A 51,327-nucleotide genomic window follows, 5' to 3' on the forward strand; every position below is an offset into this window, starting at 1 on the left:
CTCGCCAGCGCCGAGGCGGTGCAAAAGCACGGCCTGACTGCCCGTGGCCGCGTGCTGGGCATGGCCAGTGCCGGGGTAGCACCGCGGGTCATGGGGGTCGGTCCGGTGCCGGCCGTACGCAAACTGCTCGAACGCCTGAACCTGGCGGTCGAGGACTTCGACGTGATCGAGCTCAACGAGGCGTTCGCCAGCCAGGGCCTGGCGGTGCTGCGCGACCTGGGGCTGGCGGACGATGCCGCGCAGGTCAATCCGAACGGCGGTGCGATTGCCTTGGGTCATCCGCTGGGCATGAGCGGTGCGCGGCTGGTGTTGACGGCGCTGCATCAGTTGGAAAAAAGCGGCGGCAAGCGCGGGCTGGCGACGATGTGCGTAGGGGTAGGGCAGGGGTTGGCGTTGGCGATCGAGCGGGTTTGAGGGGGAACTGACGGGCCTCTTCGCGGGCAGAGGGCTCGCCGCCCGCCCCGCTCCCACAGAAAGCCCGCTCCCACATAGATCAAATGTTCTTGTGGGAGCAGGCTCCTGTGGGAGCGGGCTCTGCCCGCGAAGAGGCCCTAAAGCCAACCCTCAACCTCCCAGACAGCCAATCACCTTGTGCCTGGGGTTGTAACAGGTTATGTCTAGCCTTTACCGACCTCAATGAGAACTAAAACATGACAACAGTTCATTACACCGGTGAGGAGCGCAAGAAGCGCATTTTCGCAATCGTCGGCGCGTCATCGGGCAATCTGGTGGAGTGGTTCGACTTCTATGTCTACGCCTTCTGCGCCATCTACTTCGCCCCCGCGTTCTTTCCCTCCGACGACCCCACCGTGCAATTGGTCAACACCGCCGGGGTCTTCGCGGCGGGCTTCCTGATGCGGCCCATCGGTGGCTGGCTGTTCGGCCGGGTGGCCGACAAGCATGGCCGCAAGAATTCGATGATGATCTCGGTGCTGATGATGTGCGCCGGCTCGCTGGTGATCGCCTGCCTGCCCACCTACGCCACCATCGGCGTCTGGGCGCCGATCATCCTGCTGCTGGCCCGTCTGTTCCAGGGCCTTTCGGTGGGCGGTGAATACGGCACCACGGCCACCTACATGTCGGAAGTGGCCTTGCGGGGGCAGCGTGGCTTCTTTGCATCGTTCCAGTACGTCACCCTGATCGGTGGGCAACTGCTGGCGGTGTTGACCGTGGTCATCCTTCAGCAGTTTCTCGATGAGCAGGAATTGCGCGCGTGGGGCTGGCGTATTCCGTTCTTCGTCGGTGCGGTGGCCGCGATCATTTCGCTGTTGCTGCGCCGTACCCTTGAGGAAACCAGTACCGCCGAGACCCGCAACGACAAGGACGCTGGCAGCATAGCCGGGCTGTTCAAGAACCACAGCGCGGCGTTCATCACCGTGTTGGGCTACACCGCAGGTGGCTCGCTGATTTTCTACACCTTCACCACGTACATGCAGAAATACCTGGTCAATACCGCGGGCCTGCACGCCAAGACCGCCAGCCTGATCATGACTGGCGCGCTGTTCCTGTACATGTGCATGCAGCCGCTGTTCGGCATGCTCGCCGACCGGATCGGCCGCCGTAACTCCATGCTCTGGTTCGCCGGCCTCGGCACCTTGTGCACCTTGCCGATCCTCATGGTATTGAAGACCGTCACCAGCCCGTTCCTGGCCTTCGTGCTGATCACCCTGGCCTTGGCCATCGTCAGCTTCTATACCTCGATCAGCGGTCTGGTCAAAGCCGAGATGTTCCCGCCGCAAGTGCGCGCGCTGGGCGTTGGCCTGGCCTACGCCGTGGCCAACGCCGTGTTCGGCGGGTCGGCGGAGTTCGTCGCGCTGAACCTGAAGAACATGGGCAACGAAAACGCGTTCTACTGGTACGTGACGGTGATGATGGCGATCGCGTTCCTGTTCAGTCTGCGCTTGCCCAAGCAACCCAAGTACCTGCATACCGACCATTAAGCCCACAGGCGCGCCTTGTGTGGCGCGCCGTTACAGGGGAGTTCCATGAGCCAACCGCCGAACAATCAGTTGTTCGATGTCTATTTCACTGCGCCCGCCATGCGCCAGATTTTCTGCGACCATGGCCGGGTGCAGGGCATGCTTGATTTCGAATCCGCGCTGGCTCGGGCCCAGGCCCGCGTCGGCGTGATACCCGGCTCGGCCGTCGCCCCCATCGAGGCGGCCTGCAAGGCCGAGCAGTACGATTTTCAGGCCCTGGCGCAAGCCATCGCCAGTGCCGGCAATTCGGCCATTCCGCTGGTCAAGATGCTCGGCAAGGCCATCGCCGCTTCCGACCCGGATGCCGAGCGCTATGTGCATCTGGGCGCGACCAGTCAGGACGTCATGGACACCGGACTGGTCCTGCAACTGCTGGCGGCGGTCGACCTGATCGAAGCCGACCTGCAACGTCTGAGCGAGGCGCTGAGCCAGCAGGCCCGTCGCCATGCCGCCACGGTCATGCCCGGACGCACCTGGCTGCAACACGCCACGCCCGTCACCCTGGGCATGAAAATCGCCGGCTGGCTCGGCGCCCTAACCCGCAGCCGGCAACGCCTGCGTGAGCTCAGGCCACGGCTGGCCTGCCTGCAGTTCGGCGGTGCCTCGGGCACTTTGGCTGCTCTCGGCGAACAGGCAATGCCGGTGGCCCGGGCGCTGGCCGAGGAACTGCACCTGAACCTGCCCGACCAGCCTTGGCATACCCAGCGCGACCGGCTGGTGGAACTGGCCTCGGTACTTGGCCTGGTGGCCGGCAGCCTGGGTAAGCTGGGCCGGGACATCAGCCTGTTGATGCAGACCGAAGCGGCGGAAGTGTTCGAGCCGTCCGCGCCGGGCAAGGGCGGTTCGTCGACCATGCCGCACAAGCGCAATCCGGTCGGTGCGGCAGTGCTCATCGGCGCTGCCACCCGAGTGCCGGGGCTTGTGGCGACGCTGTTCAGCGCCATGCCTCAAGAGCATGAACGCAGCCTGGGGCTGTGGCATGCCGAATGGGAAACCCTGCCGGAGATCTGCTGCCTGGTTTCCGGTGCGTTGCAGCAGGCCCTGGCCATTGCCGATGGCATGCAGGTCGACGCTGAGCGCATGCGGGCGAACCTGGACCTGACCCAGGGCCTGGTGCTGGCCGAAGCCGTCAGCATCGTGTTGGCGCAGCGGATCGGTCGCGACCGCGCGCACCATGTGCTGGAACAGTGCTGCAAGCAGGCCGTCGCTCAAGGCCGCCACCTGCGTGCGGTACTCGGCGACGAGCCGCAGGTCACCGAGCAATTAAGTGCCGATGAACTGGACCGTCTGCTGGACCCTTCGCACTACCTGGGCCAGGCCCAGGTCTGGGTTGAACGGGCCGTAGCCGAACACGATCTTTTGAATGCGTGAGGAGATGAGCGTGGCACAGGTACAACTCGCCGACGGCGAACTCGATTACAGCCTGGAAGGCCCCAAGGACAAGCCCGTCCTGGTGCTGTCCAACTCGCTGGGCACCGACCGACACATGTGGGACGGCCAGATGGCCGCCTTCACCGAACATTTCCAGGTGCTGCGCTACGACACCCGTGGTCATGGCCAGTCCCTGGTCACCCCCGGGACGTACACCATCGAGCAGTTGGGCGGCGACGTCCTGGCGTTGCTCGATGCCCTGAGCCTGGACAAGGTGCATTTCTGTGGCCTGTCCATGGGCGGTCTGATCGGCCAATGGCTGGGCATCAATGCCGGCGAGCGCCTGCACAAGCTGGTGATTTGCAACACGGCGGCGAAGATCGGCACCCAGGACGTCTGGAATCCACGCATCGAAATGGTTCTCGGCCAAGGCGAGGCTGCCATGCAGGCGTTGCGTGACGCTTCCATCGCACGCTGGTTCACTCCGGCGTTCGCCGAGGCCCATCCGCAGGAGGCCACACGCATCACCGACATGCTCGCCGCCACCTCCCCGCAGGGCTACGCCGCCAACTGCGCTGCGGTGCGCGATGCCGATTTTCGCGAACAGCTGGCTGCCATCCAGATGCCACTGCTGGTGATCGCAGGCAGCGAGGACGCTGTCACCACACCGGCGGATGCGCAGTTCATCGTCGAGCAGGTGGCCGGTGCGCAGTACGCCGAGTTTGCTGCCGCGCATCTCTCCAACGTCGAAATCGGTGCGCCGTTCAGCGACCGGGTCGTCGAATTTCTATTGCGCTGAAGGAGCCCGTTCGTGGACGAGAAAGAACGCTACAACGAAGGAATGAAAGTCCGGCGTGCTGTGTTGGGCGAGGCTCATGTAGAGCGCAGCCTGAACAACCTGACCGAGTTCAACAGCGAGTTCCAGGAGATGATCACCCGCCACGCGTGGGGCGATATCTGGACCCGTCCGGGTCTGCCGCGGCACACGCGCAGCCTGATCACCATCGCCATGCTGATCGGCATGAACCGCAGTGAAGAACTCAAACTGCACCTGCGCGCGGCCGCCAGCAACGGCGTCACCCGTGAAGAGATCAAGGAAGTCCTGATGCAGAGTGCGATCTACTGCGGCATTCCGGCGGCCAATGCAACGTTTCACCTGGCCGAATCGGTCTGGGATGAGCTGGGCGTCGAATCACGCCAGTGATAGGGGAAGGAGGGCGGTAGCGCGCTGAACGCGCCACCGCCCCGGCGATTACAGAATGCTCAACGGGTAGCTGACGATCACGCGGTTTTCGTCGAACTCGCTGGTGCTGTAGTCGCGACGCATGGTCGAGTTGCGCCAGCGCATGTTCAGGCTCTTGAAGGTGCCCGACTGCACGGTGTAGGCCAGCTCGGTTTCGCGCCCCCATTCCTTGCCGTCGGTGACGGTGGCGGTATGCACGTTGTCGCCGCTGATGTAGCGGTTCATCAGGGTCAGGCCTGGAACGCCCACGCCGGCAAAGTTGAAGTCGTGGCGCAACTGCCAGGATTTTTCCTTGGCATTCTCGTAGCTGGAGTTATAGCTGTCGTTAGCCAAGGTACCGCCACTGGTGCCGTTGACGCGCATCCAGCCATTGTCGCCGGTGACTTTCTGCAGGCCGACATAGAAGGTGTTGCTGCCGTACTTGGCGGACAGCAGCGCCGACCAGGTCTTGTTGTCCAGATCGCCGGCCCGTGCGCTGCCGTCTTCCTTGCCGTGGAAGAAGCCCAGGTTGGCGCCCAAGGTCCAGTCGCCAATCGGCTGGCTGTGCAGGATCTGCAGGTATTGCTGCTGGTAGATGTCCTTGAGCTCGGCGTTCCACAGGCCGACCAGGGTGTTCTTGTTGTTGAAGGTGTACTCGCCACCGACGAAGTTGAAACGGTCGGAGGTGATGCCGGCGCGACCCTGCAGGAACATGTCCTCCATGCTGGCATCGTTGCGCGGGCTGTTCTTGCGGAACTGGCCACCGTACAGGGTCAGGCCATCGATTTCCTGAGAGGTGATCTGTCCGCCCTGGAAGGTCTGCGGCAGCGAGCGGCCGTCGTCCGAACGCAGGATGGGCAGTACCGGCATCCACTCGCCGACCTTGAGCACGGTCTTGGAGATCTTGGCCTTGGCGGCCACACCCAGACGGCCGAAATCATCGGCCGGATCATTGCCGTCATGCACAGGCAGCAACTGCGTGCCATAGGTACCGCGGCCACCATCGAGCTTGACCGAGTACATGCCCAGCACGTCCACACCGAAGCCGACCAGGCCCTGGGTGTAGCCGGATTTGGCGTCGAGTATGAAGCTCTGGGTCCACTCCTCGGACTTGCTTTGCGGGAAGGCTGGGTTTACGTGATTGCGATTGAAATAGAAGTTGCGCAGGTTCAGACCGACCTTGGCGTCTTCCAGAAAGCCGGACTCGGCTGCGAAGGAAGGCAGGGCGGCCGTGGCAACGGTCAACGCGATCAGGTTGGGCAACAGACGGGGTGAACGATGGAAGTGCTGGCGCATGGGGTAAACCTATTGTTATTGATTTTATGATTGACGCACGCTGGAACGGGCTTTTCTGACATTTTGTTACGTGTTGCGCGGATGGTGCTTCGGGGTGAAGCACGATTCAACCGACCGCACAGGAATGCGTGCGATAACCGAACACTAACTAACTAGTTAATAACAAGTCAGTTATCTGGTCATCGGACCACTATTGCTCATGATTGAACTTTCGGCCAGTCCCGGGTGACATTTTCTTCAGCTCTTTCGCGCTGACTCACTCCTGGCAGCGGGTCACAGGCGTAAAAAAACCACCGCAAGCGGTGGTTTTTTCATGCCATCAGCAGTCAGCTCTTGGGCGCCTGCGTTGGCTGGGCCAACTGGGCCTGGCCAGTGCGCTCGTACCAGCCGCCTCCCAGCGCCTTGTACAGATTGACCTCGCTGGTCAGCTGCGACAGCCGGTCGGTGATCAGCGATTGCTGGGCACTGAACAGCGAGCGCTGGGCATCGAGGAAGGTCAGGTTGCTGTCGATACCGATACGGTAGCGACGCTCGGCCAGGCGGTAGTAATCCTGGTTGGCCTGCACCGAATCACGCTGGGCCTGCAACTGCTCGTTGTAGGTCTTGCGTGCGGCCAAGCCGTCGGACACTTCCTGGAACGCGGTCTGAATGGCCTTCTCGTAGTTGGCCACGTTGATGTCTTTCTGGATCTTCGAGTAGTCCAGGCTGGCACGCAGCGCACCGGCGTTGAAGATCGGCAGGCTGATGCTCGGCGAGAACAGCCAGCTGCCGGAACCGGCGTCGAACAGGCCGGACAGCTGTCGGCTCGACGTACCGGCATTGGCGGTCAGGCTGATGCTGGGGAAGAACGCCGCGCGGGCCGCGCCGATGTTGGCGTTGGCGGCCAGCAGGGCGTGCTCGGCTTCGAGAATGTCCGGGCGTCGGGTCAGCAACTGCGACGGCATGCCGGCCGGTACTTCGCTGAGCAGGTCGGCGTCCAGCCCACGGGCTTCTGGCAGGTCGGTCGGAATGGCCGTGCCCAGCAGCAGGGTCAGGTTGTTGCGATCCTGAGCCACCTGGCGCTTGTAGCGCGCCAGGCTGACACGGGCGGTTTCCACCGCCGTGCGTGCCTGGCTCAGGTCCAGGGCCGAGGACACGCCTACTTCGGTGCTGCGGCTGGTCAGCTTGAGGCTCTGCTCGAAGGCGCCCAGGGTCTCCTGGGTCAACTTCAGCAGCGCCTGGTCGGCCTGCCAGGTCAGGTAGGCGTTGGCCACGTTGGCCACCAGGCTGATCTGTGTGGAGCGACGAGCCTCCTCGGTGGATAGATAGGTTTGCAAGGCCTGTTCGCTGAGGCTGCGGATGCGCCCCCACAGGTCCAGCTCATAGGCACTCACGCCCAGCGTGACGGCGTACTGGCTGGAGATGCCCGACTCGCCAAGCTGTGACAGGTCAGCCGGTGTGCGCTGACGCGTACCGGTGCCGTCGGCATTGATGGCCGGGAACAGATCGGCACGCTGGATGCGGTACTGCGCCCGATAGGCTTCGATGTTCAGCGCCGCGACACGCAGGTCGCGGTTGTTCTCAAGCGCTACCTGCACCAGGCGCTCGAGCGCCGGATCGGTGAAGAACTGCCGCCAGCCTTGTTCCGCCGCCGCCACTTCGGCCGCATCGGCGGGCGCGTAGGCCTCGCCCTGCGGGAACTGCTCGGCCACCGGCAGGGCAGGCTGCTTGTACTCGGGGATCATCGAGCAGCCGCCGAGCACGAAGGCGGCGACAGCGATGGATATCAGTGACTTGCTCATTGGCCAGCCTCATCGTGTGTAATGGCTTTGTCGTTGTCCTTCTCGTGTTCCTTGTCGTACTTGCTCTTGAACAGCGACGACACGGCCACGTAGAACATCGGCACCCAGAAAATTGCCAGGATGGTGGCGGTGATCATACCGCCGATCACACCGGTACCGATCGCATGTTGGCTACCCGAGCCTGCGCCGCTGGAAATCGCCAGCGGTACCACGCCGAGGATGAACGCCAGGGACGTCATGATGATTGGTCGCAGACGCATGCGGCATGCTTCGGCCGCCGCTTCCACCAGGCTCTTGCCCTGTTCGTGCAGTTCCTTGGCGAACTCGACGATCAGAATGGCGTTCTTGGCCGCCAGGCCCACCGTGACCAGCAAGCCTACCTGGAAGAACACGTCGTTGGACAACCCGCGCATGCTGGTCGCGATCAGCGCACCGATCACACCCAGCGGCACAACCAGAAGCACCGCGATCGGGATCGACCAGCTTTCATACAAGGCCGCCAGGCACAGGAACACGAACAGCAGCGAGATGGCGTACAGCGCTGGAGCCTGCGAGCCGGACAGACGCTCTTCGTATGACAGACCGGTGAACGAATAGCCCACGCCGGCAGGCAGCTTCTTGGCCAGCGCCTCGACCTCGGCCATCGCCTGACCCGAGCTGTAGCCCGGTGCCGGAGTACCGAGGATTTCCATGGCTGCGACACCGTTGTAGCGCGACAGCTTGGGCGAACCGTAGATCCATTCACCGGTGGCAATCGCAGACAGCGGCACCATGGTCCCGGCGTCGTTGCGCACGTACCACTTGTTCAGGTCTTCAGGTGTCATGCGACCGAAGGCTTCGCCCTGCACGTACACCTTCTTCACCCGACCGCGGTCGATGAAGTCGTTGACGTAGCTACCACCCAGAGCGATCGATAGGGTCTGGTTGATGTTCGACAAGGTAATGCCCAGTGCACTGGCCTTCTCGTCATCCACGGTGAGCTGGTATTGCGGCTCATCGTTCAGGCCGTTGGGACGTACGCCTGCCAGAATCTTGCTCTGTGCCGCCATCCCGAGGAACTGGTTGCGCGCTTCCAGCAGTTTTTCGTGGCCGACACCGCCCTGGTCCTGCAGGTAGACGTCAAAGCCCGACGCGTTACCCAGTTCGAGTACCGACGGAGGCACCACGGCGAACACCATGGCATCGCGGAAGCTGGCGAAGTGTTTCTGTGCCCGTTCGGCGATCTTGAACACGGTGGTCTCGGCGTCGCGCTCATCCCAGGGCTTGAGCATGACGAACGCCAGGCCCGAACTCTGGCCACGGCCAGCGAAGTTGAAACCGTTGACGCTGAACACGGATTTGACGCCCGCGCCTTCGCCGTTTTCGCCATCGAGCAGGTAAGTGCGCATGTCGTCGATGACTTTCTGCGTCCGCTCGGCGGACGAGCCAGCCGGGGTCTGCACCTGGGCAAAGATCACGCCCTGGTCTTCATCCGGCAGGAACGCTGCCGGAATACGCATGAACAGGAAAACCATGCCAGCGAAAATCAGCAGGTACACCAGGAACGCCGGCAACTTGTGGGTCACCATGCGTTTGACGCCGTTCTCGTACTTGACCACGCTGCGGTCGAAGGTCCGGTTGAACCAGCCGAAGAAGCCGCGCTTGGGTTGGCCGTGCTTTTCCGGATCGATCGGCTTGAGCATGGTGGCGCACAGCGCCGGAGTGAAGATCAATGCGACCAGTACCGACAGGGCCATGGCCGAAACGATGGTGATGGAGAACTGCTTGTAGATCACACCCGTGGAGCCGCCGAAGAAGGCCATCGGCAGCAGTACCGCCGACAGCACCATGGCGATACCGACCAGAGCACCCTGGATCTGGTCCATGGATTTCTTGGTCGCCTCCTTGGGCGACAGATGCTCCTCTTCCATCACCCGTTCGACGTTCTCCACCACCACGATCGCATCGTCCACCAATAGCCCGATCGCCAGGATCATGCCGAACATGGTCAAGGTGTTGATGGTGAAACCGAACGCAGCGAGGATGCCGAAGGTGCCGAGCAGTACCACCGGGACCGTCATCGTCGTGATGATGGTCGCTCGCAGGTTCTGCAGGAACAGGTACATCACCAGGAACACCAGCACGATCGCTTCGATCAGGGTGTGGACCACGCCTGTGATCGATTCGGTCACGGTCGGTGTGGTGTCATACGGGTAGACCACCTTCATCCCAGGCGGGAAAAACGGCTCCAGGTTGGACACCGTGGCACGAATGGCCTTGGCCGTGTCCAGAGCGTTGGCGCCCGTGGCCAGCTTGATCGCCATACCCGAAGCCGGGCTGCCGTTGAACTGCGCGTCGATGCTGTAGTTCTGACCGCCCAGGCCAATGCGCGCGACGTCCTTGAGGCGGACCTGCGCGCCGTCGTTGTCGACTTTCAGGAAGATATTGCCGAACTGCTCGGCAGTCTGCAGGCGGGTCTTGCCGATGATGGTGGCGTTGAGCTGGGTGCCGGGCAAGGCTGGCAGGCCGCCCAGCTGACCGGTCGCGATCTGCACGTTCTGCGCAGTGATCGCAGCGCTCACTTCCACCGGTGTGAGCTGGAATTTGTTGAGCTTGGCCGGATCCAGCCAGATACGCATGGCGTACTGCGAACCGAACACCTGGAAGTCACCCACACCGGAAGTCCGCGAGATCGGGTCCTGGATGTTGGAAACGATGTAGTTGGACAGGTCGTCCTTGGTCATGCTGCCATCTTCGGACACCAGACCGATCACCAGCAGGAAGTTCTTCACCGACTTGGTCACACGCAGACCCTGTTGCTGGACCTCCTGCGGCAACAGTGGCGTGGCCAGGTTCAGCTTGTTCTGCACCTGAACCTGAGCGATGTCGGGGTTGGTGCCCTGGTTGAAGGTCACGGTGATGGTCATGCTGCCATCGGAGTTACTGTCCGAGGAAACGTAACGCAGGTTGTCGATACCGTTGAGCTGCTGCTCGATGATCTGGACCACGGTGTCCTGCACGGTCTGTGCGGAAGCACCGGGGTAGGTGACCTGGATATCGATGGCGGTCGGCGCGATGGCCGGGTATTGGTTGATGGGCAACTTGAGAATTGCCAGCCCGCCCACGAGCATGATCACCAGAGCGAGCACCCAGGCGAAAATGGGGCGGTCAATAAAGAATCTGGACATCGATTACTTACCTTCGCCTGTGGCGGTGGAATCGGACTGGCCGGGCGTCAGGTTGCCCGCTTCCTTCACGGTCACGTCGGCGCCTGGCTTGACGTACTGCAGGCCCTCGGTGATGACGCGATCGCCGGCGTTCAGGCCTTTCTCGATCACCCAGAAGGCGCCGTCGGTGCGGTTGGCCACCAGCTCGCGCTGCTCGACCTTGTTGTCCTTGTTCACGATCAAGGCGGTCGGGGTGCCCTTGAGGTCACGGGTCACGCCTTGCTGCGGTGCCAGGATGGCCTCGCTGCGCACACCGGCCTGCAGCTTGGCGTGAACGAACATGCCCGGCAGCAGCACGTGCTCGGGGTTGGGGAACACGGCGCGCAGGGTCACCGATCCGGTGGCCTGGTCGACCGACACCTCGGAGAACTCCAGCTTGCCGGTCTGGCTGTATTCGCTGCCGTCTTCCAGGGTCAGTTTCACCGAGGCGGCGTTGTCGCCGGCCTTCTGCAACTTGCCGCTGTCCAGGTCGCGACGCAACCGGAGCATCTCGGCGGACGACTGGGTCACGTCGACGTAGATCGGGTCCAGCTGCTGAATGGTGGCCATGGCGTTGGTCTGGCCATTGGTCACCAGCGCGCCTTCGGTCACGTCGGAACGACCGATGCGGCCCGAGATCGGCGCCAGCACCTTGGTGTAGCGCAAGTCGATCTGCGCGCTCTTGACCGAGGCTTCGGCTTGCAGCTGCTGCGAGCGGGCGTTGTCGTATTCCTGGCGGCTGACGGCTTGCTCGTCGATCAACTGCTTGTAGCGTCCGGCCAGCGACTTGGCCGATTCCAGGGTCGCCTGGGAGCTGCCCAGCGTGGCCTCGTACACCGACGGGTCGATCTGATAGAGCTGCTGCCCGGCCTTGACCTCGGTACCTTCCTGGAACAGACGCTTGAGGATGATCCCGTTGACCTGCGGCCGCACTTCGGCCACGCGGTACGCGGTGGTCCGGCCCGGCAGTTCGCTGGTCAGGGTGTAGGGTTGGGCTTTCAAGGTAACCACGCCGACCTGAGGAGCCTGCTGAGCCTGCTGCGGGGCTGCTTCTTCCTTTTTGTCACAGCCGCTGAGCAGGGTTGCCAGGGCGACGGCGGATACCAGAGCGGTAACAACTGGCTTGAATTGCATGAAGATCCTCGGGTCGTGAGCGCGTGGGAGGGCTCAAGAATAGTGGAAGGTTGAAAAAATGTTACGACTGGATTAATAGCTTACTAACGAATATACTTACATTCGTGGTTGTTTGTAAACAACTTGATGGCCTGATGCCCGCGACGAGGCGGCGCACCATCGACATTCGGGACAAGCCCCGCACAAAAGGGATTCCCGGCCTGAGCACGCGCCGCGTACCGCATGGCCCGTGCATTGAAGATTGAGGTTCTACTGCCATGGTTCGCCGTACCAAAGAGGAAGCCCAGGAAACCCGAAGCCAGATTCTCGAGGCCGCCGAACAGGCTTTCTACGAGCGCGGTGTGGCTCGCACGACCTTGGCCGACATCGCAACCCTGGCCGGGGTGACGCGCGGCGCCATCTATTGGCACTTCAGCAACAAGGCCGATCTGGTCCAGGCCATGCTCGACAGCCTGCAGGAGCCGCTCGAAGAATTGGCCCAGGCCAGCGAAAGCGAGGATGAGCCCGATCCACTGGGTTGCATGCGCAAGCTGCTGATCCGCCTGTTCCAGCAGATCGCCGTGGACCCCAAGACCCGCCGTCTCAACGAAATTCTGCATCATAAGTGCGAGTTCACCGATGAAATGTGTGACATGCGTCGCCAACGTCAGACGGTCAGCATCGACTGCAATGTGCGCATCGAACGCTCGCTGAGAAATGCGGTGAACCGTGAACAGCTGCCGAGTGACCTGGATACCGTCAGGGCCGCCATCGCCTTGCACGCCTATATAGATGGCATGATCGGTCAATGGTTGCTGGTTCCTGGCAGTTTCGACCTTTTCCAGGAAGCCGAGCGTTGGGTGGACCTGAGCCTGCAAACGCTGAGCCTGACGCCGGCGTTGCGCAAATAAAGTTGTGAATCAAGTTGTAACACTGCCCCCGCTCGCGCCATCATCGACCTTACCCGCCCGGTCGGTACCCTTTCATCATCCTGTTGCGAGCGTGTGAATGAGCGTGCAAAACCCGTTGCTTACTGGGGCCAGCCAGCCGCTGCGCGGTATCGCGCTGATCTGTCTGGCGACGTTGCTGTTCGCCAGTCACGACGCCTTGTCCAAGTACCTCTCCGGGTTTTTTCCCATCGTCGTCGTGGTGTGGGCGCGCTATGTGGTGCACACCCTGTTGATGCTGGCCATCTTCGTGCCGCAGACCGGTTTGTCCACGGTCATCCGCACCAAGCGACCCGGATTGCAGCTGCTGCGCGCGCTGTGCCTGATCGCCACCAGCCTGTTCTTCACCACCAGCCTGCGTTACATACCGTTGGCCGAGGCCACCGCGGTGAACTTCCTGGCGCCCTTGCTGGTGACGGCGCTGTCGGTGCCGCTGCTCAAGGAAGTCGTCACGCGCGCTCAGTGGGCGGCGGTGATCACGGGCTTCATCGGTGTACTCATCGTCATCCGGCCCGGCGGTGCCTTGTTCACCCCGGCCATCATCCTGCCGCTGATTTCCGCGTTCTTCTTCGGTCTGTACCAGTTGCTCACGCGCAAGCTGAGCGGCATCGACAGCCCGACCACCAGCAACTTTCTTGCCGGTATCTTCAACACTCTGATCATGAGCGCGGTGCTGCCGTTCTTCTGGCAGGCACCGGGCTGGATCGATGCCTTGTTCATGGTGGGGCTGGGCACCTGCGGCATGCTCGGGCATCTGTTGCTGACCCAAGCCTTTCGCCATGCGGCGCCGGCGCTGCTGGCGCCGTTCAGCTACGGGCAGATCCTGTTTGCCGGCATGTATGGTTACCTGATCTTCGACCATACCCCGGATATCTTCGGGGTGGTGGGCATCAGCGTCATCTGCCTCAGCGGCCTGGCCGTGGCCTGGGCCCAACGCAAGAAGCGACCGGCTGTCTGAGCGGGCCCCTTCGCGGTTAGAACCCCCTCCCACAGGTCAAGCAGCTTCGCTCCACCCCTTGTGGGAGCGGGTTCTACCCGCGAAGAGGCCAGACCTGCCCCCCACACAAGCTACTTCTCCCCATGCCCACGGCCCCTCAGTTCCAGATTGGGCAGCGCCAATGCCACGGCCAGTCCCAGCAGCGAAATACCGGCACTGGCCCACAGCAAGTGTTGAAAGGTCTGCCCCAGTTCCAGCCGCAAGGCGTCCCGTGCCGGGCCTGCCGCCGCATTGAGCCCGGTCAGCAGTACATTGTCGCCCATCGCCTCGAGGCCGTGACCGCCCAAGGCACCGTCCGCCAACTGCACGCCATGCAACATGGCCAGGAGCAGGGCCGACAGGCAGGCCACCCCAACCGCGCCCCCCAGCGAGCGAAACAACGCCAGGGTGCTGGTCGCCACACCAATGTCCCTGGCCTGCACCGAGTTCTGCGCGCCCACCAGCGAGGTGGGAAACTGCAGGCCGCAGGCGAAGCCGGTCAACAACATGAAGCCCACGCTGAGCAGCAGGTTGTCCGGCGGGCTGAACGACATGCCCATAATCCCCAGCGGGGCAAGCAGCGCCCCGGTCAGGATGATCGGTTTGTAACGCCCGGTCTGTGAAGTCCGACGCCCGCCCAGAAATGCGCCGATCGGCAGGCCCAGCGCCAGCGGCAGCAGGTACAGCGCCGCCGCATCGGCCCCGGCCCCGGTGACCGTCTGGAAGCGCAGGGGCATCATCACGCTCAGGCCAATGGCCTGGAAGCTGGTGAAAAACACCGAGCACCAGCACAGCACCGCCGCTGGAATGGCGAACAGGTGCAGCGGCAGCAGAGGCTCGCGAAAGCGTCGCTCATGCCAGACGAAACCCAGCAGTGCCACCACGGCCACCACCAGCAGGCCCCACACCTGCGTGTCGCCCAGCCCATGGCCCTGGCCGATGCGGGTGATGCTCATCAGCAAGGTGCTCAAACCGATGATCATCAGCACCGTGCCCAGGTAGTCGATGACCGGCGTGCGCTGCGGAATCGGCAGCCCGGCCAGCTTGCGGTTGGCGTACCAACAGGCGAATGCGCCCAGCGGCAGGTTGATCAAAAACACCCAGCGCCACGACAGGTACTGGGTCATGTAGCCGCCCAGCACCGGCCCCAACACACTGGCTGCGGCGTACATGCTGCTGAAATACCCCTGGTAGCGACCGCGCTCGCGAGGGGGCACCACGTCACCGATGATTGCCTGGCTGACCGACACCATGCCGCCAGCGCCGACCCCTTGCAGCAGGCGCGCCAGCACCAGTTGCTCCATGCTCTGCGCCATGCCACAGAACAGCGACGCGACGGTGAAAAGCCCGGTGCCGATGAGGATCATCCGCCGACGGCCATACAGGTCGCCCAGCTTGCCGTAGATCGGCGTGGCCACGGTCATGGCCACCATGTACCCGGAAATCACCCAGGCCAGGCGGTCGACGTCGTTGAACTGCGCAGAGATGGCCGGCATCGAGACCGCAACGATGGTCTGATCCAGGGCGCCGAGAAAAATGGCCAGCATCAAGGCCACCAGAATGCTCTTGATGGCCGGCGGGGAATGGCTGAGATCGGTCACAGGTGGGCCTGTAGAGAAACGCCGAGGCCAGATGGCCGCGGGCCGTGGCTTAGAGTGTACTGGATAGCTAGCTATCGGTTCTATCGGTGACCCGGTGTTTTTTCCAGGTCTGCCTGCGCGGCCCTACAGACTGATCCGCAGCCGTGCCAGATCGCGCACCGGCGGCGCGCCGAAATGGCGGCTGTATTCGCGGCTGAACTGGGAAGGGCTTTCGTAACCCACTCGATACCCGGCCGCCGAGGCGTCGAGGTCTTCGCTGAGCATCAGCCGGCGCGCCTCCTGCAAGCGAAGCTGTTTCTGATATTGCAGCGGGCTCATGGAGGTTACCGCCTTGAAGCGGTGGTGCAGTGTGGACACGCTCAAGTTGACTTCCCGGGCCAGGTCTTCGATGCGCAGGCTGCGATGAAAATGCCGGTTGATCCAGGCGATGGCTTGGCTCACGCGATGGGTCTGACTGTGCGCCACCGCGATTTCGTAGAGTCGATGACCTTGTTGCCCGCCTAACAGACGGTAGAGGATTTCCCGCCGCACTAGGGGTGCCAGCACGGCAATGTCCCGTGGCGTCTCCAGCAGCCGGACCAGGCGCAGCACGGCATCCAGAAAGGCCGTGTCCATTCGCTCCACGTACAGGCCGCGCTGGGTCGAGCGCGTGGGCACCCCCAACGGTCCTGCGTCGGCGATCACTGCGTTGATTTCCTCGGGGTCGATGTCCAGCCGCAGCGACAGGCTGGGATCGTGCGGGGTGGCATCGAGGATCCGTCCCGAGACCGGCATGGCCACCGACACCACCAGAAAATTCAACGGATCGTAGACATAGCGCTCATCGCCCAGGCGCACTTCCTTGCGGCCATTGGCAAGGATGCACAGCGCCGGTTGGACCAGGGCCGGGAATGACTGCACGCATTCCTCATAACGCACCAGGTGCAGGCCGCCGATCGCGGTGCCATGGTCGCCTGGCGTCTGGGCGCCGCGCGCGATGCGCTCGGCCAGTTCGCGACGGCTGTGTTCCAGAGCGGGGTCCAGCGGTAACAACGCAGGGGCGGAGAGGGTCATGCGGGCTCCAGGATCTGTACATCACATGAGACGAGGATAATCCGCGCTTAATGCCAGAGGTAGACGATAGCTGCCGGATGTTTGCCCAATCCTGCCAACTTGCGTCATGGCCTTGTACACACCGAGGCTGGCAGTGTCAGCGGGCAAGCCTGAAAGTGCCCAAAATAACCCATACCAGTTGAACGAAGCTGCAACCCGGCAGGATCGGGCAAGACCTTGACAGGAAACGGCTAACCCTTGCGAGCCGGGGTTGCGTAACGTTGTCGCTGTAACTGTGTTCACCGCAGAACGTTCAATCAGGGAGAGTCGAGCATGAACTCATTTTCTACCGTCAGTCATTGTGCCCTGGTCACCGCCCGGCCAGGTGATTCGGAGCGGGTCGGGCTGGGTTTGTCGGCGCTGGTACGGCCCGCGCTGGCCATGCCTGGCTGTCTGCACTTTGCGGTCCAGCGCAGTCACGGCGACGAGCGACTGTGGCAGGTGGCTGGCGTTTGGCGCGATCAGGCCGCGATGACCGCCTGGCTCAACTCGCCGGGCATGCAGGTGTTCTCCGATCTGGTCCACGGCCTGCTGGTGACCAGCCTCGACCTGCACACCTTCGGTGACGCGGCGCTCGAACATGCCAGTGCGGCCTGAGCCGCGTACAATCGCGGCTTTTCCATCGGCCCGAGGTACGTCATGGCACGCAAGGTATTCGAACATCACGAAGCGGTTTCGGCAGTAGTGCCGGAGGCGGGCAGTTACCGCGCCGCCATTGCCATCAAGGCGCTGCAGGGCGGTGGCGCCCCGCGTTTCCACAAGGTGCTCGACGGCCAGTCGTTCGCCACCGCCCACGAGGCCGATGGCGCTGCCGCCGAGGTCTTGTCGACACTGGCCTGCGTCGACGAAGACGGCGAACCGGTGTTTGCGCCTATTTGACCTGTGGCCGGTGCATCTGGAACAGCGCCTGCGGACCGATCTCGAAGTAATCGGCCGGGCCGCCGCCACGCAGGATCGGGCCGGCCGCGGCCGTGTCGTAGATGCCGTCCTTGAGCAGTGACTTGGCAATGTGCACCGCCACCACTTCACCCAGGATCAACCAGGTGGGCACCTCTTGCTGATCGGCGCCCTTGAGTTGAATGATCTGAGTGACCTTGCATTCGAATGACACCGGCGCTTCGAGCACTCGCGGCACGCTGACGATCTTCGAAGGCGCGTGCTGCAAACCGCTGAGTTCGAACTCGTCGACTTCGGGTCCCACCGCCGCGCAGCTCTGGTTCATCTGCTCGGCCAGGGCGCGAGTCGACAGATTCCAGACGAACTCGCCGGTCTGTTCGATGTTGTTCAGGCTGTCCTTGCGTCCCACACTGGCGAAGCCAATGATCGGCGGCGTGTAGTTGAAGGCGTTGAAGAAGCTGTAGGGCGCCAGGTTCAGACGACCTTCGCGATCATGAGAAGAGATCCAGCCGATTGGCCGCGGGCCGACGATGGCGTTGAACGGGTCGTGGGGCAAACCATGGCCCTTGGCGGGTTCGTAGTAGTAGGTGTCATCCGACATCGGGGGCAGTCCTCAGCGTTCAAGTGCCCCCAGTGTGCGTTGTCAGCGGTTTCCAGTGCAACTGCCCCCGCCGTCGCGGCGGGGGCATGCCTGGCTTCAGTCCGTTTCGATCCGCGAGTGCTTCTGGGTGTCCTTCATGAACACGTACACCAGCAGCGAGCAGGCGATGCAAGCGGTCACATACCAGTAGTAGCCGGTTTCCATGCCGATCTGCTTGAACCACAGCGCGATCAGTTCGGCGGTGCCGCCGAAGACCGATACGGTCAGTGCGTAGGGCAGGCCGACGCCCAGGGCGCGGATTTCGGTGGGGAACAGCTCAGCTTTAACCACCGCGTTGATGGAGGTGTATCCACTGACGATGATCAGCGCCGCCATGATCAGGAAGAACGCGCCCCACCAGGTTTCAATGGTGTGCAGGGTGGTCAGGATGGGGACGGTGCACAGGGTGCCCAGTACGCCGAAGGCGATCAGGATCGGGCGGCGTCCGACCTTATCGGAAAGGGCGCCGATGACCGGTTGCAGGCACATGAACAGGAACAACGTGGCGGCCGAGATGGCCGTCGAGTCGGCCTTGCTGAAGCCTACCGTGTTGACCAGGTACTTCTGCATGTAGGTGGTGTAGGTGTAGAACGCCAGCGTACCGCCCATGGTCAGGCCGACCACGGTCAGCAGTTCCTTGGGGTGGCGCAACAGGGTGCGCATCGTGCTTTCCTTGGAGACCTTTTTCTGGGTGAAGGATTCGGTCTCTTCCATACCGCGACGCAGCCACAATGCAACCACGGCGCACAGCGCACCGATCACGAAGGGTACGCGCCAGCCCCAGCTCAGCAGTTGTTCTTCGGTGAGCGTCTGTTGCAGCACGATCAGCACCGCCAGGGCGATCAACTGACCGGAGATCAGGGTGACGTACTGGAAGCTGGAGAAGAAACCGCGCCGCTCGCGCGTGGCCATCTCGCTCAGGTAAGTGGCGGAGGTGCCGTACTCACCGCCTACCGAGAGGCCCTGCATCAGCCGCGCGAGGACCAGCAGCACCGGCGCCCAGATGCCGATGGTTTCGTAGCCCGGTGTCAGGGCGATCACCAGCGAGCCGAAGCACATCAGCAGGACCGAGGCCATCAGCGCCGCCTTACGGCCTTTGCGGTCGGCATACAGGCCCATCAGCCAGCCGCCGATGGGGCGCATCAGAAACCCGACGGCGAAAATTGCGGCCGTGTTTAGCAACTGGGCGTTAAGACTGCCCTTGGGGAAGAACACTTGGGCGAAGTACAGGGAGAATGCGGCGTAGACGTACCAGTCATACCATTCGACCATGTTGCCGACCGAACCGCTGAAGATCGATTTGACCCGGCTGGCGGTGGTGCGAGGCGGGGCGGATGCAGCACTTGCCCCGGCGGGCAGGGTGTTTGAGTTATCCATGATGGAACCTTCTCGTTATTGTTGGCAGCACGTTGAGTCGCGCTTGCCAAGGCAATAGCAGAAGCCGTGCCAGCCTGCGAAGCCCAGGTTTTGCGGGGGCTTATGCATAAAGTAGGCGGATTCTTGCTGATACGAGAAGGGTGATAAGCGGATTTTTGCCTATTCGCGAAAGTCTTCACGCGCCAGTCCGTGACGCTGCATCTTTTCGTTCAAGGTCCGCCGGGGCACTTGCAGCGTTTGCATCACCGCCTTGATGTCGCCCCGATGACGGGCGAGCGCCGCACGCAGGCATTGCGCTTCGAACGCTTCCTGCTGCGCCGCCAGCGACAGCCCTGCGCCAGGTGTTTCCAGGGCAGGCGCGGCCAGCCCCAGCACGTGGCGTTCGGCGGCGTTAGCCAGCTCGCGGACATTGCCGGGCCAATCGTGGCTGAGCAACTGACTCAGTTGTGTCGAGTTCACCACCGGGACTAGGCGTCCCAGGCGCTTTGCGGTGGCCGCCGTGAAGTGATCGAACAGGCACAGGATGTCTTCACGCCGCTCGCGCAGCGGTGGCAGGCGCAGTTCGGCGACATTCAGCCGATAGGCCAGGTCTTCGCGAAACAGCCCGGCCCGGGCCTGCTCCAGCAGATCGGGCTTGCTGGCCGCGACCAGGCGCAGGTCCACCGCGATGCTCTGGTTGGAGCCCAGGCGTTCGAGCTTCTGCTCCTGCAGCACGCGCAGCAGCTTGGCTTGCTGGGCCATGGGCAGGCTTTCGATCTCGTCGAGAAACAACGTTCCGCCGTGAGCGTATTCCAGCTTGCCGATGCGCTTGCCTTGCGCACCGGTGAAGGCGCCGCTTTCATGGCCAAACAGTTCGGCCTCGAACAACGCCTCGGGAATGGCAGCGCAATTGAGCGCCACGAACGGCTTGCCGGCGCGCGGGCCGAAATCGTGCAGGCAGCGTGCGACCAGCTCCTTGCCACTGCCGGTCTCGCCGCGAATCACTACGTTGACCGGCAGTGAGGCCAGGTCCAGCACCTGGCGGCGCAGTTGGGCGATGGCGGGCGCCGCGCCGAGCAGGGTCGCCTGCAATTGCTCGCTGAAGTCGGCGCGGTTGTGCAGACGGCGGTTTTCCAGGACCAGTCGACGCTTGTCCTGAGCCCGCCGCAAGCTGCTCAGCAAGCTTTCCGGGCTGAATGGTTTTTCGAGAAAGTCGTAGGCACCATCGCGCATGGCCTGCACCGCCATCGGTACGTCACCGTGGCCGGTCAAGAGGATCACCGGCAATTCGGGATCGCGTGCCTGAAGTTGCGCCAGCAGGCCAAGCCCGCCCATGCCCGGCATGCGCACATCGCTGAGGATCACGCCGGGGAAATCCGCCGGCAACTGGGCCAGGCACTCCTCGGCCTGGCTGAAACGCTGCACCGAAAAGCCACTGAGGCCCAACCATTGTTCAACGGCGTCACGAATGCTCGCTTCGTCGTCGATGACCATCACTTGATTGCTCATGCAGGCTCCTTGTCGAGGGGCAGGGCGAGGGTGAAGCGAGCGCCACGCTCCAGGTTTTCCGCGCTCAGCTGACCACCGTGTTCATGGGCGATCGCCAGCGAGACCGCCAGCCCCAGGCCAAGCCCTTCGCCGATCGGCTTGGTGGTGAAAAACGGATCGAACAAATGCTCGATGTGTTCACTGGCAATGCCGCTGCCACTGTCGGCGATGCCCAGATGCCAGTGTTCGCCGTGAGTCTGCAGGGTGATGTGCAGGTCCTTGGCCGGCTCGCTGCTCATGGCGTCCAGCGCATTGCGCAACAGGTTGATCATCACCTGTTCCAGGCGAATGGCGTCGCCGCGCACCCAGGCAGGCCGGCTGACCTGCAGATGCAGGCGGACCCCGGCTGCCTGCAGAGGCGTTTCCAGCAACTGCAAGGCCTGATCGAGCACCCGCGCCAGGTCGAGTCGTTCGCGTACGCCTGCCGGGCTCTTGCGGGCGAAGGTTTTCAAGTGTGTGGTCAGCGCCGCCATGCGTGTCAGCATCTGTTCCAGTGGCGCCAGGGCCTGGCGCGCCGCATCGATGCGATCCTGATCGAGCAACAGCCGCAGGCTCGCCAGTTGCATGCGCTGCGCCGTCAGTGGTTGGCTGATCTCGTGGGCCAGCGCTGCCGACATCTGGCCCAGGGCGGCCAGCTTCGCCGCCTGAACCAGACCTTCCTGGGCGTCGCGCAATTCGCGGGTACGTGCCCGTACCAGCGACTCCAGCTGCTCGCGGCTGCGCTGGCGCAGGGCGGCCAGACGACGGCGCTGGTTCAGCCACAAGCCACCGAAGACCAGGCTCAGCCACACGCCCACCGCCGCCAGCGCGGCATTGCGGCTGTCCTCGTTGCCCGCGACGGGTGGTTTGAGCAGGTGCAAGGTCCAGCCTTCACTGTCCATCGGCAACGATGCCCAGAGATAGTCGGCCGTACCCTGTGGGCCGTTGACCCGTACTTGCCTGGCCGCGGCGTCGAGCGTGTCCAGCACCTTGTGATCCAGTGGCTGCACGGCTTGGTCGTGATACTGGCGAGTGCGCTGCAACTCAGCGCGGTCGGCATCGCTCAAGGCGTGCAGCGTGCGATAGCGCCAGCCCGGCCGATTGGCGATGAACACCACGCCCCGCGCATCGCTGACCAGCAGCGTGTCAGGCCCCTGCGCCCATTCCTGTTCCAGCTCGGGCAGTTCCAGCTTGACCACCATGGCGCCGAGAAAACCGTCCCGGCTGTCCTTGATCGCGCTGGACAGGAAATAGCCGGGGATACCGCTGGTCACGCCCACGGCATAGAAACGCCCGCTGCCCTGGCTGACCGACTGGCTGAAATAAGGCCGGAACGCGTAGTTGTGACCCACATAGCTGGTGGGCAGGCGCCAGTTGCTGGCGGCCACCGCCAAACCGGCGCGGTCGAGCAGTTCCAGGGTCGAGGAGCGAGCTGCCGCGTTGATGCGCTCCAGCTTGCGGTTCAGCACATCCTGGGTGGCCGCGTTGATCGGCCCCTGCAACGCCTGCTGCAATTGCGGATCCAGCGCCAGTACGGCAGGCAGGGTGCGGTAGCGCTCGATCAGCGTGTGCAGGCTGTTGGCGTACAGTGCCAGCTGGCCATCGCTGCGCGACGCCTCTTCATTCTGGGCCAGTCGCTGGGCATGGCGGCTGGCCCAGACGGCGGACAGCACCGCGCCGGCCACGATGGCCAGCACGATGGCGCTCAGGCGCAGGGCACGGGAGTCGATCACGGGCGCTACTCGACCATTGCCGGCTACAACAACTCGAAGTTCGCCTCTTTCACGTCGTCGGAATCCAGCCCGATCATGACAGTGAATTGACCCGCTTCCGCTGCACGAACCAGTTGCTGGTTATAGAACTTCAGATCGTCCTCGACGATGTCGAAGGTCAGGGTCTGGCTTTCGCCCGGCTTGAGCATCAGCTTGCGGAAATGCTTGAGCTCCTTGACCGGTCGGGCCATGGAAGCGGCCACGTCGCGCACATACAACTGCACCACGGTTTCGCCCGCGACCTTGCCGATGTTGCGTACGTTGATGCTGGCTGTGACCTTGCCATCGCGGCTCATACGCTTGCTCGACAGCTTGACGTCCGACAGGCTGAAATCGGTGTAGCTCAAGCCGTAGCCGAAGGGGTACAGCGGACCTTGCTCGCTATCGAAATATTGGGAACTGTAGTTGCCTGGATGCCCTGGCGTGAACGGCCGGCCAATGCTCAAGTGGCTGTAGTATAGCGGCACCTGGCCCACCGAGCGCGGGAAGGTGACCGGCAGCTTGCCGGACGGGTTGTAGTCGCCGAACAGCACATCGGCGATGGCATTGCCTCCCTCGGTGCCGGCGTACCAGGTTTCCAGAACCGCGTCGGCCTGGCGCTGCTGTTCGCCAATGGTCAGCGGACGGCCGTTCATCAGTACCAGCACCAGCGGTTTGCCGGTGGCGCGCAGGGCGGTGATCAAGGCCTGCTGGGTGCGAGGCAGATCGAGCGCGACGCGACTGGCCGATTCATGGCTCATGCCACGCCATTCGCCAACCGCCGCGACGATCACGTCAGCATCACGTGCCGCCGCCAACGCCTCGTCGATCAGGGCCTGGCTGGAGCGCGGATCGTGGGGCAGTTTCATGTTTTCAGGCAGGAATCGGGTGATGAACTCCACGGTGGCGCGGTCGTCGCTGAGGTTGGCGCCCAACGCATATTTGATATGGGCCGGGTCGCTCACGGCATTGCGCAGGCCCTTGAGCAGCGTTACCGACTGCCCGGCCACGCCTGCGGCAGACCAACTGCCGAGCATGTCATCCGGCGCATCGGCCAGTGGCCCGATCAGCGCGATGCGTGCATCCTTTTTCAGCGGCAGCGTCTGCTTCTGGTTTTTCAGCAGGACCAGGGTCTTGCGGGCCACGTCGCGGGCTTCGGCGCGATGCAGACGGCTTTCCGCATTGACGTCGGCTGGATCGTCCTGGGCCTTGCCGATGCGCAGGTACGGATTGGCGAACAAGCCCATGTCGTACTTGGCCCCGAGTACTTCGCGCACGGCGTTGTCGAGGTCGGCCTCGCTGATCTGACCACTCTTGAGCAGCTCTGGGAGGTGCTCGCCGTAGGCCTGATCGTTCATGCTCATGTCGATGCCGGCCTTGATTGCCAGTTTCGCCGCCTCGCGGTCATCGGCGGCCACACCGTGCTTGATCAGCTCATGGATGGCACCGTGGTCGCTGATGGTGATGCCCTTGAACCCCCATTGTTTGCGCAGTACATCCTGCATCAGCCAGGTGTTGGACGTCGCCGGCACGCCGTTGATCGAGTTCAAGGCGACCATCATGCCGCCCGTGCCGGCATCGACGGTGGCGCGGTAGGGCGGCAGGTAGTCCTGGAACATGCGCTGCGGGCTCATGTCCACGGTGTTGTAGTCACGCCCGCCTTCGATTGCGCCGTACATGGCGAAATGCTTGGCGCTGGCCATCATCCGGTCTGGATTGGCCGGGCTGGAGCCCTGGATGTTCTCCACCATCACCCGGGCGATCTTCGACACCAGATGAGTATCTTCGCCGAACCCTTCGCTGATGCGGCCCCAGCGCGGATCGCGGGAAATGTCGACCATCGGCCCGAAGGTCATGTCGATCCCGTCGGCGGCCGCTTCGGCGGTCGAGGTCCTGGCGCTCAGGGCAATGGCGTCCATGTCCCAGCTCGCGGCCAGGCCCAGGCTGATTGGAAACTGGGTACGGTGGCCATGAATGACGTCATACGCGAAGAACATCGGAATCTTCAGCCGGCTGCGCTGGGCAGCGTCCTGCATGGGGCGGTTTTCCGCGCGGGTGACCGAATTGAACGTGCCACCGATACGCCCAGCGGCAATCTCCGCTTCGATGCGCTGATGGGTCATTTCCCCACCGATGGCAATCAGCCGCAACTGGCCGATCTTCTCGTCTACGGTCATGCGTGCGAGCAGATCGGCAACGAATGCCTCCTTGTTCTGCAGACCTTGGGAGGGGCTTTCGGCATGCGCGGATTGCAAGGCCAGGCCGACGACGACGCCCAGCAGACACAGCTTGTTCATGGAGTTCTTCTCTTTGGCGTACCGCACAGGGTGCTGCAGCCGGTGACAGGTGGCAGTGTTTTTGTAGTTCGTGGGAGGTGTTTTAACGTATCGGCGCCGGTCAATCCAGTCAGGTGCCAGGATTGATACAAATGCATCCATGACAGTGAGGGCAAATCCATTTTCCCCAAGTCCATGCACACCCACTAAAATGCCCGCCTGAACACACCCGAGATCCGTTTCGCCATGCCCGTCACTGACCCCCGCGCCGAATTCCTTGCCCTGCTCGACACCAGCCTGGCGCAGAACGCTTTCATCAAGCTGGTGCTGGCCCGCCACGTCGGCCAGGAGCCGGAGCTGCAGCGGCTGATCGTCAAGTTGGCGACCATCAAGGGCGAAGCGTGCCTGTCGTTCGTGTACCGCTACAAGACGCGCGACATCACCAAGAACTTCAGTCTGAGCGATGGTCAGCAGTTCATTGCCGAAGCCTTGCCCGACACCTTCAAGAACGCGCACCTGCTGACCTTGACCGACGAGTTGCAGCTTGAATTCAGCAAGAAGAACAAGGCCAGTCTGCACCGCAGCAAGCAACAACAGGAGCGGGCTGCGCCGGAGTTGGGCCACGATCGGGAAAAGAAGCGTTTTCTCGAGCTGAACCGGCCGTTCCTGCGAGACCTGGGTGTGACCGACCAGCAGGGGCAGTTGATCCCGTCGATGTCGCGCAAGTGGAAACAGATCAACAAGTTCATCGAAGTGTTTTCCCACGCGTTCGCCACGTCCCGGCTGGCCAGGGCCGACGTGCCGGTGCGGGTCGCCGACTTCGGCTCGGGCAAGGGCTACCTGACCTTCGCCATCCACGATTACCTGGCCAATTCCCTGCAGCGTCAGGCACAGGTCACGGGCGTGGAATTGCGCCCTGACATGGTCGAGCTGTGCAACGCCGCAGCCGCTGGTCTGGACCACCCGGGGCTGGTTTTCGAATGCGGTGACGTACGCTCGGTGGTGCCCAGCGAAATCGATGTGATGATCGCCCTGCATGCCTGCGACATCGCCACCGACTACGCCATTCATACCGGTATCCGCTGCGGCGCGGCGATCATCATGTGCTCGCCATGCTGCCACAAGGAAATCCGCCTGCAGATCCAGAGCCCGGGCCTGCTCAAGCCCATGCTGCAATACGGCCTGCACCTGGGCCAGCAGGCCGAGATGGTCACCGACAGCCTGCGTGCCTTGCTGCTGGACGCCTGCGGCTATGAAACCAAGGTGTTCGAGTTCATTTCTCTGGAACACACCAACAAGAACAAGATGATTCTGGCGGTCAAACGTGACACGTCCGGCCCGAGCGCCGAAGCGCTGGCCAGGATCGAAGAGTTGAAGGCGTTCTACGGCATTCGCGAGCAGCGCCTGCAGACCTTGCTGCAGGAAGACGGCCTGCTGGGCTAGCTTGCTGTGAGGCGTCGGCACTACAAGTCGACGGCGTTGTGACCCACCCTTGGCGAGCGCCACCATGAGCGCTCAAGTCAAGGGTTGGAGTTTGCAGTGACGCTCGACATCAAGCTGACGCCGCGCGAGCAGGAAGTGCTCGTCTGGAGCGGCAGAGGCAAGTCCTCGTGGGAAATCTCGCGCATATTGGCCTGCTCCGAGGCTACGGTTAACTTTCACTTCGCCAACATCCGCCGCAAGTTCGCCGTGGGCTCACGCAGCGTGGCTGTACTGCTGGCGCTGGAAAAAGGGTTGATATCGCTGTGCTGAAGGCGTTTGCCTTCAGCGACGCTTCTTCACAACGGCGGGCACCGGTACGTTCAGTTGCGCACTCCCCAAGCCATGGCTGGTTGCGTCGAAGAAATGCAGGGTTTTGCCGCAGTCGGCGAACAGTGCCGTGAAACGCTGCTTCTGGCTGATGATCCAGGCATCGCTGAGCGGAAAGATCGAAACGTGGAACGTCTGCGCTGGCGCCTGGCGCAGGGCCTGGAGAATGTGCGCGTCGTCGCTGTCCAGGTTGTGGCCGAAAATGCACAGCGTACCGTCCTGTAGGCTCAACTCGCCATGGCACCAGCTCAGGTAATCGGAATCGCGGATGCTGCACAGCTTCTGTGCGCTGGGGCCCTCATTGACCAGCAGTGGTACATCACCTGGGGTGTTGATGGCAAAGCCGTCGAGCAGGGCTTCGCCCTCGGCGGTCCGCTGCCGGGTCGTGCCGTCGCTGTTCTTGATCAGGTGCAGACCGCCGTGCAGGTACAGCACGCGCGATCCCTGGGAGGCCGTGCGGCGGATATCGAAACCGGCGTCCACGTCCATCAGCTCGGCGAAACCCTGCGGGTCATGCTGCACGGCCCAGGGGCAGAGCAGGTCGTAATTGCTGCTGTACACGGTCTCGAACGAGCGCAGCTCGCGGTTCAGGAGCGCCAGGCGTGACTCATCGAGCAAGCGATAGGGGATGTGCACGCTGCGCACGGCGTGGATCAGCGCTTCCTTGATCGCGTAGTAGCGGTTGAGCGGGGCGGTCGAACTGATCGCCAAGGCCGCGTTGACCCGTACGGTGCTGTTGAGCACGGTCAGCACCTGTTCGAAACTCTGGGTCTGCAGCGACTTGAACAAGGCCAGGTCGGTCAGGCTCAACGGTTTGTTGCGCACCTTTTGCGCGCGCTCGAACAACGCGTCGTAGGCGAAGCTGCGCCAGACCGCACGGCTGGCGCCGTTGCCCAGCAGCAGACTTTGCGCAGGCTGGCGGGTGTGCAGGGTTTGCCAGTCGTCGAGGTGGGCGTCGAAGGTGTCATGTGCCATGGTGATGATTCGTTCTGCTCGTGTCTTGGACAAGGGCGCGACTCTAGCACGCCATCTCCTGTCATCCGACGCCGTCTATGCTAGGTCGGTTCATCGGTATCTTGCGGTGCCGTTTTCGATCACCTCTGAAAGGACTACGCATGTTGACATCCCTGTGCAAGACGCTGTGCCTGACCGCCGCCCTCGGCGCCGCTGCCTCGGCCCACGGGCAAACGCCCGAACAGTTGGCCCATACCGCCAACATTCCCTATCCCGCCGTCATCGCCCATCGCGGTGCCTCGTACGATGCCCCCGAGTCCACACTGCCAGCCTACCTCCTGGCTCGTGACTTGGGTGCCGACTACCTGGAACTCGACGTGCAACGCACCCGCGATGGGCAGTTGATTGCGCTGCACGACGACACCCTGCTGCGCACCACCGACATCGCCAGCAAATTTCCCGAGCGCAAGGACAAGCCGGTCAGCGACTTCACCCTGGCGGAGCTGAAAACCCTCGACGCTGGCAGCTGGTTCAATGCCGCGCACCCGCAGCGTGCCCGTGACAACTACAAGGGTCTGAAGATTCTCACGCTGGACGAAGTGCTCGACGTCGCCCAGGGCGGTACCCACAAACCTGGGGTGTACATCGAAACCAAGGTACCGCAGCAGTTTCCCGGTATCGAACGCGATCTCAAGGCCAAGCTTGCCCAACGGGGCTGGCTGGATGGTCAGCATCGGGTGGTGCTGCAGACGTTCGAGAAAAACAGTCTGGAATTGCTGGCCAAGGAAATGCCGCAGGTGCCCAAGGTATTGTTGCTGTGGGTCGGCGAGGGCAGCATCGAGCCCAAATCCAAGGGGTCATTCGCGGCGTCCGGCATGACCGACAAGGCGGCGTACTATGCCCAGCAACAGCCCCGTGATCGCGCCGAGTTCGAGCGCTGGCTCGACATCGCCAAGGCCAACGGTGCAGTGGGCACAGGCCCTTCGGCTGCATTGAGCGAGGGGGGAGACCAGAGCTACATGGACCTGGTCCAGCCCTGGATGAACCAGTTGACCCACGACAAGGGCTTGCTGGTGCATGTCTACACGGTCGACGAGGCGGTTGATTTCAAGAAGGTCAGCGAGGCGGGAGTGGACGGTATCTTTACCAATCGTGCCAGCGAGTTGCTCAAGTTCTACAAACGTCCTGCCCCGGAATCTGTCGATCAGATTCTCGAACGACACGATTATTGAGGGCCGGACATGAAAACGGCGCGAATCCCGTTGCTCGGCCCCTGTGCGTTACAGGAGCATGAGCGGGATTCGCGCCGCCGTGTGGGCTGGTGCGGGCGGTTATTTACCGGCGCCGGCGCCGTTGCCGCCACTGTTGCCTGAGCTGCCATCACCCTTGCTGGCGCCCATTGGAGTAGGGCCGCCATCCGTGGTCCCGGCATCTGCGCCTTGGCTCATCGATCCGGATTTGCCATCGATGCCGGTGGCGTTGCCGCTGTCGGGCGATTTGTCGGTGCCTGGGATAACCTGACGACCCGACGGGGCTTCAGGTGTGGCCGTAGAGTTGGTGTCGTTCGACGCCGCAATCGCCGCGAACGACGAAGCCGATAGAAGACCGGCCAGAGCCAGCGAGGCGAGCTTTTTGCTAATCAACATGGTGCATCTCCGCAGTGAGAGGGGGGGTACAAGCATTGGGCCATCGCATGGATCCCAACGTGCCCTCGAGGCGACGAGCGGCAGGTACGCCACAGTGCTTCCGCTCAGCGATACAGACGATGAAACCCCGGTGGATGGCTTCTGGCGGTATCGATGGAAATGGGCTGACCCCGCTTGAGCCAGGCGTCCACGGTCTGGCCGAAAGTGTGATCGCTGCAGTCGCGCAGCAACATCAACGGAATGTGCAGATGCCGCGCCACGGCTCGTGCGCTCTCACGTTCCTGCTGTTGGAACAGCTCGACTTCGGTGGCGGAGGCGTGGCAGGCCGGTAACCGCTGGAGCACGGTCCCCGGCTCGCTTTCCAGCAGCAAGATCGCTCCCAGGGAAAGCCGCTCGAATGCCGTCACGTCAATGCCCAACGTGCGTGCTCGCTTGCCCATCAAGGCAACGTTGCCTTCCAGCAGCATCGATTTGCCGCTGGCGGCGATGCTGGTAGCGGCCAGTTCCAGTGCCTGGCGATTACGGTCGCGGTTGGTCGCATAGCGGTCATCGCTCCATTTCACGGACGCCAGCACCTGCCGGACCAAGCCTTTCGCGCTGCCGTGCAGCACCCCGCGACGGTGCGCATAGTGCTCGCAATGCCAGGTTTTACCGACCCCGTGAATACCGGCTACCAGAATGATCATGATGGATATCCATATCAAGTAAGAGGTTATTACTACAAGGGGTCGGTTGCTGAAGCGTCAACAAGGGAATCAGAAATTTCTGATTGAGTTGGAGGATTTCTCAATTTGCCCTGGCATAACTTGCTGTTTCGTTGGCAAAAGCAGGCGTCAGGCAGGCTCAGAAGTCAGGACGCCGAGGAAGGTAATCTGTACTGGCGACTCTGGGCTATCTGCGTATTGTTTAAGTTTGTTGATTAATGTTCGACCTGTGGTGCAGGTACGCCGCTGCATTCACGGCAGACGACGCACCCTGTCTTGGGTCAGGCGCCTGCCAGGCTCAACGAACGCACGTCCCGCCGTGCCAGCAGCCAGTAGAACCCGCCACCCAGGAAGCAGCCGGTGAACCAGGCGAAGTTGGCGATCTGCTTGAACCAGGGCACGAAGGTCACGACGATACCGATCAGCGTGGCCGCCAGCAGCGCCTTGATCGCCACCGGGTTGAAGCCGTTGCTGTACCAGTAGCGCCCGGTGGGCGAGTCGTCGAACAGCGCTGCCACGTCGATCCGCTGTTGCTTGATGCAGTAATAGTCCACCAACAGGATTCCGAACAGCGGGCCAATGAAGGTCGCCAGCACGTCGAGGGTGTAGTGGATCACTTCGGGGTTGTTGAACAGGTTCCACGGGGTGATGAAGATCGAGGCCACGGCGGCAATCATCCCGCCGGCGCGCCAGCTGATCTTGCTTGGCGCGCAGTTGGCGAAGTCGAAGGCGGGCGAGACGAAGTTGGCGACGATGTTGATGCCGATCGTTGCCGTGACGAAGGCAAAGGCGCCCAGCAACACTGCAACGTCATTGTCGATACGCGCCACTGTGGCGATCGGGTCGTGAAGCATCTCGCCGAACACCGGCAAGGTTCCTGATACGATCACCACGGTGACCAGCGAGAACGCCAGGAAATTCACCGGCAGACCCCAGAAGTTGCCGCGCCGCACGTCAGCCATGGTCCGGCAATAGCGGCTGAAGTCGCCAAAATTCAACGTGGGGCCCGAAAAGTACGAGACCACCAGAGCCGTCGCCATCACTACCTGGCCGAAGGCTTCCCAGCCGCTCAGGGATTTTTCCGCGAGGGTGAAGCTGATGTTGCTCCATCCTGCCTTCCAGACGATCCAGCCGGCAAGAATGAACATCGCCGCGTAGACCACCGGCCCGGCCCAGTCGATGAAGCGCCGGATCGAGTCCATACCGGTCCAGAACACCGCCGCCTGCACCGCCCACAGGAACAGGAAACCCATCCAGCCCAGGTACGACAGGCCGGCGAACTGCACCTGTGCGTAGCTTTCCATGCCCGGAAAGAAACGCAGCACTACGATGATCAGTGCGCTGGACGCCAGGTACGTCTGCACGCCGTACCAGGCGACCGCGATCAGGCCGCGAATCACCGCCGGAATGTTCGCGCCGAACACGCCGAACGCCAGGCGGCAAATCACCGGGTAGGGCACCGCCGCCTGTTGGCTGGGTTTGGCGACCAGGTTGGCGATCACCTGAATGATACCGATGCCCACCAGCAGCGCGATCAGCACCTGCCAACTGGCCAGGCCCAGGGCGAACAGGCTGGCGGCGAACACATAGCCGCCAACGCTGTGCACGTCGCTCATCCAGAAGGCAAAGATGTTGTACCAGTTCCACTTCTGTACTACCGGGCCCAGGTCTTCGTTGTACAAGCGAGGGCTGTAGCCCTTGGGTAGGTCGGGATTATTCACGCACACGCTCCAGGGTCGTGGCCGCTCCGAGCATTGCATACGGGGGTCGGCGTTGTTGTATACGATCCATGGAGCAGGATGCGTGCCAGCGTGTATCGAAGCGTAAAACCAACGGGTTTACAGTGATGGCGCAGCCAGCGTCGTGCTTGCTTTGTGAATATCCTGTGCTGTTTTCGCGCATTTTCTGGCTGTGGAGGCCCGTATTGGTGCGGTTTGATGAATGCCGATCTTGGCCCGGGGCAAAGATGGCGAAGACAATTCAGTTTGTATACGATTGCCTCACGCGTACCCAGGAAACGATTTCGTGAATTCTCCCCTTTTTCTTGCCAACAGTTCCGATGGCTCTACGGCCGTCAGTCGTGATGAACACATTTATCAGGAGATCCTCGACGCCATCGTCGAGCACCGCCTGCAACCGGGCGTGCGCCTTCCCGAAGATGCCCTGGCCGAAGTGTTCAACGTCAGCCGCACGGGCATTCGCAAGGCCTTGCAGCGTCTGGCTTTGGAGCGTCTGGTCACCCTGCGGGCCAACCGTGGTGCGGAAGTGGCCCATCCCAGCGCCAAGGAGGCTCAGGATGTATTCGCCGCCCGGCAACTGATCGAGCCTGCGTTGATGCCGACCGTGGTCGCCCACGCCACGGCCGAACATTTCAAGCGGCTGCGAGAGCTCGCCGAGCAGGAGCATCAGGCGCAAGATCAGGGGCGGCATAGCCATGCCATTCAGCTCTCGGCGCGGTTTCACGTGCAGCTGTCGGTGGCCGCCGACAATCAGGTGCTCAGCGAGCAGATCGCCCAGTTGACCACGCGTTCGTCGCTGATCATCGCGGTGTACGGTTCGCGCCATAGCGTCGGTTGCGATTGTGGAGAGCACGTCGAGCTGATCGAGCTGCTCGAACGGGGAGAGGGCGCACTCGCGTCGAACTGGATGGCCCGACATCTGGCGAGCATTCGCGCCAGCCTCCAGCTGGACGCCAAACCCGTGGCCGAGCCCGACTTCAAATCCATCTTCAAACGCTGATCCAGCTGCCGAGCCTTTCATGAAAATCCAGGTCATCAACCCCAACACCAGCTCGTCCATGACCGCCAGTATCGGCCGCGCCGCCGGTGCCGTCGCCGGTCGCGATACGCAGATCATCGCCTGCTGCCCGCAGGACGGCCCGGAATCGATCGAAGGCCATTTCGACGAAGCCATCGCGGCGGTCGGCGTGCTGGAAGAAGTGCGCAAGGGCGTGGCCGCCGGTTATGACGCGCACATCATCGCCTGCTTCGGCGACCCCGGCCTGCTGGCCGCCCGCGAGCTGGCCCGCGGCCCGGTGATCGGCATCGCCGAAGCCGCCTTTCATGTCGCCAGCCTGCTGTGCACTCGCTTCGCCGTGGTCACCACGCTCACCCGTACGCGCATCATCGCCGAGCACCTGCTGCGCAACTACGGCATGACCGAGCACTGCACCTCGGTGCGCTGCGTCGACATTCCCGTGCTGGAGCTTGAAACCCTGGGCGAGGAGGTATTGGTCGAGCGCATCGCCGAGCAGGCTCTGCAGGCCCGCGACCAGGAAGGCGCCGGCGCCATCGTGCTGGGTTGTGGCGGCATGGCCGACCTGCCTGCGCGAGTCAGCGAACGCGTCGGCCTGCCCGTGATCGATGGCGTGGCGGCGGCAGTCAAATTGGCGCAGGTGCTGGTGGAATTGGGGCTGGGGACGAGCAAGCACGGCGATTTGGCGTATCCGCTCGCTAAGCGGTTCAGTGGGCGGTTTGGGCATTTTGGGCAGTAGGTGCAGCGCGAAGCTGGAGGGGAGGCTGGGCGGCCCCTCGACCTCAACACTACGAATTGGAACTGCCTCTTTCAGCCGGTTCATTCCTTGAATCGGGGGCACGCAGCCCCCGACGATCAAGCCATCACAGCCAGCCTTTGATCCGAGCGCACACCGCCTGCGTGGAAATCTGGTAACGGTCGTGCAATGTCGGCAATGCACCGGCGTCGAGAAACGCATCGGGCAGGGCAATCTGCCGGAATGCGGGCGTCACGCCGTTGCGCAGCAGGACAGTCGCCACCGCTTCGCCCAGACCACCGATGATGGAGTGGTTCTCCGCCGAGACTACCAGCCTGCCTGACTTTCGCGCTTCCGCCAGAATGGTCTGTTCGTCCAGCGGCTTGATGGTCGGTACGTGTAGTACGGCGACATCGATGCCATCGGCCTGAAGTGCCTGGGCAGCCTCCAAGGCTCGCATGGTCATCAAGCCGGTCGAGATGATCAACACGTCATTGCCCGTGCGCAGGGTCTTGGCTTTGCCGATCTCGAAGGTGTAGCCATATTCGTCCAGTACCAGCGGAACGTTGCCGCGCAGCAGACGCATGTACACCGGCCCGTTGTGAGCGGCGATGGCGGGAACGGCCTGCTCGATTTCGAGCGCATCGCAGGGGTCGACAACCATCAGATTCGGCATAGCGCGGAAGATGGCCAAATCATCGGTGGCTTGATGGCTCGGGCCATAGCCAGTCGTCAGCCCCGGCAACCCGCAGACGATCTTGACGTTGAGATTCTCCTCGGCGATGGCCATGCAGATGAAATCATAGGCACGGCGTGAGGCGAACACGGCATAGGTCGTGGCAAACGGAACAAAGCCCTCGCGCGCCATGCCTGCAGCGGCGCTCATCAACAGCTGTTCAGCCATGCCCATCTGGTAGAACCGATCGGGGTGTGCCTGGGCGAAGATATGCAGGTCGGTGTACTTGGCCAGATCGGCGGACAGGCCAACGATATCCGGCCGCTGTGCAGCCAGGGCCGCCAGGGCGTGGCCAAAAGGTGCCGACCGGGTTGCCTGACCTTCAGAAGCGATCGAGGCGATCATTGCCGAGGTCGTGAGTTTCTTCTTGGCGGCCGCTGGCGCCTGGGCAGTGTCGTTCTTGAAGTCGTTCATACAGTGTCCCCTTCTTCGAGGTGGTTCAAGGCCAGGTTCCATTCATGCTCATCCACGCGAATGAAGTGGGCCTTCTCCCGGGTTTCCAGGAACGGCACGCCTCTACCCATTCTGGTATCGCAGATGATCACCCGCGGTTGCGTGCCGCCATGACTGCGCGCGGCATCGAACGCCTTGACCAGCGCGTCCAGATCATTGCCATCTACGCGCTGGGTGAACCAGCCAAACGCCTGCCAACGGTCAACGATGGGTTCGAAAGCCAGCACTTCGCTGGAGCGGCCATCGGCCTGTTGGTTGTTGACGTCCACGATGGCGATCAGATTATCGAGCTTCCAGTGAGAGGCCGACATCACCGCTTCCCAGGTCGACCCTTCGTTCAGTTCACCGTCGGACAGCAGGTTGTAGACGAACGAATCGGAACCCTTGCGCTTGAGCCCCAGGCACGCGCCCACGGCGATGCCCAGACCTTGGCCCAGCGAGCCGCCGGTGATCTCCATCCCCGGGGTGTAGGTCGCCATGCCCGACATCGGCAGGCGGCTGTCATCGGAGCCGTAGGTTTCGAGCTCGTCCAGCGGGATGATTTCGGCTTCGATCAGGGCCGCGTACAGCGCGATGGCGTAGTGGCCAATGGAAAGGTAGAAGCGGTCACGCTGTTCCCATTCGGGGTCATGGGGCTTGTAATTCAGCGCGTGAAAGTAGGCCACAGCGAGCAAGTCAGCCGCCCCCAATGCCTGACCGACGTAGCCTTGGCCTTGAACCTGGCCCATACGCAGCGCATGACGACGGATGTTGAGGGCGCGTTGTGCCAGTGATGTTTCAGAAACCTTGGATGAAATAGCAGTCATTGCACGTACTCCGTTGACTCAACGATTGACCGAAGCGGCGGGGATTCGCAGTACCAGGCACGCACCGATGCACAGCACGCCGGTGATGAGGTACATCCCTATCGCGCTCGACCCTGTGGTCGTGGTGATCCAGCCAATCAGGTAGGGCGAGCAGAAGCCGGCGAGGTTGGCGAAGCTGTTGATGCCGGCAATTCCCGCAGCGGCTGAGACCCCGCCCAGCAGCGTGGTCGGCAGCATCCAGAACAGCGAAGAGGCAGACAGAACCCCGGCCGCCGCCAGGCAGAGACTCAGTACCGAGATGACCAGGTTCGCGCCGAAGAGGGCCGCCAACGTAAGGCCCAAGGCACCCGCGATCATGGGCGCAATCAGGTGCCAGCGACGTTCGCGGTGCTTGTCGCCACTTCGGCCCATCAGCAACATGGCCACGATGGCGCACATGTAGGGCAGGCTGGTGACCAGGCCAATGTGCAGCGGGTCGGAAACCCCGGCGTTGCGAATCAAGGTCGGTAGCCAGAAGGTGATCGCGTATTGACCCATCACCACACAGAAGTAGATGCAGGCCAGCATCCACAGGCGACGATCGCGCAGGAAATCGCGGACCGAACCGTGAGTGACCTTACGGCTGTTGTCTTCCGCCAGTTCCTTGTTCACCAGCTCCTTTTCGTCATCGGTCAGCCAGGTGGCCTGGTGCACGCCATCCTTGAGATACGCCAGGACCATCAGGCCGACGATCACCGTCGGAATGGCCTCGATGACGAACATCCACTGCCATCCGGCCCAACCGTGAAAGCCGGCGAATTTGGCCATGATCAGGCCGGAAAGAGGGCCGCCGATCATGCCCGAAAGTGGAATCGCGATGAACCAGAGCACCGTCATCCTGGCTCGGCGATACGAGGGGAACCAGTACGTGAGATAGAGCAGCAAACCTGGCGCCAGGCCGGCTTCGGCGATGCCCAGCAGGAAGCGCAGCACATAGAATTGCCACGCCGTTTCCACGAAGGCGAAGAGGGCGGAGATGATGCCCCACGAGATCATGATGCGGGCGATCCATCGGCGCGCGCCCACTTTGTGCAGAATCAGATTGCTGGGAACTTCGCAGAGGAAATAGCCGAGAAAGAACATCCCGGCACCGAGGCCGTACACGGTTTCACTCAGCGACAAGTCGCTCATCATCTGCAGTTTAGCGAAGCCCACGTTGACGCGATCCAGATACGCGCACAGGTAGCACAGCATCAGGAACGGCATCAGTCGCCAGGCGGTTTTGCGATAAGCATTCGAGCGCACGGTCGAAACCGCTTCGAGCGTCATGGAAGTTATCATGATTGTCCGATCTCTTGTTTTTATAGACGGCCAGGCGCTGTGGCCTGGCGTGCCATCGATCTAGAACACCACGGGTCATTGTCGACCCGGTTACCTGCCCTCAGTGGATCAGCATGCCGCCATTGACATCCAGCGTGATGCCGGTGAGGTATGAAGACAGATCGCTGGCCAGAAACAGCGCAGCGTTGGCGACATCCTGAGCCGCGCCCAGACGACCCAGCGGAATGCCGTCGATGATCGCGTGGCGACGCTCGTCCTGCATCAGGCCTCCAGTGATATCGGTATGGATCAGGCCGGGAGCGATGGAGTTGACACGGATATTGTCCGGGCCCAATTCCCTGGCCATCGCCTTGCCAAGGCCCAGTACGCCCGCCTTGGCGGCGCTGTAGTGTGGCCCGCCGAAGATGCCACCGCCACGTTGAGCCGATACCGACGACATGCAGACGATGCTGCCGCAAGCCTGGCTTTTCATTACCGGAATGACGGCCTGCGACATGAGCAAGGTGCCGCGCAGGCTCACATCCAGCACTTTGTCGTAGTCGGAAGGGCGGATATCGAGGGTCTTGATCGGCTGGGTGATGCCGGCGTTGTTGACCAGAATGTCTATTCGACCGAACTGCGCGATGACCTTGTCCACGGCCTGTTTGACCTGGTGTTCGTCCGCGACGTTGGCGGCCAGACCCAGATGGCCTTCACCCAACGCCGAAGCGGCATCGCGCGCGGCAGACTCATCCAGATCCACGATGACGACATGGGCACCCTGCTGGGCGAACGTGATGGCGGTGGCCCGACCAATTCCGCGTTCGGATGCAGCACCGGTGATGATTGCGACTTTGCCTTGAAGAAGCATGGGGAAATTCCTGTCATTGTTTTTATGATTCGATTCGGGAATCGATGACTCAGGGTGTTCCGCCCACGCACTGGCAGCAATATGGCAAACCTCACTGCTGGCTGAGAAAAATTCACCTCTCGTCAGCAGACCCACGGAATGCTTGAATGAGACTCGCCCATAACATCTCAACAACAAGAGCCGAGTACTTATGCGCCTTCACGACAGTGCGCCCCGGGACCTGCCACCGCTGAGGGCCATTCAAGCCTTCGAGCAGACGGCCCGCTTTGGCAATCTCGCCAGGGCAGCCGAAGTATTGAACCTGACACCCTCAGCCGTGAGCCATCAGTTGGCGAATCTGGAAGCGATGATCGGCCGCCAGCTGTTCGTGCGCGCCGCCCGTGGCGTCACCCTCACCCCGGTGGGCGAGCAGTACCTGAAGGATATTTCCGGCTTGTTGCACAGCCTCGAAGTGGCAACCGAAAGAGCCGCCAGTGACGTGAGTCTCGACTGCCTGCGACTGCACTCGTCGCCAAGCTTCGGCCTGCTTTGGCTGATGCCGCGCCTGGAAGCATTCCGCGTGAGTCATCCCGATATCCAGATCAACCTGTCGTGTTCCTACGAGTCACTGCACTTCAGCCGGGACAAGATCGACGTCGACATACGCCACGGCCTGCCCAACTGGCCCAGCTACGAAGTGCGAACGGTGCGCAACGAAGCCTTTGCAGTGCTGGCCTCTCCACAGTTATTGGCAAAACGCCCAGTCGCCAGCGCGAGTGATTTGTTGAACAAGGAGTTGATCCTCTCGGAGGCAACGCTGCTCAAATGGCCCGAATGGTTCGCCCAGCACGGCCTGGCCCGCCCCGAACATCCCTATGCGCTGAGCTTCGATCGTTCCTACATGACACTGGAAGCTGCCAGCCACGGCCTTGGGTTCGCACTGGAAAGCACGCTGCTGGCACAGAAATACCTGGCGTCGGGCGCACTCGTGGAAGTGGCCCCTGAAGCGCTCAGTGCCGCGGTTGCCGCTCACCACTTGGTGTTTCCCAAAGCCCACTCGTCCTTTCCCAGGGTCAGACGGTTTCTGACGTGGATGGAGGGGGAGATGGGGCATCGGTTTGTGTTTTGAGGCTTTGTTTGTGAGTGGCGGATTGAGGGTGAGGGAGCGCGTAGGAGACTTAGTAGTGCTGTCGGTTCCTGCGGGTCGAGCAGATTAGGGGTGTAGGCGCCAGTAGGCGTGGCAGGGGAGTTGGAGTGCTTGGAGGATCATGAAAAACTGGAGCGGGTAGAGGGAATCGAACCCTCAACTAAAGCTTGGGAAGCTTTCGTTTTGCCACTAAACTATACCCGCATGACGCCTTGTTTCCGTGCCGCCGGCCGTTCATTGCGAACTCGATTGCCAGCTTGGCCACCTCGGTGCGATGCGTCTTTCGACACCTGCTCCGGGCGGCTGACTTTGTACCAGAAGCGCCCTGTAATTTGAAGCGCTAATTTTCGTTTCTCTGCTCGATCCCCCTTAAACCAGACCGATTTCCTCCGCGCTCAGGCTGCGGTATTGGCCGGGTTGCAGGCTTTCGTCCAGCACCAGTTCGCCCATGCGTTCGCGGTGTAGTTTGACCACCTTGTTCTGGAAGTGCCCGAACATCCGCTTCACCTGATGGTAGCGCCCTTCGACGATGCTCAGGCGCGCAAGGCGCGGGCCGAGGATGTCGAGGTGGGCGGGGAGGGTGGTGAGGTCTTCGAAGGCGAAGTAGATGCCTTGCGCGAAGGTCTCGACGTAGTGGGGTTCTATGACCTGCTCGGTTTCAACCCGGTAGACCTTGGGCAGCTTGGTGGTCGGTTGAGTGAGGCGGCGTGACCATTGCCCGTCGTTGGTCAGGATTATCAGCCCGGTGGTGTTGAAATCCAGTCGACCGGCAATGTGCAGTTGATCCTTGTCCGGCACTTCGATCAGGTCGAGGACGGTGCGGTGCTGCGGGTCCTGGGTGGCGCTGACGCAGCCAGGTGGTTTGTGCAGCATCAGGTAGAGGGCGGGATGGCCAGCCTGCAGCAATTCCTCGTCGAGGCGGACTTCGCTGAATTCGGTGACGGCGTGCAGCGGGTCGCGTACCACGCGGCCGTCGACCTGGATGCGCCCTGCGATCAGGGCCAGGCGCACCTGTTTTCGGTTGAAACGTTCGAGATTGGAAAGAAATCGGTCCAAGCGCATGGCGGCGTTACGCCCTCGATGCAGACAGCTGCTCACTCACTTGAGCGCAGCGGGGGCACAGGCAGGCGGCGTTGCGCAGGTGCTCGGGCAAGGCCTGCAGTACTGCGGGGTCGATGCTCACCGAGTAGCACCAGCAGGGCTGGGCGGCGGTCTTTGCATCGGCCAGGGTGCAGTCGTTGCGGCTTCCGCAGGCTGGGCAGAGGTGGCTGGCGAGTGAAGCGGGGGTGGTCATGGGCGATCCATGCAGCGATGAGTGTCCGCATTCTACGGCAGCATGGGACACGGCGGCGAATGACGCCGGCGGGCACCCTTGGATGAGGCTTTGTATCAATTTATTGCCGAGTGAAATGCAGCATCTTTCCGGGTGTCTTAGTTATGCCCAGAACCGTTGTTCCGGGTACCGACCAGTCGTGCTGGTTCGATCCCTCTCGCGGTCCAGGAGGCCGCTTATGTCCCTTAGAGCTCTTTTGATCGTGGTATTGGCCTTGTCGACAAGTGCCTGTGTGCCCTATGGAGGGGGAGGTTACTACCGCACCGAAGTCTATTCCGTGGACAGCGCGCCGCGTGCTGGCTACTACCCGTACAGCCAGCCCTACAGCAGCGGTTATTACGTGACGCCGGCGCCACGGTACTACGAAGGACCGCGTTACTATTCCGCGCCTCGTTACTACGCGGTACCGCCGCCGCGCTATTTCGGTCCACCGCCACCGAACTACCGGCCTGGATTCGGGCCCGGCCGCGGTCCCGATGCCAGGTGGCGTGACGGTCCGCCGCGCCATTACGGTCAGGATTGGAACCGCGGTCGAGGTCCGGACCGGGGTCCTGGTCGGGGCCCCGGTCGCGGCGGTCGGCACTAGCCTGCAACGGCGCCCTCAGGGGCGCCGTTTTTTGTTGTTCCAGGCAGATCGCCTTTAGTAGTCGCACAGGTCCGCCAATGGATGACGGCCCTCCCAGGCCTTGCCGAAATGCGCCTCGACCACCGCTTGCGGCACATGGTCGACGTCAGGCCAGTGCCAGTGCGGCTGGTTGTCCTTGTCGATCAGACGAGCGCGCACGCCTTCGCTGAATTCAGGGTGGCGGCAGCAGTTCAGGCTCAGGCTGTATTCCATCTGGAACACCTGGGCCAGCGACAGGTGCCGGGCGCGGGCCAACTGGGCCCAGATCAGATGGGCCGTCAGTGGGCAGCCTTTGGCCAGGTTGCCGGCGGCCTTGGCCAGCAACGGGTCGTCGTGCTGCTGCCATTGCACCAGCGCGTGCCAGGCCGCTGGCGCGTCGCTGACGTCCAGTTGCGCGTCAATGGCCGCGCGGCGCGGTAGCCATTGTGCGGCGGGCACGGTGTCGCGCGCATCGTGTTCGAGGGCCTTGAGCAGGCTGTTCAACTGCATGGCGGTCTGCTCCTGCCAATTAAGCTGCAGCAGGCCGTCGAGCAAGTCTTCGTATTGGTCATCGCGCAGGCAGCGGTCGGCCAGGCCCAAGTCCAGAGCGTCGCGCGCGTTGATCTGCGCGCCGGTCAGGCCCAGGAACAGACCGAGCTTGCCCGGCATGCGTGACAGGAACGTGCTGGCACCGACGTCCGGGTACAGGCCGATGGTGATCTCCGGCATGGCCAGGCGGCTGCTGGGCGTGACGATGCGGATGCTCGAGGCCTGCAGCAGGCCCATCCCGCCGCCCAGTACATAGCCGTGGCCCCAGCAGATCACCGGTTTGGGGTAGGTGTGCAGGCGGTAGTCGAAGCGGTATTCGGCAGCGAAGAAGCGCGCGGCCAGGTCAGGCACTTCGCCGGGGTGGGCACGGCAGGCCTGGACCAGGCTGCGCACATCGCCACCGGCGCAGAAGGCTTTTTCGCCCTCACCGCGCAGCACGACGCACACCACGCGGTCGTCCTGCGCCCAGGCATCGAATTTTCCCGCGAGCGCTTCGAGCATCGGCAAGGTCAGAGCATTGAGCGTCTTCTCCGCATTCAGGGAGACGACGCCGATACGTGCGCCATTGCCGGCGCTGAGTTCTTCGAAATTCAAATCCATCCTGACCTCGCATCGAAAGGGCGGTGGCGGGGGGACGAAGACCGCAAATGGCCAACGTAGGGTTGCAGTGCGCGATTGTGTCTGGATTTGACTTTCCGGGTTCGCTTTCCTACCGTCCGCCCACTGATTTCTGCTGCCTACTGATTTCTGGTGATAAATGAGTACAGACGACCGCATCAAACTCGAGCCTAGCTGGAAAGCTGCACTGCGTGAGGAATTCGACAAGCCCTACATGGCGCAGTTGCGCGAATTCCTGCGCGAGGAGCATGCGCAAGGCAAGGAGATCTATCCGCCCGGGCCGATGATTTTCAACGCGCTGAACACCACGCCGCTGGATCAGGTGAAAGTCGTCATCCTCGGTCAGGATCCCTATCACGGTCCGGGCCAGGCCCATGGCCTGTGCTTTTCGGTGCAGCCGGGCATTCCCACGCCGCCGTCGCTGGTGAACATTTACAAAGAGCTCAAGCGCGACCTGAACATCGACATTCCCAAGCACGGCTATCTGCAAAGCTGGGCGGAGCAGGGTGTCTTGCTGCTCAACACCACCATGACGGTGGAGCGGGCGAATGCCGCCTCCCACGCCAAGAAAGGCTGGCAACCGTTCACCGACCGCATCATCGAAGTGGTCAGCGAGCATCAGTCCAGCGTGGTCTTCATGCTCTGGGGCGCCCATGCGCAAAGCAAGCAGAAGCTGATCGACAACAGCAAGCACCTGGTCCTGACGTCCGTGCATCCGTCGCCGTTGTCGGCGCACAAGGGCTTCATCGGCAACGGCCATTTCAGCCGCGCCAACAAGTTCCTGGAACAGAACGGCCTGACCCCCATCGACTGGCGCCTGCCCTAGGACACCGGTCGACGTTTCTGCCACTGGCGAAACAGCGGCTCGGCCAGAAACAGCACGAACAGCAGACGCATCACCTGCATCGCCGTCACCAGCGGGACCGACAGTTGCAGCACCTCGGCGGTCAGGCTCATCTCGGCGATGCCGCCGGGCATCATGCCCAACGTCAGCGAGCGCAGGTCCAGATGGGTCAGGGCGCTCAGGGCCAGCGCGCAGCCCGCGGCGATGGCCATGGTCAGGGCGGTGCTGACCAGCGTGCGAGCCAGGAACGACGGCGCCCGGCGGAAGAACGCTCGGTTGAAGTGGCAGCCCAGGCCGCTGCCGATCAGCCACTGGCCGATCTGGCTGCCGCCGTCGGGCAGGCCGATGTGCAAGTCGAAACTCACGCTCATGGCGGCACTCACCAGCAGGGGGCCGAACAGCCAGGGGTTGGGCTGGTCCAGGCGTTGCCAGATCCAGGCAGCCAGGCCCGCGAGCGGGAAAATCAGCGCCAGCCAGGCCCAGTCGACGGCGCCCTCGTGGCTGATCGGCGTGCCTTCGCCGAGCAGGAACTTGAACAGCGCCGGCACGCACAGCACCACCGCCAGTACCCGCAGGCTTTGCCCGGCCGCGACGCGGCTGAGGTCGGCGCCGTTGCGCGCGCCCAGGTTGACCATCTCGCCGGACCCGCCCGGCATGCTCGAAAAGAAAGCCGTAGGCCGGTCTTCACCGGTGCGCAGCATCAGCCACACGCCTACGGCACTGGACACGCTGGTGATCAGCGCACCAAAAAAAATCGGGCCGAAATGGCCCGCTACCTGTTCCATCACCAACGGGGTGAAGTGCAGGCCAATCCCTATGCCGACGATCCATTGGCCGAGCTTGCGGCCGTTGGGTATTTCCGCCAGTTGCCAGGGTGTCAGGCAGCGCACCAGGATGATCGCCAGCAACGAGCCGATCATCCAAGGCAGTGGCCAACCGATCAGGCTGGCGAGGTAACCGCCAGCCAGACCGACGAAGGGTGTACCCCACCAGCTGTGCAGAAACCGATCAAACATCGGCAGCGGCACGACGCAGGGCGGCACGTTTGCGCCAGATGCGAACCACGGGCAACAGCAGCATCAGCACGGTCAGGACCCAGACACCAGCGGTGATCGGGCTGCCCCAGAGAATCTGCAGCTCGCCGTTGGAGATCGACAGCGCACGGCGCAGGTTCTGCTCCATCAGGCCGCCCAGGATGAACCCGAGCAGGACTGGCGACAGCGGGAAGTCCAGCTTGCGCAGGATGTAGCCGAAGATGCCGATGCCGATCATCAGGAACAGGTCGAAGGTCGTCGCGTGCACGGCGTAGACGCCGATCCCGGTGATGATGGCGATCACCGGCACCAGTGCCCAGTTTGGCACGGCGAGGATCTTGGTGAAGATGCGGATCATCGGGATGTTCAGGATCACCAGCATGATGTTGGCGATGAACAGCGAAGCGATCAGGCCCCAGACGATGTCCGGCTGCTGTTGGAACAACAGTGGGCCGGGCGTGATGTTGTACAGCGACAGGGCGCCGATCATCACCGCGGTGGTGCCCGAACCTGGCACGCCCAGGGTCAGCATCGGCACCAGCGCGCCACAGGCGGTGGCGCCGATGGCGGTTTCCGGGGCGGCCAGGCCGCGCTTGTCACCTTGGCCGAACTTGCCGTTGGCACCGGCCAGGCGTTTCTCGGTGGTATAGGCCACGGCGCTGGCCAGGGTCGCACCGGCACCGGGCAGTACGCCCATGATGAAGCCCAGCACGCCGCAGCGGATGTTCACCCAGAACACCGAAGCGGCCTCCTTGAGGTTGAACATCATGCGCCCGGTGGCGGTGACGGCCACGCTGCCATGGTGAGTCTTTTCCAGCAGCAGGAGGATCTCGCTGATCGAGAACAGGCCCAGCACCAGCACGACGAACTGAATGCCGTCGGCCAGGTGGATGTTGTCGCCGGTGAAGCGGTACACGCCGCTGTTGGCGTCGATGCCGACACTGGACAGGAACAGGCCGATCAACGCCGCGATGAAGGTCTTCAACGGCCGGTCACCGGCCATGCCGCCCAGGCAGACGATGGCGAACACCATCAGCACGAAATACTCCGCCGGGCCGAAGGCGATTGCCCATTTGGCCAGGATCGGAGCAAACATGACCATGCCGCAGGTGGCGATGAACGCACCGATGAACGAGCTCCAGGCGGACAGCGAGAGCGCCACGCCGGCCAGGCCCTGACGGGCCATCGGGTAGCCGTCCAGGGTGGTCATCACGGTCGAGGCTTCGCCGGGAATGTTGAGCAGGATCGAACTGATGCGGCCGCCGTATTCGCAGCCCAGGTACACCGCCGCCAGCAGGATCAGCGCCGATTCCGGCGGCAGGCCCAGGGCGAAGGCGATCGGGATCAGCAGGGCCACGCCGTTGATCGGCCCCAGGCCCGGCAGCAGGCCGACCACGGTGCCGATCAGGGTGCCCGACAGGGCGGTGACGAGGTTGTAAGGGGTCAGTGCAACGCCGAAGCCCTGACCCAGGTAGCCAAGAGTATCCATGTCAGTTCTCCAGAACGCTGAGCAGACCCAGGGGCAGCGGCACGTCCATGACTTTGTCGAAAAGCACGTACAGGCCGATGCTCATCAAGGTGATGATGATCACGCTGGGCACCGCACGGCCGCCATACAGCAGGGCCATCGGGATGCCGATCAGCACGCTGCTGAGAATGAAGCCCAGCGGCTCGAACAGCCCGGCGAACACCAGCAGCAGGCCGATGCACATGGCGATCTTCTTCAAGGTCGGGCGATCCAGCGGCGGTTCTTCCTCGCTGTGCACGATCGGGGTAGGGCGAAACACCAGGTAGAGCAGCGCCAGGCTCATCAGGCCGAGCATCAGCAGCGGGTAGGCACGCGGGCCGACCGGCTCATAGGAAAAGGGCGCCTGATACGGCCAGGCCATCAGCGCCAGACCGGCACAGACGAGCAGCAACAGCAGGGCGAAAAGCCGTTGAACGATCATGATCATGGTCATGTTCCTTCGTGAAGAGTGAAGGTGGTGGGGGCTGGGAGAAAGCCATTCGCGGGCAGAGGGCTCGCCGCCCGCCCCGCTCCCACAAGGGTTCAGAATGTGCAGACCTGTGGGAGCGGGTCTCTGCCCGCGAAGAGGCATCACAAGGCCCAGCCCGATTACTGAACCAGCCCGAATTCCTTGGCCAGGGTCTTGTACTCGGCCACCTGTTTCTTCACGTAGGTATCCAGCTCCGGCCCGGTCATGGCGAACGGGAACAGCTCGCGCTGGTCACGCAGCTTGGCGAACTCTTCGGATGCCAGCAGCTTGTCGAACGCCGCTTTCCACCAGTCGTATTCCGCGTCGGTCACTTTCGGCCCGAGGTAGAAGCCGCGCACCACCGGCCAGACAATGTCGTAGCCCTGTTCCTTGGCGGTCGGGATGTCCTTCATTTCCGGCTCGTCCAGACGCTTGTCGGAGAACACCGCGAGCAGCCGCATGTCGCCGCTGAGGATGTGCGGCATGGAGTCGGAGATGTCGGTGCTGCCCACCTGGATGTGGCCGCCGAGCAGGGCCGTGGCGATTTCGCCGCCACCTTCCAGGGCCACGTAGCGCAGGTCGCGCGGGTTGATCCCGGCGGCCTTGGCGATCAGCGCGGTCTGCATCCAGTCCTGGCTGCCGACGGTGCCGCCGGAGCCGATCACCACCTTGCTCGGATCGGCCTTGAGCGCCTTGACCAGGTCATCCAGGGTCTTGTACGGCGAGTCGTTCTTGACTGCGATGGCGCCATAGCTGGTACCGACCGCCGCCAGCCAGCGCACGGCGCTTTCGTCGAAACGACCGAACTTGCCCTGGGCCAGGTTCAGCAGCGAGCCGCTGGACCAGGCCACCAGGGTTCCCGCATCGGCCGGACGCTGGGCCACCACGGCGTTGTAGGCCACGGCACCGACGCCGCCAGGCATGTAGGTCACACGCATGGGCTTGGACAGTAGTTTCTCGTTGACCAGCGCGCTTTGAGCGAGTTTGCAGGTCAAATCGAAGCCACCGCCAGGCGAGGCTGGGGCAATGCATTCAGGACGTTTGGGTTCTTCCTGGGCGAGCAGCGGGGCACTGATGAACAGGCAGCTGACAGCCAGGGCAAGCGGACGCATGGCGCGGATCATGGGTGTTTCTCCATTGTTGTTCTTGTTATCGAAAACGTACGGTGACGTTTGCGTGGCAGGTCTCTGGGTACCCGCCTTGCTGAAACCATATGTTGCGAACCTTTCACCAAGCTTTCAGTGGCTGCCAATCTGCCAAGACTGCTTCACAGCGCGGCGCGGCCCTGTAAACTCGGGCCCATAAAGCGCTTGATGAGTCGTTCGCGCAAGGTTTCGGTGGCAGCCAACATCGTACTGCGGCGACATCATCTCGACCTGAAAAAGATTGGCCGTGAGGAATACCGATGCGTGTCCTGCTTGTAGAAGATCACCTGCAGTTGGCCGAAAGTGTCGCCCAGGCGCTCAAGGCCACCGGCCTGACCGTCGATGTGCTGCACGACGGCGTGGCTGCGGACCTGGCCCTGGCCAGCGAGGAATACGCTGCCGCCATATTGGATGTCGGCCTGCCCAGGCTCGATGGTTTCGAGGTGCTGGCGCGCCTGCGGGCGCGGGGCAAGAACCTGCCGGTCTTGATGCTCACCGCGCGCAGCGACGTCAAGGACCGCGTCCATGGTCTGAACCTGGGCGCGGACGACTACCTGGCCAAGCCGTTCGAGCTCACCGAACTCGAAGCCCGGGTCAAGGCGCTGCTACGGCGCACCGTGCTTGGAGGAGAGCGGCAGCAGCGCTGCGGTCCGCTGGCCTACGATCTTGATACGCGCCGTTTCACCCTGGGCAAGGAGCTGCTGACCCTGACCTCCCGCGAGCAGGCGGTGCTCGAAGCGCTGATCGCCCGGCCAGGACGGGTGATGAGCAAGGAGCAGTTGGCGGCCCAGGTGTTCGGCCTGGACGAAGAGGCCAGTGCCGACGCCATCGAGATCTACGTGCACCGCCTGCGCAAGAAACTCGACAAGCAGCCGATCGCCATCGTCACCTTCCGGGGTCTGGGCTACCTGTTGGAAAGCCGCGATGCGTGAGGTCAGCAGCCTGCGTTGGCGGTTGCTGTGGAACCTTGCGATGCTGCTGGTCTTCCTCATGCTGGCCAGCGGCCTGAGTGCCTATTGGAATGGTCGGGAGGCGGCCGATACGGCCTATGATCGAACCCTGCTGGCGTCGGCGCGTACCATCGCCGCCGGGCTGTCCCAGCGCGATGGCACACTCAGCGCAGACGTGCCCTACGTGGCGCTGGATACCTTCGCCTACGACAGCGCCGGGCGTATCTATTACCAGGTCAACGACATCGACCACAAACTGATCTCCGGCTACGAAAACCTGCCGGCGCCGCCCAAGGGCACGCCGCGCACGGACGATTATCCAGCCCTGGCCACCTTCTACAGCGGTCGCTACCTGGGCCAGGACGTGCGCGTGGTGAGCCTGCTCAAGGCCGTCAGCGAGCCGAACATGATCGGCATGGCCGAGATTCGCGTGGCCGAGACCGAAGAGGCGCGCGTCTCCATGGCTCGCAGCCTGATGGCCGACACCCTGTTGCGTCTGGGCATGCTGGGCATCGGCGCGTTGCTGCTGGTGTGGATCACGGTCAGCGCAGCGTTGCGGCCATTGGAGCGCCTGCGCGACGAAGTCGAGGACCGTCAGCCCGATGACCTGCGCCCCTTGCCGCTGGTGGAGGTGCAGCGCGAGCTGTGGCCCTTGGTGCAGGCGCTCAACCATTTCACCGAACGTCTGCGCGTTCAGTTCGAGCGGCAAGCGCAGTTCATCGCCGATGCCGCCCATGAGTTGCGTACGCCGCTGGCCGCGCTCAAGGCACGCGTCGAGCTAGGCTTGCGTGCCGAGCAGCCGGAGGTCTGGCGGACTACGTTGCAGGAAGCGGTGCAGGGCACCGACAAGCTGACCCACCTGGCCAACCAGTTGCTGTCCCTGGCCAGGGTCGAGAACGGCGCCCGGGCCATTGCCGAAGGCGGCGCCCAGCGTCTGGACCTGAGCCAGCTGGCGCGCGAGCTGGGCATGGCCATGGCGCCCCTGGCCCATGGCCGGGGGGTGGCTCTGGCATTGGAGGCCGATCAGCCGATCTGGCTGCGCGGCGAGCCGACGTTGCTCAACGAATTGCTCAGCAACCTGGTGGACAACGCCCTGGCCCATACCCCGGCTGGCGGCAACGTCATCCTGCGCGTGCTGGCCCCCGGCATCCTCGAAGTGGAGGACGACGGGCCGGGTATTCCGGCAGATGAGCGCGATCGCGTGTTCGAGCGTTTCTATCGGCGCAACCCGCACAGCGCCGGTACCGGGCTGGGCCTGGCGATCGTCGGCGAGATCTGTCGCGCCCACATGGCGCGGATCAGCCTGCACGATGGCGCCCGAGGCGGTTTGAAAGTGCGTGTCGACTTTCCGCTCTAGCTGAGCAGCGTCTGTGCGTGCATCAAGTCACTGGCCAGCAGCACCGGGCTCTGCTTGATCTCCAGGCGTTGATACGCCGGGTGCTCGACCAGGGTCGGTAGGCCGGTGTTGTGCGGCAGGCGCAGCAGGGTGGCGATCATCACCAGGTCGCCGTAATCGGTTTCGGTGTTGTCCCGGTTCAGATCGAGAAACTGGCCGGGCACCTTCGCCAGCATCGCCGGGAAATCCCATTTGCGCAGGATACGGTCGCCAATCCGAGGGTGAATGTGCTCGATCACATGGCTGAGGCAAACCGGGTCAGAGAGCAGTTCGTTGCGCTCCTGAGCGTAGGTCAGAATCGGCAGTACGCCGATCTGGTGCACCAGGCCGGCGAGGGCGGCGCGGTCGGGCTTGAGCGAAGTGAAACGCCGCGCCAGTTCGGTGCACATGCCCGCAACCTCCAGGCTGGTTCGCCAGGCCTCACGCATGCGGCTCTGCACGGCAGGGGCGCGGGCATGGAAAATCTGCTCGATCACCAGACCGATGGCCAGGTTGCTGCTGTAGTTGACACCCAGGCGATTGATCGCCGTGCGCACGTCGGTCACTTCGAAGCTGGCCCGCAGCAGCGGGCTGTTGACCACCTTGAGCAGACGCGCCGAGAGCGCCGCGTCCTGACCGATGACCTGGCTGAGGCGATTGACGCTGACGTTGTCGTCCTCCGCCGCTTCGCGGATTTTGATGGCCACTTCCGGCATGGTCGGCAAAACCAGGTCGTCTCGCTCGATGGCGGCCAGCAAGTCGCGTTGTACTGTATCTGCCAGCTGGTTCATTCGGCGCCTCGGCATCGCGGTGGTAGAGTGCGCAGGCCCTTTGCAGGGCGCTGCTAGCGCTGGGCAGGACGCTGCTAGCGCTGGATTTCTCGGTCTCGATCAAGTGTATAGGGCAGGGTGAGAAGTTCCAGCGCCGGACCTTCCAGGCTACCCAGGTGGATGCGACCATCTTCGACGGCGTTGTCCTGAAGGACCGCCAGGGCCTCGTAGCCATCGCTCGTCGGTGCGGCCAGGGCGATCTCGCCGATGGCGCTGCCGTGCACCGGCGAGAACAACCCGGTACCTGGCTCCGGTCGTGTCGAGCCGGCCAGTCGAACGTGGTAAAGGCGGCGCTTGAGCTTGCCCAGGTACTGCATGCGCGCGACGATTTCCTGGCCGGTGTAGCAACCCTTCTTGAAGCTCACGCCGCCCACGGCCTGCAGGTTGAGCATCTGCGGGATGAACAGCTCGCGGGTCGGTTCCACTACTTGACCGATACCGGCGCGGATCTGCCCCAGCAGCCACTCGTCGAGCGAGCCCTGAGCCAATTGTTCACCCAGCCGCGCGGCCAGATTTTCCGCTTGCTCGGCAGGCGCCCACAGCTCGGCTCGGGCGGGGGATACCCGTACCGCGATCAGCGCGCCATGGCGCACCACCGCGTCGGTTTCCAGGGGCAGTTGCAGGCCCAGAGCAGTCAGCGCGCCATCGCCATGCTGTACGCCGAAACGCACCCAGGCATCACTTTCGTCTGTCAATTTGGACTTGGAGAACACGGCGTACTTTTTCAGGTCGGCCAACTGCGCTTCGACCAGGCCGCGGGCCATGGCCAGCACGCAGCCATCGCCTTGCAACAGGATGCGGAAGCTGGACTGCATGCGGCCTTTCTGGGTGCAGCGCGCACCGAGGCTGGCAGTGTGCTCGTCCAGGTAGTTGAGATTGCAGGTCAGCTGGCCCTGCAGAAACTTGCTGGCGTCCGAGCCGCGAACGGCCAGGACGCCCTCGTGGGCCAGGGTGCAGAACATAGCGGTATCGGACATGGGTTATCGCTGAGTTGAAAAGAATGGACATCATCATAGAGCCCCGCACCGGGGGAATGCTATCCCTGCCGCCCTGACACCCCATCGGCGCGTCTGTATACTGCGCGCCTATTCAAGGAGCCCCCCATGGTCGAAAACGTTGAACTCAACCGGCTTTACTGGCACAGCCGCCGCGGCATGCTGGAGCT

45 protein-coding genes, 1 tRNA gene and 1 pseudogene are annotated in these 51,327 nt (G+C 62.8%); 18 read left to right on the top strand and 29 right to left on the bottom strand.

The genetic code is table 11. The features are described 5' to 3' along the window. The 5 genes and pseudogenes from B2V21_RS06935 to pcaC form a co-directional block, all read left to right on the top strand. Positions 1 to 414 (top strand): annotated as a pseudogene (locus B2V21_RS06935) (3-oxoadipyl-CoA thiolase); the annotation flags it as partial. A gap of 236 nt (positions 415 to 650) precedes the next feature. Next, positions 651 to 1,940, top strand: coding sequence for an MFS family transporter (locus B2V21_RS06940; protein WP_090356603.1), 1,290 nt, complete (start codon positions 651 to 653; stop codon positions 1,938 to 1,940). Between the two features lie 45 nt (positions 1,941 to 1,985). Continuing rightward, on the top strand, positions 1,986 to 3,350 hold the full coding sequence (locus B2V21_RS06945; protein ID WP_286916426.1) for a 3-carboxy-cis,cis-muconate cycloisomerase: 1,365 nt from the start codon (positions 1,986 to 1,988) through the stop codon (positions 3,348 to 3,350). A 10-nt stretch (positions 3,351 to 3,360) separates the two neighbouring features. Beyond that, on the top strand, positions 3,361 to 4,149 hold the full coding sequence (pcaD, locus tag B2V21_RS06950) for a 3-oxoadipate enol-lactonase (protein ID WP_286916427.1): 789 nt from the start codon (positions 3,361 to 3,363) through the stop codon (positions 4,147 to 4,149). 12 nt (positions 4,150 to 4,161) lie between these two features. After that, the gene (gene pcaC / locus B2V21_RS06955) at positions 4,162 to 4,554 is read left to right on the top strand and encodes a 4-carboxymuconolactone decarboxylase (RefSeq protein ID WP_049860678.1); all 393 of its coding nucleotides are present in this window, start codon (positions 4,162 to 4,164) and stop codon (positions 4,552 to 4,554) included. Between the two features lie 48 nt (positions 4,555 to 4,602). Here the strand turns inward: pcaC and B2V21_RS06960 are convergent, their stop codons facing one another. The 4 genes from B2V21_RS06960 to B2V21_RS06975 all read right to left on the bottom strand — a co-directional run bounded on the left by B2V21_RS06960 (position 4,603) and on the right by B2V21_RS06975 (position 11,968). Further along, positions 4,603 to 5,868, bottom strand: a complete 1,266-nt coding sequence (locus tag B2V21_RS06960; protein ID WP_286916428.1) for an OprD family porin — start codon at positions 5,866 to 5,868, stop codon at positions 4,603 to 4,605. A 326-nt stretch (positions 5,869 to 6,194) separates the two neighbouring features. Beyond that, positions 6,195 to 7,649, bottom strand: a complete 1,455-nt coding sequence (gene adeC / locus B2V21_RS06965; protein WP_049860680.1) for an AdeC/AdeK/OprM family multidrug efflux complex outer membrane factor — start codon at positions 7,647 to 7,649, stop codon at positions 6,195 to 6,197. After that, entirely contained in the window at positions 7,646 to 10,816 is a 3,171-nt protein-coding gene (locus tag B2V21_RS06970) for an efflux RND transporter permease subunit (protein WP_049860681.1), read from the bottom strand. The genes adeC and B2V21_RS06970 overlap by 4 nt, the downstream gene beginning before the upstream one ends. Before the next feature lie 3 nt (positions 10,817 to 10,819). Continuing rightward, positions 10,820 to 11,968 carry an efflux RND transporter periplasmic adaptor subunit gene (locus B2V21_RS06975; RefSeq protein ID WP_286916429.1) on the bottom strand — a complete coding sequence of 383 codons (1,149 nt, stop codon included), beginning with the start codon at positions 11,966 to 11,968 and terminating at the stop codon, positions 10,820 to 10,822. Positions 11,969 to 12,225: 257 nt separating this feature from the next. Between B2V21_RS06975 and B2V21_RS06980 the strand changes: the two genes are divergently transcribed. Both B2V21_RS06980 and B2V21_RS06985 read left to right on the top strand, forming a co-directional pair. Further along, on the top strand, positions 12,226 to 12,858 hold the full coding sequence (locus tag B2V21_RS06980) for a TetR family transcriptional regulator (protein WP_049860683.1): 633 nt from the start codon (positions 12,226 to 12,228) through the stop codon (positions 12,856 to 12,858). A 97-nt stretch (positions 12,859 to 12,955) separates the two neighbouring features. Continuing rightward, a complete protein-coding gene (locus B2V21_RS06985) occupies positions 12,956 to 13,852 on the top strand; it encodes a DMT family transporter (RefSeq protein ID WP_049860684.1) in 897 nt (298 codons plus the stop codon). 110 nt (positions 13,853 to 13,962) lie between these two features. Here B2V21_RS06985 and B2V21_RS06990 read toward each other — a convergent pair whose 3' ends face one another. Both B2V21_RS06990 and B2V21_RS06995 read right to left on the bottom strand, forming a co-directional pair. After that, positions 13,963 to 15,417 carry an MDR family MFS transporter gene (locus B2V21_RS06990; RefSeq protein WP_204951061.1) on the bottom strand — a complete coding sequence of 485 codons (1,455 nt, stop codon included), beginning with the start codon at positions 15,415 to 15,417 and terminating at the stop codon, positions 13,963 to 13,965. 177 nt (positions 15,418 to 15,594) lie between these two features. Beyond that, entirely contained in the window at positions 15,595 to 16,524 is a 930-nt protein-coding gene (locus B2V21_RS06995) for an AraC family transcriptional regulator (protein ID WP_286916430.1), read from the bottom strand. Between the two features lie 312 nt (positions 16,525 to 16,836). On the opposite strand from B2V21_RS06995, the gene B2V21_RS07000 reads away from it, so the two are divergent. Beyond that, the gene (locus B2V21_RS07000; RefSeq protein ID WP_049860687.1) at positions 16,837 to 17,160 is read left to right on the top strand and encodes an antibiotic biosynthesis monooxygenase family protein; all 324 of its coding nucleotides are present in this window, start codon (positions 16,837 to 16,839) and stop codon (positions 17,158 to 17,160) included. A gap of 42 nt (positions 17,161 to 17,202) precedes the next feature. After that, positions 17,203 to 17,442, top strand: coding sequence for a hypothetical protein (locus B2V21_RS07005; protein WP_286916431.1), 240 nt, complete (start codon positions 17,203 to 17,205; stop codon positions 17,440 to 17,442). On the opposite strand, the gene B2V21_RS07010 is transcribed toward B2V21_RS07005, so the two are convergent. From B2V21_RS07010 to bglX, 5 genes are all read right to left on the bottom strand, one after another. Continuing rightward, positions 17,435 to 18,061, bottom strand: a complete 627-nt coding sequence (locus tag B2V21_RS07010; protein WP_056845106.1) for a flavin reductase family protein — start codon at positions 18,059 to 18,061, stop codon at positions 17,435 to 17,437. The two genes, B2V21_RS07005 and B2V21_RS07010, sit on opposite strands and share 8 nt — an antisense overlap. A gap of 96 nt (positions 18,062 to 18,157) precedes the next feature. Further along, positions 18,158 to 19,477 carry an MFS transporter gene (locus tag B2V21_RS07015; RefSeq protein WP_286916432.1) on the bottom strand — a complete coding sequence of 440 codons (1,320 nt, stop codon included), beginning with the start codon at positions 19,475 to 19,477 and terminating at the stop codon, positions 18,158 to 18,160. Between the two features lie 159 nt (positions 19,478 to 19,636). Then, positions 19,637 to 20,965 carry a sigma-54-dependent transcriptional regulator gene (locus tag B2V21_RS07020; RefSeq protein ID WP_286916433.1) on the bottom strand — a complete coding sequence of 443 codons (1,329 nt, stop codon included), beginning with the start codon at positions 20,963 to 20,965 and terminating at the stop codon, positions 19,637 to 19,639. Next, positions 20,962 to 22,716: a sensor histidine kinase gene (locus tag B2V21_RS07025; RefSeq protein WP_286916434.1), complete on the bottom strand. Its 1,755-nt coding sequence runs from the start codon at positions 22,714 to 22,716 to the stop codon at positions 20,962 to 20,964. The genes B2V21_RS07020 and B2V21_RS07025 overlap by 4 nt, the downstream gene beginning before the upstream one ends. A gap of 23 nt (positions 22,717 to 22,739) precedes the next feature. Then, on the bottom strand, positions 22,740 to 25,031 hold the full coding sequence (gene bglX / locus B2V21_RS07030) for a beta-glucosidase BglX (protein WP_286916435.1): 2,292 nt from the start codon (positions 25,029 to 25,031) through the stop codon (positions 22,740 to 22,742). Between the two features lie 225 nt (positions 25,032 to 25,256). On the opposite strand from bglX, the gene B2V21_RS07035 reads away from it, so the two are divergent. Together B2V21_RS07035 and B2V21_RS07040 are read left to right on the top strand one after the other, a co-directional pair. After that, positions 25,257 to 26,453: a class I SAM-dependent methyltransferase gene (locus B2V21_RS07035; protein WP_286916436.1), complete on the top strand. Its 1,197-nt coding sequence runs from the start codon at positions 25,257 to 25,259 to the stop codon at positions 26,451 to 26,453. A 96-nt stretch (positions 26,454 to 26,549) separates the two neighbouring features. Next, positions 26,550 to 26,762, top strand: a complete 213-nt coding sequence (locus B2V21_RS07040; RefSeq protein WP_275669801.1) for a response regulator transcription factor — start codon at positions 26,550 to 26,552, stop codon at positions 26,760 to 26,762. 12 nt (positions 26,763 to 26,774) lie between these two features. Here B2V21_RS07040 and B2V21_RS07045 read toward each other — a convergent pair whose 3' ends face one another. Continuing rightward, positions 26,775 to 27,794, bottom strand: coding sequence for a DUF4917 family protein (locus B2V21_RS07045; RefSeq protein WP_286916437.1), 1,020 nt, complete (start codon positions 27,792 to 27,794; stop codon positions 26,775 to 26,777). 140 nt (positions 27,795 to 27,934) lie between these two features. Between B2V21_RS07045 and B2V21_RS07050 the strand changes: the two genes are divergently transcribed. Next, positions 27,935 to 29,005: a glycerophosphodiester phosphodiesterase gene (locus B2V21_RS07050; protein WP_286916438.1), complete on the top strand. Its 1,071-nt coding sequence runs from the start codon at positions 27,935 to 27,937 to the stop codon at positions 29,003 to 29,005. A gap of 99 nt (positions 29,006 to 29,104) precedes the next feature. Here the strand turns inward: B2V21_RS07050 and B2V21_RS07055 are convergent, their stop codons facing one another. From B2V21_RS07055 to B2V21_RS07065, 3 genes are all read right to left on the bottom strand, one after another. Continuing rightward, the gene (locus B2V21_RS07055; protein WP_049860698.1) at positions 29,105 to 29,419 is read right to left on the bottom strand and encodes a hypothetical protein; all 315 of its coding nucleotides are present in this window, start codon (positions 29,417 to 29,419) and stop codon (positions 29,105 to 29,107) included. A gap of 104 nt (positions 29,420 to 29,523) precedes the next feature. Then, positions 29,524 to 30,105 (bottom strand): AAA family ATPase, encoded by a 582-nt coding sequence (locus B2V21_RS07060; protein WP_282346902.1) that lies wholly within the window; start codon positions 30,103 to 30,105, stop codon positions 29,524 to 29,526. A gap of 299 nt (positions 30,106 to 30,404) precedes the next feature. After that, the gene (locus tag B2V21_RS07065; RefSeq protein ID WP_286916439.1) at positions 30,405 to 31,844 is read right to left on the bottom strand and encodes an NCS1 family nucleobase:cation symporter-1; all 1,440 of its coding nucleotides are present in this window, start codon (positions 31,842 to 31,844) and stop codon (positions 30,405 to 30,407) included. A 304-nt stretch (positions 31,845 to 32,148) separates the two neighbouring features. Here B2V21_RS07065 and B2V21_RS07070 point away from each other — a divergent pair, with 304 nt between their 5' ends. Both B2V21_RS07070 and B2V21_RS07075 read left to right on the top strand, forming a co-directional pair. After that, positions 32,149 to 32,862: a GntR family transcriptional regulator gene (locus tag B2V21_RS07070; RefSeq protein WP_049860701.1), complete on the top strand. Its 714-nt coding sequence runs from the start codon at positions 32,149 to 32,151 to the stop codon at positions 32,860 to 32,862. A gap of 19 nt (positions 32,863 to 32,881) precedes the next feature. Continuing rightward, a complete protein-coding gene (locus B2V21_RS07075; protein WP_286916440.1) occupies positions 32,882 to 33,616 on the top strand; it encodes an aspartate/glutamate racemase family protein in 735 nt (244 codons plus the stop codon). Positions 33,617 to 33,740: 124 nt separating this feature from the next. On the opposite strand, the gene B2V21_RS07080 is transcribed toward B2V21_RS07075, so the two are convergent. The 4 genes from B2V21_RS07080 to B2V21_RS07095 all read right to left on the bottom strand — a co-directional run bounded on the left by B2V21_RS07080 (position 33,741) and on the right by B2V21_RS07095 (position 37,778). Then, on the bottom strand, positions 33,741 to 34,763 hold the full coding sequence (locus tag B2V21_RS07080; protein ID WP_286916441.1) for a transketolase family protein: 1,023 nt from the start codon (positions 34,761 to 34,763) through the stop codon (positions 33,741 to 33,743). After that, on the bottom strand, positions 34,760 to 35,608 hold the full coding sequence (locus B2V21_RS07085; protein ID WP_090356651.1) for a transketolase: 849 nt from the start codon (positions 35,606 to 35,608) through the stop codon (positions 34,760 to 34,762). Before B2V21_RS07085 ends, B2V21_RS07080 begins: the two co-directional genes overlap by 4 nt. 18 nt (positions 35,609 to 35,626) lie before the next feature. Further along, positions 35,627 to 36,928, bottom strand: a complete 1,302-nt coding sequence (locus B2V21_RS07090) for an MFS transporter (protein WP_049860705.1) — start codon at positions 36,926 to 36,928, stop codon at positions 35,627 to 35,629. 100 nt (positions 36,929 to 37,028) lie between these two features. Next, positions 37,029 to 37,778 carry an SDR family NAD(P)-dependent oxidoreductase gene (locus tag B2V21_RS07095; RefSeq protein WP_049860706.1) on the bottom strand — a complete coding sequence of 250 codons (750 nt, stop codon included), beginning with the start codon at positions 37,776 to 37,778 and terminating at the stop codon, positions 37,029 to 37,031. Between the two features lie 190 nt (positions 37,779 to 37,968). On the opposite strand from B2V21_RS07095, the gene B2V21_RS07100 reads away from it, so the two are divergent. After that, positions 37,969 to 38,886, top strand: coding sequence for a LysR substrate-binding domain-containing protein (locus B2V21_RS07100; RefSeq protein WP_090356655.1), 918 nt, complete (start codon positions 37,969 to 37,971; stop codon positions 38,884 to 38,886). Positions 38,887 to 39,034: 148 nt separating this feature from the next. Here the strand turns inward: B2V21_RS07100 and B2V21_RS07105 are convergent. The 4 genes from B2V21_RS07105 to B2V21_RS07125 form a co-directional block, all read right to left on the bottom strand. Further along, positions 39,035 to 39,108: transfer RNA gene (locus B2V21_RS07105), tRNA-Gly, on the bottom strand. 165 nt (positions 39,109 to 39,273) lie between these two features. After that, a complete protein-coding gene (locus tag B2V21_RS07110) occupies positions 39,274 to 39,966 on the bottom strand; it encodes a pseudouridine synthase (protein WP_286916442.1) in 693 nt (230 codons plus the stop codon). A gap of 7 nt (positions 39,967 to 39,973) precedes the next feature. After that, positions 39,974 to 40,198 carry a cysteine-rich CWC family protein gene (locus B2V21_RS07115; protein ID WP_043187032.1) on the bottom strand — a complete coding sequence of 75 codons (225 nt, stop codon included), beginning with the start codon at positions 40,196 to 40,198 and terminating at the stop codon, positions 39,974 to 39,976. A 679-nt stretch (positions 40,199 to 40,877) separates the two neighbouring features. Further along, a complete protein-coding gene (locus B2V21_RS07125) occupies positions 40,878 to 41,990 on the bottom strand; it encodes an enoyl-CoA hydratase/isomerase family protein (RefSeq protein WP_286916443.1) in 1,113 nt (370 codons plus the stop codon). A gap of 157 nt (positions 41,991 to 42,147) precedes the next feature. Here B2V21_RS07125 and ung point away from each other — a divergent pair, with 157 nt between their 5' ends. Continuing rightward, positions 42,148 to 42,834, top strand: coding sequence for a uracil-DNA glycosylase (gene ung, locus B2V21_RS07130; protein ID WP_056845130.1), 687 nt, complete (start codon positions 42,148 to 42,150; stop codon positions 42,832 to 42,834). On the opposite strand, the gene B2V21_RS07135 is transcribed toward ung, so the two are convergent. The 4 genes from B2V21_RS07135 to B2V21_RS07150 all read right to left on the bottom strand — a co-directional run bounded on the left by B2V21_RS07135 (position 42,831) and on the right by B2V21_RS07150 (position 46,986). Further along, entirely contained in the window at positions 42,831 to 43,868 is a 1,038-nt protein-coding gene (locus B2V21_RS07135) for an AbrB family transcriptional regulator (RefSeq protein WP_049860760.1), read from the bottom strand. The genes ung and B2V21_RS07135 overlap by 4 nt on opposite strands. Next, complete coding sequence (locus B2V21_RS07140) at positions 43,861 to 45,375, bottom strand: tripartite tricarboxylate transporter permease (RefSeq protein WP_049860712.1); 1,515 nt, start codon at positions 45,373 to 45,375, stop codon at positions 43,861 to 43,863. The genes B2V21_RS07135 and B2V21_RS07140 overlap by 8 nt, the downstream gene beginning before the upstream one ends. Before the next feature lies 1 nt (position 45,376). Next, complete coding sequence (locus B2V21_RS07145) at positions 45,377 to 45,835, bottom strand: tripartite tricarboxylate transporter TctB family protein (RefSeq protein ID WP_049860761.1); 459 nt, start codon at positions 45,833 to 45,835, stop codon at positions 45,377 to 45,379. Between the two features lie 167 nt (positions 45,836 to 46,002). After that, positions 46,003 to 46,986 (bottom strand): Bug family tripartite tricarboxylate transporter substrate binding protein, encoded by a 984-nt coding sequence (locus tag B2V21_RS07150; protein WP_049860713.1) that lies wholly within the window; start codon positions 46,984 to 46,986, stop codon positions 46,003 to 46,005. 281 nt (positions 46,987 to 47,267) lie between these two features. Here B2V21_RS07150 and B2V21_RS07155 point away from each other — a divergent pair, with 281 nt between their 5' ends. Then, positions 47,268 to 47,939: a response regulator gene (locus B2V21_RS07155; protein ID WP_049860714.1), complete on the top strand. Its 672-nt coding sequence runs from the start codon at positions 47,268 to 47,270 to the stop codon at positions 47,937 to 47,939. After that, positions 47,932 to 49,314: a sensor histidine kinase gene (locus B2V21_RS07160; protein WP_122741544.1), complete on the top strand. Its 1,383-nt coding sequence runs from the start codon at positions 47,932 to 47,934 to the stop codon at positions 49,312 to 49,314. The genes B2V21_RS07155 and B2V21_RS07160 overlap by 8 nt, the downstream gene beginning before the upstream one ends. Here B2V21_RS07160 and B2V21_RS07165 read toward each other — a convergent pair. Together B2V21_RS07165 and B2V21_RS07170 are read right to left on the bottom strand one after the other, a co-directional pair. Beyond that, positions 49,311 to 50,123 (bottom strand): HDOD domain-containing protein, encoded by an 813-nt coding sequence (locus tag B2V21_RS07165; RefSeq protein ID WP_049860717.1) that lies wholly within the window; start codon positions 50,121 to 50,123, stop codon positions 49,311 to 49,313. The genes B2V21_RS07160 and B2V21_RS07165 overlap by 4 nt on opposite strands. 74 nt (positions 50,124 to 50,197) lie before the next feature. Further along, positions 50,198 to 51,139 carry a YgfZ/GcvT domain-containing protein gene (locus tag B2V21_RS07170; protein WP_049860718.1) on the bottom strand — a complete coding sequence of 314 codons (942 nt, stop codon included), beginning with the start codon at positions 51,137 to 51,139 and terminating at the stop codon, positions 50,198 to 50,200. Positions 51,140 to 51,327: the final 188 nt, after the last annotated feature.

It is taken from the genome of Pseudomonas sp. UBA6276, from assembly GCF_002438365.1.
Lineage (GTDB): Bacteria > Pseudomonadota > Gammaproteobacteria > Pseudomonadales > Pseudomonadaceae > Aquipseudomonas > Aquipseudomonas coleopterorum.

What these genes read in the sequence shown, in the direction of transcription:
- B2V21_RS06940 (WP_090356603.1), top strand. Translation starts at nt 651, where the DNA reads ATGACAACAGTTCATTACACCGGTGAGGAGCGCAAGAAGCGCATTTTC.
- B2V21_RS06945 (WP_286916426.1), top strand. Translation starts at nt 1,986, where the DNA reads ATGAGCCAACCGCCGAACAATCAGTTGTTCGATGTCTATTTCACTGCG.
- B2V21_RS06960 (WP_286916428.1), bottom strand. Translation starts at nt 5,868, where the DNA reads ATGCGCCAGCACTTCCATCGTTCACCCCGTCTGTTGCCCAACCTGATC.
- adeC (WP_049860680.1), bottom strand. Translation starts at nt 7,649, where the DNA reads ATGAGCAAGTCACTGATATCCATCGCTGTCGCCGCCTTCGTGCTCGGC.
- B2V21_RS06970 (WP_049860681.1), bottom strand. Translation starts at nt 10,816, where the DNA reads ATGTCCAGATTCTTTATTGACCGCCCCATTTTCGCCTGGGTGCTCGCT.
- B2V21_RS06975 (WP_286916429.1), bottom strand. Translation starts at nt 11,968, where the DNA reads ATGCAATTCAAGCCAGTTGTTACCGCTCTGGTATCCGCCGTCGCCCTG.
- B2V21_RS06980 (WP_049860683.1), top strand. Translation starts at nt 12,226, where the DNA reads ATGGTTCGCCGTACCAAAGAGGAAGCCCAGGAAACCCGAAGCCAGATT.
- B2V21_RS06985 (WP_049860684.1), top strand. Translation starts at nt 12,956, where the DNA reads ATGAGCGTGCAAAACCCGTTGCTTACTGGGGCCAGCCAGCCGCTGCGC.
- B2V21_RS06990 (WP_204951061.1), bottom strand. Translation starts at nt 15,417, where the DNA reads ATGCTGGCCATTTTTCTCGGCGCCCTGGATCAGACCATCGTTGCGGTC.
- B2V21_RS06995 (WP_286916430.1), bottom strand. Translation starts at nt 16,524, where the DNA reads ATGACCCTCTCCGCCCCTGCGTTGTTACCGCTGGACCCCGCTCTGGAA.
- B2V21_RS07000 (WP_049860687.1), top strand. Translation starts at nt 16,837, where the DNA reads ATGAACTCATTTTCTACCGTCAGTCATTGTGCCCTGGTCACCGCCCGG.
- B2V21_RS07005 (WP_286916431.1), top strand. Translation starts at nt 17,203, where the DNA reads ATGGCACGCAAGGTATTCGAACATCACGAAGCGGTTTCGGCAGTAGTG.
- B2V21_RS07010 (WP_056845106.1), bottom strand. Translation starts at nt 18,061, where the DNA reads ATGTCGGATGACACCTACTACTACGAACCCGCCAAGGGCCATGGTTTG.
- B2V21_RS07015 (WP_286916432.1), bottom strand. Translation starts at nt 19,477, where the DNA reads ATGGATAACTCAAACACCCTGCCCGCCGGGGCAAGTGCTGCATCCGCC.
- B2V21_RS07020 (WP_286916433.1), bottom strand. Translation starts at nt 20,965, where the DNA reads ATGAGCAATCAAGTGATGGTCATCGACGACGAAGCGAGCATTCGTGAC.
- bglX (WP_286916435.1), bottom strand. Translation starts at nt 25,031, where the DNA reads ATGAACAAGCTGTGTCTGCTGGGCGTCGTCGTCGGCCTGGCCTTGCAA.
- B2V21_RS07035 (WP_286916436.1), top strand. Translation starts at nt 25,257, where the DNA reads ATGCCCGTCACTGACCCCCGCGCCGAATTCCTTGCCCTGCTCGACACC.
- B2V21_RS07045 (WP_286916437.1), bottom strand. Translation starts at nt 27,794, where the DNA reads ATGGCACATGACACCTTCGACGCCCACCTCGACGACTGGCAAACCCTG.
- B2V21_RS07050 (WP_286916438.1), top strand. Translation starts at nt 27,935, where the DNA reads ATGTTGACATCCCTGTGCAAGACGCTGTGCCTGACCGCCGCCCTCGGC.
- B2V21_RS07055 (WP_049860698.1), bottom strand. Translation starts at nt 29,419, where the DNA reads ATGTTGATTAGCAAAAAGCTCGCCTCGCTGGCTCTGGCCGGTCTTCTA.
- B2V21_RS07060 (WP_282346902.1), bottom strand. Translation starts at nt 30,105, where the DNA reads ATGATCATTCTGGTAGCCGGTATTCACGGGGTCGGTAAAACCTGGCAT.
- B2V21_RS07075 (WP_286916440.1), top strand. Translation starts at nt 32,882, where the DNA reads ATGAAAATCCAGGTCATCAACCCCAACACCAGCTCGTCCATGACCGCC.
- B2V21_RS07080 (WP_286916441.1), bottom strand. Translation starts at nt 34,763, where the DNA reads ATGAACGACTTCAAGAACGACACTGCCCAGGCGCCAGCGGCCGCCAAG.
- B2V21_RS07085 (WP_090356651.1), bottom strand. Translation starts at nt 35,608, where the DNA reads ATGACTGCTATTTCATCCAAGGTTTCTGAAACATCACTGGCACAACGC.
- B2V21_RS07090 (WP_049860705.1), bottom strand. Translation starts at nt 36,928, where the DNA reads ATGATAACTTCCATGACGCTCGAAGCGGTTTCGACCGTGCGCTCGAAT.
- B2V21_RS07095 (WP_049860706.1), bottom strand. Translation starts at nt 37,778, where the DNA reads ATGCTTCTTCAAGGCAAAGTCGCAATCATCACCGGTGCTGCATCCGAA.
- B2V21_RS07100 (WP_090356655.1), top strand. Translation starts at nt 37,969, where the DNA reads ATGCGCCTTCACGACAGTGCGCCCCGGGACCTGCCACCGCTGAGGGCC.
- B2V21_RS07110 (WP_286916442.1), bottom strand. Translation starts at nt 39,966, where the DNA reads ATGCGCTTGGACCGATTTCTTTCCAATCTCGAACGTTTCAACCGAAAA.
- B2V21_RS07115 (WP_043187032.1), bottom strand. Translation starts at nt 40,198, where the DNA reads ATGACCACCCCCGCTTCACTCGCCAGCCACCTCTGCCCAGCCTGCGGA.
- B2V21_RS07125 (WP_286916443.1), bottom strand. Translation starts at nt 41,990, where the DNA reads ATGGATTTGAATTTCGAAGAACTCAGCGCCGGCAATGGCGCACGTATC.
- ung (WP_056845130.1), top strand. Translation starts at nt 42,148, where the DNA reads ATGAGTACAGACGACCGCATCAAACTCGAGCCTAGCTGGAAAGCTGCA.
- B2V21_RS07135 (WP_049860760.1), bottom strand. Translation starts at nt 43,868, where the DNA reads ATGTTTGATCGGTTTCTGCACAGCTGGTGGGGTACACCCTTCGTCGGT.
- B2V21_RS07140 (WP_049860712.1), bottom strand. Translation starts at nt 45,375, where the DNA reads ATGGATACTCTTGGCTACCTGGGTCAGGGCTTCGGCGTTGCACTGACC.
- B2V21_RS07145 (WP_049860761.1), bottom strand. Translation starts at nt 45,835, where the DNA reads ATGATCGTTCAACGGCTTTTCGCCCTGCTGTTGCTGCTCGTCTGTGCC.
- B2V21_RS07150 (WP_049860713.1), bottom strand. Translation starts at nt 46,986, where the DNA reads ATGATCCGCGCCATGCGTCCGCTTGCCCTGGCTGTCAGCTGCCTGTTC.
- B2V21_RS07155 (WP_049860714.1), top strand. Translation starts at nt 47,268, where the DNA reads ATGCGTGTCCTGCTTGTAGAAGATCACCTGCAGTTGGCCGAAAGTGTC.
- B2V21_RS07160 (WP_122741544.1), top strand. Translation starts at nt 47,932, where the DNA reads ATGCGTGAGGTCAGCAGCCTGCGTTGGCGGTTGCTGTGGAACCTTGCG.
- B2V21_RS07165 (WP_049860717.1), bottom strand. Translation starts at nt 50,123, where the DNA reads ATGAACCAGCTGGCAGATACAGTACAACGCGACTTGCTGGCCGCCATC.
- B2V21_RS07170 (WP_049860718.1), bottom strand. Translation starts at nt 51,139, where the DNA reads ATGTCCGATACCGCTATGTTCTGCACCCTGGCCCACGAGGGCGTCCTG.